Source organism: Rhizobium mayense (assembly GCF_030272705.1).
GTDB classification, from domain to species: Bacteria; Pseudomonadota; Alphaproteobacteria; order Rhizobiales; family Rhizobiaceae; genus Rhizobium; species Rhizobium mayense.
Window position 1 is genome coordinate 1 of the sequence record NZ_JARFYM010000010.1, and the last position, 53776, is coordinate 53776.

The 53776-nt window shown below is 60.5% G+C and carries 61 protein-coding genes (1 of these 61 cut by a window edge); 34 read left to right on the forward strand and 27 right to left on the reverse strand.

All coding sequences use genetic code 11. The features are described from left to right. Window positions 1–144: 144 nt before the first annotated feature. The 6 genes from PY649_RS13975 to PY649_RS14000 all read left to right on the forward strand — a co-directional run bounded on the left by PY649_RS13975 (window position 145) and on the right by PY649_RS14000 (window position 7382). On the forward strand, window positions 145–513 hold the full coding sequence (locus tag PY649_RS13975) for a septal ring lytic transglycosylase RlpA family protein (RefSeq protein ID WP_285869071.1): 369 nt from the start codon (window positions 145–147) through the stop codon (window positions 511–513). 215 nt (window positions 514–728) lie between these two features. Continuing rightward, window positions 729–2018: an RsmB/NOP family class I SAM-dependent RNA methyltransferase gene (locus PY649_RS13980; RefSeq protein ID WP_285869073.1), complete on the forward strand. Its 1290-nt coding sequence runs from the start codon at window positions 729–731 to the stop codon at window positions 2016–2018. A 272-nt stretch (window positions 2019–2290) separates the two neighbouring features. Beyond that, the gene (locus PY649_RS13985; RefSeq protein WP_285869074.1) at window positions 2291–3577 is read left to right on the forward strand and encodes an imelysin family protein; all 1287 of its coding nucleotides are present in this window, start codon (window positions 2291–2293) and stop codon (window positions 3575–3577) included. Window positions 3578–3622: 45 nt separating this feature from the next. Further along, complete coding sequence (locus tag PY649_RS13990; protein WP_285869075.1) at window positions 3623–5182, forward strand: di-heme oxidoreductase family protein; 1560 nt, start codon at window positions 3623–3625, stop codon at window positions 5180–5182. After that, window positions 5182–6291, forward strand: a complete 1110-nt coding sequence (locus tag PY649_RS13995) for an imelysin family protein (RefSeq protein WP_285869076.1) — start codon at window positions 5182–5184, stop codon at window positions 6289–6291. The genes PY649_RS13990 and PY649_RS13995 overlap by 1 nt, the downstream gene beginning before the upstream one ends. A 5-nt stretch (window positions 6292–6296) precedes the next feature. Then, on the forward strand, window positions 6297–7382 hold the full coding sequence (locus tag PY649_RS14000) for a DUF1513 domain-containing protein (RefSeq protein ID WP_285869413.1): 1086 nt from the start codon (window positions 6297–6299) through the stop codon (window positions 7380–7382). 74 nt (window positions 7383–7456) lie between these two features. Here PY649_RS14000 and PY649_RS14005 read toward each other — a convergent pair whose 3' ends face one another. Then, entirely contained in the window at window positions 7457–8137 is a 681-nt protein-coding gene (locus tag PY649_RS14005) for a GntR family transcriptional regulator (RefSeq protein ID WP_285869077.1), read from the reverse strand. Between the two features lie 323 nt (window positions 8138–8460). Here PY649_RS14005 and PY649_RS14010 point away from each other — a divergent pair, with 323 nt between their 5' ends. Further along, window positions 8461–9258 carry an alpha/beta fold hydrolase gene (locus tag PY649_RS14010; RefSeq protein WP_285869078.1) on the forward strand — a complete coding sequence of 266 codons (798 nt, stop codon included), beginning with the start codon at window positions 8461–8463 and terminating at the stop codon, window positions 9256–9258. Window positions 9259–9273: 15 nt separating this feature from the next. Here the strand turns inward: PY649_RS14010 and PY649_RS14015 are convergent, their stop codons facing one another. Further along, complete coding sequence (locus PY649_RS14015; RefSeq protein WP_285869079.1) at window positions 9274–10350, reverse strand: DUF2252 family protein; 1077 nt, start codon at window positions 10348–10350, stop codon at window positions 9274–9276. 159 nt (window positions 10351–10509) lie between these two features. On the opposite strand from PY649_RS14015, the gene PY649_RS14020 reads away from it, so the two are divergent. The 3 genes from PY649_RS14020 to guaA all read left to right on the forward strand — a co-directional run bounded on the left by PY649_RS14020 (window position 10510) and on the right by guaA (window position 13255). Beyond that, window positions 10510–10959, forward strand: a complete 450-nt coding sequence (locus PY649_RS14020; RefSeq protein ID WP_285869080.1) for a PaaI family thioesterase — start codon at window positions 10510–10512, stop codon at window positions 10957–10959. Further along, window positions 10956–11597, forward strand: coding sequence for a 5'-methylthioadenosine/S-adenosylhomocysteine nucleosidase (locus PY649_RS14025; protein ID WP_285869081.1), 642 nt, complete (start codon window positions 10956–10958; stop codon window positions 11595–11597). Before PY649_RS14020 ends, PY649_RS14025 begins: the two co-directional genes overlap by 4 nt. A gap of 95 nt (window positions 11598–11692) precedes the next feature. Next, window positions 11693–13255 carry a glutamine-hydrolyzing GMP synthase gene (gene guaA, locus PY649_RS14030; protein WP_285869083.1) on the forward strand — a complete coding sequence of 521 codons (1563 nt, stop codon included), beginning with the start codon at window positions 11693–11695 and terminating at the stop codon, window positions 13253–13255. A 101-nt stretch (window positions 13256–13356) separates the two neighbouring features. Here guaA and PY649_RS14035 read toward each other — a convergent pair whose 3' ends face one another. The 3 genes from PY649_RS14035 to PY649_RS14045 form a co-directional block, all read right to left on the reverse strand. After that, window positions 13357–13956 (reverse strand): NADPH-dependent F420 reductase, encoded by a 600-nt coding sequence (locus PY649_RS14035; RefSeq protein WP_285869084.1) that lies wholly within the window; start codon window positions 13954–13956, stop codon window positions 13357–13359. 26 nt (window positions 13957–13982) lie between these two features. Next, window positions 13983–14750, reverse strand: a complete 768-nt coding sequence (locus tag PY649_RS14040) for an SDR family NAD(P)-dependent oxidoreductase (RefSeq protein ID WP_285869085.1) — start codon at window positions 14748–14750, stop codon at window positions 13983–13985. A 63-nt stretch (window positions 14751–14813) separates the two neighbouring features. Beyond that, the gene (locus tag PY649_RS14045) at window positions 14814–15548 is read right to left on the reverse strand and encodes an SDR family NAD(P)-dependent oxidoreductase (RefSeq protein ID WP_285869086.1); all 735 of its coding nucleotides are present in this window, start codon (window positions 15546–15548) and stop codon (window positions 14814–14816) included. A 140-nt stretch (window positions 15549–15688) separates the two neighbouring features. Between PY649_RS14045 and PY649_RS14050 the strand changes: the two genes are divergently transcribed. After that, on the forward strand, window positions 15689–16252 hold the full coding sequence (locus tag PY649_RS14050) for a TetR/AcrR family transcriptional regulator (protein ID WP_285869087.1): 564 nt from the start codon (window positions 15689–15691) through the stop codon (window positions 16250–16252). A 381-nt stretch (window positions 16253–16633) separates the two neighbouring features. Here PY649_RS14050 and PY649_RS14055 read toward each other — a convergent pair whose 3' ends face one another. Beyond that, entirely contained in the window at window positions 16634–17074 is a 441-nt protein-coding gene (locus PY649_RS14055; protein ID WP_285869088.1) for a lipid-binding SYLF domain-containing protein, read from the reverse strand. 275 nt (window positions 17075–17349) lie between these two features. Further along, window positions 17350–17841 carry a GFA family protein gene (locus PY649_RS14060; RefSeq protein WP_285869089.1) on the reverse strand — a complete coding sequence of 164 codons (492 nt, stop codon included), beginning with the start codon at window positions 17839–17841 and terminating at the stop codon, window positions 17350–17352. 103 nt (window positions 17842–17944) lie between these two features. Between PY649_RS14060 and PY649_RS14065 the strand changes: the two genes are divergently transcribed. Continuing rightward, a complete protein-coding gene (locus PY649_RS14065; protein WP_285869091.1) occupies window positions 17945–18598 on the forward strand; it encodes a TetR/AcrR family transcriptional regulator in 654 nt (217 codons plus the stop codon). Between the two features lie 262 nt (window positions 18599–18860). Here PY649_RS14065 and PY649_RS14070 read toward each other — a convergent pair whose 3' ends face one another. The 3 genes from PY649_RS14070 to PY649_RS14080 all read right to left on the reverse strand — a co-directional run bounded on the left by PY649_RS14070 (window position 18861) and on the right by PY649_RS14080 (window position 20824). Continuing rightward, window positions 18861–19535 (reverse strand): methyltransferase family protein, encoded by a 675-nt coding sequence (locus tag PY649_RS14070; RefSeq protein ID WP_285869093.1) that lies wholly within the window; start codon window positions 19533–19535, stop codon window positions 18861–18863. Between the two features lie 67 nt (window positions 19536–19602). Beyond that, window positions 19603–20286 (reverse strand): methyltransferase family protein, encoded by a 684-nt coding sequence (locus tag PY649_RS14075; protein ID WP_285869094.1) that lies wholly within the window; start codon window positions 20284–20286, stop codon window positions 19603–19605. A gap of 67 nt (window positions 20287–20353) precedes the next feature. Continuing rightward, window positions 20354–20824 carry a GbsR/MarR family transcriptional regulator gene (locus PY649_RS14080; RefSeq protein WP_285869095.1) on the reverse strand — a complete coding sequence of 157 codons (471 nt, stop codon included), beginning with the start codon at window positions 20822–20824 and terminating at the stop codon, window positions 20354–20356. 209 nt (window positions 20825–21033) lie between these two features. Between PY649_RS14080 and PY649_RS14085 the strand changes: the two genes are divergently transcribed. Continuing rightward, window positions 21034–21402 (forward strand): YciI family protein, encoded by a 369-nt coding sequence (locus PY649_RS14085; RefSeq protein ID WP_285869096.1) that lies wholly within the window; start codon window positions 21034–21036, stop codon window positions 21400–21402. 189 nt (window positions 21403–21591) lie between these two features. Next, a complete protein-coding gene (mug, locus tag PY649_RS14090) occupies window positions 21592–22158 on the forward strand; it encodes a G/U mismatch-specific DNA glycosylase (RefSeq protein ID WP_285869097.1) in 567 nt (188 codons plus the stop codon). A gap of 33 nt (window positions 22159–22191) precedes the next feature. Here mug and PY649_RS14095 read toward each other — a convergent pair whose 3' ends face one another. Beyond that, on the reverse strand, window positions 22192–23193 hold the full coding sequence (locus tag PY649_RS14095; RefSeq protein WP_285869416.1) for an NADP-dependent oxidoreductase: 1002 nt from the start codon (window positions 23191–23193) through the stop codon (window positions 22192–22194). Between the two features lie 41 nt (window positions 23194–23234). Further along, window positions 23235–24050 (reverse strand): oxidoreductase, encoded by an 816-nt coding sequence (locus PY649_RS14100; protein ID WP_285869098.1) that lies wholly within the window; start codon window positions 24048–24050, stop codon window positions 23235–23237. Between the two features lie 89 nt (window positions 24051–24139). Here PY649_RS14100 and PY649_RS14105 point away from each other — a divergent pair, with 89 nt between their 5' ends. Next, on the forward strand, window positions 24140–24571 hold the full coding sequence (locus PY649_RS14105) for a winged helix-turn-helix transcriptional regulator (protein ID WP_285869099.1): 432 nt from the start codon (window positions 24140–24142) through the stop codon (window positions 24569–24571). A 192-nt stretch (window positions 24572–24763) separates the two neighbouring features. Here PY649_RS14105 and PY649_RS14110 read toward each other — a convergent pair whose 3' ends face one another. Continuing rightward, complete coding sequence (locus tag PY649_RS14110) at window positions 24764–25711, reverse strand: LysR family transcriptional regulator (RefSeq protein ID WP_285869100.1); 948 nt, start codon at window positions 25709–25711, stop codon at window positions 24764–24766. Window positions 25712–25829: 118 nt separating this feature from the next. Here PY649_RS14110 and PY649_RS14115 point away from each other — a divergent pair, with 118 nt between their 5' ends. Together PY649_RS14115 and PY649_RS14120 are read left to right on the forward strand one after the other, a co-directional pair. Next, window positions 25830–26648, forward strand: a complete 819-nt coding sequence (locus PY649_RS14115; protein ID WP_285869101.1) for a class I SAM-dependent methyltransferase — start codon at window positions 25830–25832, stop codon at window positions 26646–26648. Window positions 26649–26672: 24 nt separating this feature from the next. Then, a complete protein-coding gene (locus tag PY649_RS14120; protein ID WP_285869102.1) occupies window positions 26673–27197 on the forward strand; it encodes a DUF8737 domain-containing protein in 525 nt (174 codons plus the stop codon). 164 nt (window positions 27198–27361) lie between these two features. Here PY649_RS14120 and PY649_RS14125 read toward each other — a convergent pair whose 3' ends face one another. Next, window positions 27362–27592 (reverse strand): hypothetical protein, encoded by a 231-nt coding sequence (locus PY649_RS14125; protein WP_285869103.1) that lies wholly within the window; start codon window positions 27590–27592, stop codon window positions 27362–27364. Further along, window positions 27571–27999, reverse strand: coding sequence for a VOC family protein (locus PY649_RS14130; protein WP_285869104.1), 429 nt, complete (start codon window positions 27997–27999; stop codon window positions 27571–27573). The genes PY649_RS14125 and PY649_RS14130 overlap by 22 nt, the downstream gene beginning before the upstream one ends. A gap of 212 nt (window positions 28000–28211) precedes the next feature. Between PY649_RS14130 and PY649_RS14135 the strand changes: the two genes are divergently transcribed. Further along, window positions 28212–28817: an MFS transporter gene (locus PY649_RS14135; RefSeq protein ID WP_349644424.1), complete on the forward strand. Its 606-nt coding sequence runs from the start codon at window positions 28212–28214 to the stop codon at window positions 28815–28817. Between the two features lie 52 nt (window positions 28818–28869). On the opposite strand, the gene PY649_RS14140 is transcribed toward PY649_RS14135, so the two are convergent. Both PY649_RS14140 and PY649_RS14145 read right to left on the reverse strand, forming a co-directional pair. Beyond that, on the reverse strand, window positions 28870–29433 hold the full coding sequence (locus PY649_RS14140; protein ID WP_285869105.1) for a methylated-DNA--[protein]-cysteine S-methyltransferase: 564 nt from the start codon (window positions 29431–29433) through the stop codon (window positions 28870–28872). A 171-nt stretch (window positions 29434–29604) separates the two neighbouring features. Next, window positions 29605–29778, reverse strand: a complete 174-nt coding sequence (locus PY649_RS14145; protein ID WP_285869106.1) for a hypothetical protein — start codon at window positions 29776–29778, stop codon at window positions 29605–29607. A gap of 248 nt (window positions 29779–30026) precedes the next feature. Here PY649_RS14145 and PY649_RS14150 point away from each other — a divergent pair, with 248 nt between their 5' ends. Further along, window positions 30027–30641, forward strand: coding sequence for a 2'-5' RNA ligase family protein (locus PY649_RS14150; RefSeq protein ID WP_285869107.1), 615 nt, complete (start codon window positions 30027–30029; stop codon window positions 30639–30641). On the opposite strand, the gene PY649_RS14155 is transcribed toward PY649_RS14150, so the two are convergent. Beyond that, window positions 30633–32279: a SulP family inorganic anion transporter gene (locus PY649_RS14155; protein ID WP_285869108.1), complete on the reverse strand. Its 1647-nt coding sequence runs from the start codon at window positions 32277–32279 to the stop codon at window positions 30633–30635. The genes PY649_RS14150 and PY649_RS14155 overlap by 9 nt on opposite strands. 91 nt (window positions 32280–32370) lie before the next feature. Continuing rightward, entirely contained in the window at window positions 32371–33282 is a 912-nt protein-coding gene (locus tag PY649_RS14160) for a LysR family transcriptional regulator (protein WP_285869109.1), read from the reverse strand. Window positions 33283–33341: 59 nt separating this feature from the next. Between PY649_RS14160 and PY649_RS14165 the strand changes: the two genes are divergently transcribed. The 8 genes from PY649_RS14165 (at window position 33342) to PY649_RS14200 (ending at window position 40025) form a co-directional block, all read left to right on the forward strand. Continuing rightward, window positions 33342–34316, forward strand: a complete 975-nt coding sequence (locus tag PY649_RS14165) for a quinone oxidoreductase family protein (RefSeq protein WP_285869110.1) — start codon at window positions 33342–33344, stop codon at window positions 34314–34316. A gap of 305 nt (window positions 34317–34621) precedes the next feature. Further along, window positions 34622–35803 carry an MFS transporter gene (locus PY649_RS14170; protein ID WP_285869111.1) on the forward strand — a complete coding sequence of 394 codons (1182 nt, stop codon included), beginning with the start codon at window positions 34622–34624 and terminating at the stop codon, window positions 35801–35803. Window positions 35804–35967: 164 nt separating this feature from the next. Beyond that, the gene (locus tag PY649_RS14175) at window positions 35968–37029 is read left to right on the forward strand and encodes a M14 family zinc carboxypeptidase (RefSeq protein ID WP_285869112.1); all 1062 of its coding nucleotides are present in this window, start codon (window positions 35968–35970) and stop codon (window positions 37027–37029) included. A 98-nt stretch (window positions 37030–37127) separates the two neighbouring features. Next, entirely contained in the window at window positions 37128–37478 is a 351-nt protein-coding gene (locus PY649_RS14180) for an ArsC family reductase (protein WP_285869113.1), read from the forward strand. Window positions 37479–37519: 41 nt separating this feature from the next. Beyond that, the gene (locus PY649_RS14185) at window positions 37520–37945 is read left to right on the forward strand and encodes a putative toxin-antitoxin system toxin component, PIN family (protein WP_285869114.1); all 426 of its coding nucleotides are present in this window, start codon (window positions 37520–37522) and stop codon (window positions 37943–37945) included. A gap of 1 nt (window position 37946) precedes the next feature. Beyond that, window positions 37947–38174, forward strand: a complete 228-nt coding sequence (locus tag PY649_RS14190) for a toxin-antitoxin system HicB family antitoxin (protein ID WP_285869115.1) — start codon at window positions 37947–37949, stop codon at window positions 38172–38174. A gap of 30 nt (window positions 38175–38204) precedes the next feature. Beyond that, window positions 38205–38678: a Cys-tRNA(Pro) deacylase gene (gene ybaK, locus PY649_RS14195; RefSeq protein ID WP_285869116.1), complete on the forward strand. Its 474-nt coding sequence runs from the start codon at window positions 38205–38207 to the stop codon at window positions 38676–38678. A 93-nt stretch (window positions 38679–38771) separates the two neighbouring features. Then, window positions 38772–40025, forward strand: a complete 1254-nt coding sequence (locus PY649_RS14200; RefSeq protein WP_285869117.1) for an aminopeptidase — start codon at window positions 38772–38774, stop codon at window positions 40023–40025. A gap of 3 nt (window positions 40026–40028) precedes the next feature. Here the strand turns inward: PY649_RS14200 and PY649_RS14205 are convergent, their stop codons facing one another. The 3 genes from PY649_RS14205 to xseA form a co-directional block, all read right to left on the reverse strand. Continuing rightward, window positions 40029–41138, reverse strand: coding sequence for an endonuclease/exonuclease/phosphatase family protein (locus tag PY649_RS14205; RefSeq protein WP_285869118.1), 1110 nt, complete (start codon window positions 41136–41138; stop codon window positions 40029–40031). 105 nt (window positions 41139–41243) lie between these two features. Further along, window positions 41244–41840: an NAD(P)H-dependent oxidoreductase gene (locus tag PY649_RS14210; RefSeq protein WP_285869119.1), complete on the reverse strand. Its 597-nt coding sequence runs from the start codon at window positions 41838–41840 to the stop codon at window positions 41244–41246. Continuing rightward, on the reverse strand, window positions 41840–43459 hold the full coding sequence (gene xseA / locus PY649_RS14215) for an exodeoxyribonuclease VII large subunit (protein ID WP_285869120.1): 1620 nt from the start codon (window positions 43457–43459) through the stop codon (window positions 41840–41842). Before xseA ends, PY649_RS14210 begins: the two co-directional genes overlap by 1 nt. Before the next feature lie 137 nt (window positions 43460–43596). Here xseA and PY649_RS14220 point away from each other — a divergent pair, with 137 nt between their 5' ends. Further along, a complete protein-coding gene (locus PY649_RS14220) occupies window positions 43597–43824 on the forward strand; it encodes a homogentisate export protein (protein WP_285869121.1) in 228 nt (75 codons plus the stop codon). A gap of 14 nt (window positions 43825–43838) precedes the next feature. Here the strand turns inward: PY649_RS14220 and PY649_RS14225 are convergent, their stop codons facing one another. Further along, a complete protein-coding gene (locus PY649_RS14225; protein WP_432761358.1) occupies window positions 43839–45659 on the reverse strand; it encodes a hypothetical protein in 1821 nt (606 codons plus the stop codon). A gap of 258 nt (window positions 45660–45917) precedes the next feature. Here PY649_RS14225 and PY649_RS14230 point away from each other — a divergent pair, with 258 nt between their 5' ends. Both PY649_RS14230 and PY649_RS14235 read left to right on the forward strand, forming a co-directional pair. Continuing rightward, window positions 45918–46931, forward strand: a complete 1014-nt coding sequence (locus PY649_RS14230; RefSeq protein ID WP_285869123.1) for a glycosyltransferase — start codon at window positions 45918–45920, stop codon at window positions 46929–46931. Continuing rightward, complete coding sequence (locus tag PY649_RS14235) at window positions 46928–47314, forward strand: GtrA family protein (RefSeq protein WP_285869124.1); 387 nt, start codon at window positions 46928–46930, stop codon at window positions 47312–47314. Before PY649_RS14230 ends, PY649_RS14235 begins: the two co-directional genes overlap by 4 nt. A gap of 9 nt (window positions 47315–47323) precedes the next feature. Here PY649_RS14235 and PY649_RS14240 read toward each other — a convergent pair whose 3' ends face one another. Together PY649_RS14240 and PY649_RS14245 are read right to left on the reverse strand one after the other, a co-directional pair. Further along, window positions 47324–48310 carry a Gfo/Idh/MocA family protein gene (locus tag PY649_RS14240; protein WP_285869125.1) on the reverse strand — a complete coding sequence of 329 codons (987 nt, stop codon included), beginning with the start codon at window positions 48308–48310 and terminating at the stop codon, window positions 47324–47326. A 215-nt stretch (window positions 48311–48525) separates the two neighbouring features. Next, window positions 48526–48765, reverse strand: coding sequence for a hypothetical protein (locus PY649_RS14245; protein WP_285869126.1), 240 nt, complete (start codon window positions 48763–48765; stop codon window positions 48526–48528). Between the two features lie 386 nt (window positions 48766–49151). Between PY649_RS14245 and PY649_RS14250 the strand changes: the two genes are divergently transcribed. Then, window positions 49152–50102 (forward strand): aldo/keto reductase, encoded by a 951-nt coding sequence (locus PY649_RS14250; RefSeq protein ID WP_285869127.1) that lies wholly within the window; start codon window positions 49152–49154, stop codon window positions 50100–50102. A 19-nt stretch (window positions 50103–50121) separates the two neighbouring features. After that, entirely contained in the window at window positions 50122–50565 is a 444-nt protein-coding gene (locus tag PY649_RS14255; protein ID WP_285869128.1) for a GNAT family N-acetyltransferase, read from the forward strand. Window positions 50566–50616: 51 nt separating this feature from the next. Here PY649_RS14255 and PY649_RS14260 read toward each other — a convergent pair whose 3' ends face one another. Then, window positions 50617–51234 (reverse strand): hypothetical protein, encoded by a 618-nt coding sequence (locus PY649_RS14260; protein ID WP_285869129.1) that lies wholly within the window; start codon window positions 51232–51234, stop codon window positions 50617–50619. Between the two features lie 181 nt (window positions 51235–51415). Between PY649_RS14260 and PY649_RS14265 the strand changes: the two genes are divergently transcribed. Then, the gene (locus tag PY649_RS14265) at window positions 51416–51907 is read left to right on the forward strand and encodes a YciE/YciF ferroxidase family protein (RefSeq protein WP_285869130.1); all 492 of its coding nucleotides are present in this window, start codon (window positions 51416–51418) and stop codon (window positions 51905–51907) included. Between the two features lie 40 nt (window positions 51908–51947). Here PY649_RS14265 and PY649_RS14270 read toward each other — a convergent pair whose 3' ends face one another. Then, complete coding sequence (locus tag PY649_RS14270) at window positions 51948–52841, reverse strand: LysR family transcriptional regulator (RefSeq protein ID WP_285869131.1); 894 nt, start codon at window positions 52839–52841, stop codon at window positions 51948–51950. Between the two features lie 136 nt (window positions 52842–52977). Here PY649_RS14270 and PY649_RS14275 point away from each other — a divergent pair, with 136 nt between their 5' ends. Continuing rightward, window positions 52978–53776: the 5' portion of an aldo/keto reductase gene (locus tag PY649_RS14275; protein ID WP_285869132.1), read on the forward strand. Its footprint extends 197 nt past the window's final position; 799 of the gene's 996 nt are visible here — the first part of the coding sequence; its start codon is at window positions 52978–52980; its stop codon lies beyond the right edge, outside the window.

The following is a 53776-nucleotide window of genomic DNA, read 5'->3' on the forward strand; positions in this document are numbered from 1 at the left end:
TTATAATATAATATGCGGTAAATCACGAATGTTACAGGTTGTAACACTCCGTGATAAGCCCAGGCGCTTTTTCGCCATTTTTCGCCCGATTTAAGCCCCCGCCGCTCACAAGGCGCAAGTTCAATTGTTTGAGGGAAAATCGGTTTGAAGAAAATCAATCGTTCTATTGCTGTCATCGCAACTATATCCGCTGCATTTGCTATCCTCTCCACGGACGCGTTTGCAGCAACGGGATGCGGGGGTGCATCATGGTACGGGGGACATTCCAAGACTGCTTCCGGGGAACGTATGAGCTCGGGTACTTTTACTGCCGCCCACCGCTCACTTGCCTTCGGCACGCGTCTGAGGGTGACCAACAAACATAACGGCCGGAGCGTCGTCGTTCGCGTCAACGATCGCGGTCCCTTTATTCGAGGGCGCGTCCTGGATCTATCCCGTGCTGCAGCACAGGATATCGGCATGGTCGCCTCCGGCACGGCGAACGTCTGTTACGAGGTCGTCGCCTCGAAGTGACCGATGGAATCGCTGGGATGAATCCCGGCGTTTTGGTGTGACGCTTGCTCTCTCCGTCAATCGCGGCTACCACGCGGTTGGGACGTCTCAATAATCTGCCGCAACGTGCTTAATTCGTGCGGATTGATGAGGTGTCAGTGACACTTTGGTGGGCGCATGGGCCTTTCCGGCAATCCGCGTGATTTCGGGGCCGTGCGCAAGCAGGAGAATAGTGAATGCGTCTGGGCGGCCGGCTGCAGGGTGCCATCGAAGTTCTTGCCGATATCGAAGCGCGCAAGCGACCGGTGGCCGACGCCCTGAAGGATTGGGGACTGGCCCACCGCTTTGCCGGCTCGGGTGACCGAGCCGCAATCGGCAACATCGTCTACGACGCTCTACGCATGCGGCTGTCGCATGCCTGGCTGATGGGCGACGACAGCCCCTCCGCGCTTGCCCATGCCGTGCTTTTTCGGCAATGGGGCCTGAGCCCGGAGGCGCTGGCTGCCGAACTCGAAGGCGACAAATTCGCGCCCGAACCGCCAAGCGCCGAGGCGCTGGCAGACTATGCCGCCCGCAAGATCGAGGGTGCGCCTAGCCACATTCAGGGCGACATTCCGGAATGGGTCGAGCATTCCTTCCAGCAGGCATTCGGCGACGGCTGGCTTGCCGAGGCGCGGGCATTGGCAGAACGGCCGACGCTGGATCTGCGCGCCAATGTACTGAAGGCCAGCCGCGACAAGGCAGTGAAGGCGCTGGAACGCGCTGGTGCCCATGCCTCGAAAATCGCCCGCTACGGCATCCGCATCCCCGCCGGCGAAGGCGCATCGCGCCTGCCGAATGTCACCGCCGAGCTTTCCTTCCAGAAGGGCTGGTTCGAGGTGCAGGACGAGGGGTCGCAGATCGTTGCCGATCTCGTTCTTCCCGAAGAGGGCGACCAGGTGCTCGACTATTGCGCCGGCGGCGGCGGCAAGACGCTCGCCATGTCGGCGGCGATGCACAATAAGGGCCAGGTCCATGCCTATGATTCCGATCGCCGGCGATTGGCTCCGATCATCGAGCGTTTGAAGCGCGCCGGCACGCGCAATGTTCAGGTTCATGACGAAAAAAGTGGCCTGCTCCCGCTGCGCGGCAAATTCGACAAGGTGCTGGTGGACGCCCCCTGCACCGGCACAGGCACCTGGCGCCGCCGCCCCGATACAAAATGGCGGCTGACGCAGAAGAACCTCGACGAGCGAACCAGCCAGCAGCAGGAGGCACTCGCCCAGGCCGGCGAATTCGTCCGCCCTGGCGGTATGCTGCTCTATGTCACCTGCTCGGTCCTGCCGGAAGAGAATGAAATGCAGGTCAACCGCTTCGCGGCCAACAATCCGGACTTCGAGGTGGTTGAGGCGCTGAGTTCCTGGGAGAATTTATTCGGCAGCGACACGCCCAAGCCGCATTCTTCGGACGGCAAGACCATCACGCTGACGCCGGCTTCGACCGATACCGACGGCTTCTTCTTCTGTCGCTTGCGGCGGAAGGGGTAGGAAGGCTCACTCCGCCACCCGCAAATGGTGTCAAAGCCCGACTGACGCGAGCCGAGGGCCATCAACTGGACGATGTCCGTCGGCAGATGAGCCCGTTTCCGACCAGCATCTGCCGCCCTTTCTGGCAAATCGACTCCGTTGCCGACGCCGAGCCGAACAATCTCCTGCCTTAAAATCATTCCAAACTAGAGTGTTTGACACCAGTTTGTTTTTAATACATGACACAAATTGCCAAGTTTCGGACGGCGCGCTCGCTGTCACAGGAGAGGATTATGAAACTGAAAGCCAATTTAGGCGCCACCCTGGCGCTGGCGGTCGCGTCGACTGCCATGTCCACCCTTCCGGCGCTCGCAGCCGCCCCCGAGCCGGCCGCCATCATCAAGCATTATGTCGACGTGGGGCATGCCAAATATCAGGACGCGCTGATTACGGCGCAGGCATTGGACAAGGCGATCGATGCATTGCTTGCCAATCCCAGCGACAAGACATTGAAGGCTGCCCAGGCCGCCTGGATCAAGGCCCGCGTTCCCTACGAGCAGACGGAAGTCTACCGCTTCGGCAACCCGATCGTCGACGATTGGGAAGGCGCGGTGAATTCCTGGCCGCTCGACGAAGGCCTCATCGATTATGTCGACGCCTCCTACGGCACCGAGAGCGATGAAAATTCGCTTTATGTCGCCAACGTCATCGCCAACAAGACAATCAAGATCAACGGCAAGGATGTCGACGCTTCGCATCTGACGCCGGAATTCCTCTCCGGGACGCTGCAGCAGGCCGGCGGCGTCGAAGCCAACGTCGCGACCGGCTACCACGCCATCGAATTCCTGCTCTGGGGCCAGGACCTGCATGGCACCGGCCCGGGCGCCGGCGAGCGCCCCGTCACCGATTACGATCTGAAGAATTGCACACACGGCAATTGCGACCGCCGCGGCGAATATCTGAAATCGGCCTCGACCCTGCTCGTCTCCGCCATGCAGGAGATGACGAATGACTGGGCGCCGGATGGCGAAGCCACCAAGCATATCGAAGCCGATCCGAAGGCTGGCCTTGCCGCCATCCTGACCGGCATGGGCTCGCTCTCCTATGGCGAACTCGCCGGCGAGCGCATGAAGCTCGGTCTGCTGCTGCACGATCCGGAGCAGGAGCACGATTGCTTCTCCGACAACACCTACAACTCCCACAACAATGCCGCTATCGGGATCGCTGCCGCCTATAACGGCAACTACACGCGCGTCGACGGCACCAAGATGAGGGGTCCGTCGCTGCACGATCTCGTTGCCGCCAAGGATAAGGCGTTGGACAAGGAGATGGAAGGCAAGCTGAACGCGACGCTCGATGCCATGAAGGCCATGGTTCATCGCGGCGAGACCGTCGAGAAGTACGACCAGATGATCGCCGAGGGCAATACGGAAGGCAACGCCACCGTTCAGAAGGCGATCGACGGCCTGCTCGACCAGACGAAGACCATCCAGCGCGTTGTCGCCGACCTCGATCTCGGCACGATCAAGCTTGAAGGCTCGGACAGTCTCGATAATCCTAACGCCGTCTTCAAGAAGTAACAAAGGAGGGCGGCGGCATCCGACGGTGCTGCAGCCCTGAACCAGATGATCCGCATTCCGGTCAGCCGCGCATTCTTGCCCGCCATTGCAGCGGGCTTTGTGGTTTTTGCCGTAACGCTGGCGACAGCCGAGGTGCTGAATCTCCCAACCGTCCGCACTGATCTGTCGGTCGACACCCTGAAGCGAGTTCAGGACGTTACCCGCCCGACTGCGGATTTTTCCAAGGCTGAGCCCTATGAGGCGATGGAGAGTGGCGCGACCACGTCGATCGCCCCTGTCAGCCGCAATATCTTTTCGCAACCATCCGCCAATCTGGGTCTGGAACGCGAAGAGAATTTCCATCTCGGCAATGCGCTGTTTCGCCAGCTCTGGGTCTCCTCGCCCTCCTCCACGCAGGCAACCGATGGGCTGGGGCCGCTGTTCAACGCGCGCTCCTGCCAGAGCTGTCATATCAGGGATGGCCGGGGCCATCCGCTGGAGACGGCGGGAGCTCCCGCCACGTCGATGGTGCTGCGGCTGGCCCGAACGGCAATCACGCCGGAAGAGGAACAGGCCGTCGAGGATTTCAAGGCGCTCAATTTTCCGGACCCGACCTATGGCGTCCAGTTGCAGGATCTCGCAGTGCCAGGCCTCGCCGCAGAGGGCAAGGTGGCCGTCACCTATACCGAGGAAACGGTGACGCTAGCAGGGGGCGAAACCGTTTCTCTGAGCAAACCGCATTATTCGGCGACCGACCTGGCCTACGGTCCGCTCGGCGAAACGACGACGGTCTCGCCGCGTGTCGCACCCCCGATGATCGGCCTCGGCCTGATCGAAGCCATTGCCGATGCCGATATTCTCGCCCATGCCGATCCCGACGACAAGGACGGCGACGGCATTCGCGGCCGCGCAGCCATCGTCCGCGATCATCGCACCGGCCAGCTCGCGCTCGGCCGTTTCGGCTGGAAGGCGCAGAACGCCACCGTGCGCGATCAGGTCGCGGACGCTTTCGTCAACGATATCGGCATTTCCACCCCCGACCGGCCGAATGCCCATGGCGACTGCACCGCCAAGGAAGCCCATTGCCTCGCCATGCCAACCGGCGTGCAGAAACGTCTCGGCGATACGGAAGCACCGGGGCCGATCCTCGATCTCGTCACCTTCTATTCCGAAAATCTCGCAGTGCCTGCCCGCCGCAAGGCGAGCTTTCCCGACGTGCTGAATGGCAAGGACATCTTCTATCAATCCGGCTGCGCCGCCTGTCACACGCCGAAATTCGTTACCCGCGACGATCTCAAGGGTAGTGACGGCAAGGCGACGGCGCAGGCCTTCCAGCTCATCTGGCCCTATTCCGATTTCCTGCTGCACGACATGGGCGACGGACTTTCGGACGGACAGCAGGTCGGTGTGGCATCCGGACGCGATTGGCGCACGCCGCCGCTCTGGGGTATAGGGCTGACGCAAACGGTGAGCGGCCAGCAGGCCTACCTGCATGACGGCCGCGCTCGCACACTCACCGAAGCCATCCTCTGGCACGGAGGAGAGGCCGAAAAGGCCCGCAATACATTCGCAAACCTGTCGAAGGACGACAGGCAAGCGCTCATCAATTTTCTGGAGTCCCTCTGATGCGCCACTGGAAACCCATCGCGGCAAGCCTTCTCCTTAGCCTCGCGGCGCTGCCCGCCAGCGCCCAGCAAGCGACAGTCAATGGCGCCGGGCTGAACGAAGCAGCAGTGCCGGCGGTGTTGCAGAAGGCGGTCGATGACGTCATCCGCCCCGGATATCGGGCCATGCATGACAGCGCCTCGAAGCTGACCACGGCGATGAAGGCGCTCTGCGCCGATCCTTCCGCTGCAAGTCTTGCCAACGCGCAGTCCGCCTTCGGCGAAACGGTCAAAAGCTGGTCGCGCATCGAGATCGTGCGGACCGGGCCGATCATCGAAAAGAACCGCTTCGAACACATCCTCTTCTATCCCGACCGCAAGGGTGTCGGCCTTCGACAGGTACAGGCGCTGATCGCCAAGGCCGACGAGCACGACACCACGGTCGAGGCGGTCGCCGGCAAGAGCGTGGCGCTGATGAGCCTGACGGCGCTGGAATATGTGCTTTACGGCAACGGCTCCACCGTGCTCAGCACCGAAAAGCAAGGATTCCGCTGCCGCTATGGTGCGGCTGTCGCCGGCAATATCGAAAACACGGCCAAGGACATCGCCGACGAATGGGACGATCCGAACGGCGTGCAGAAGTCCTGGAAAAACCCCGGCAAGACCAGCGATGACTTCATGGACAACAAGGAAGCCGTGACGGCGCTCCTTGGTATCCTCGTGCATGGCGCGGAGAATGTCAGGGATCAGCGGCTCGAGACGTTCTACAAGGGCGATCCCGCGACGGCACGGCCGAAGATGGCGATCTACTGGCGCTCCGGCGACACCTGGACCTCGTTGTCAGGCAATCTCGAAGGCCTGAAAACGCTGTGGGAAAAGGCCGGCATGGCCGACCTCCTGCCCGCCGACAAGCGCAATATTGCCGACAAGATCGACACGCTGCTGAAGGAACTGACCGTCACCGCGCCGGCGGTCAATCCCGATGTCGAAGCGGCGATCGGCAATGATGCCGAGCGTGCCAAGATCGATAAACTGCTGAATGTCAGCCGCGACCTCACCAGTGCTTTCAGCGACGATTACGGCGGCGCAATCGGCCTTTCCGCCGGTTTCTCCTTCGCCGACGGAGATTGATGGCGATGCAAAGTGCGTTGATCGATCGCAGGGCCTTCGTCAGGGCGGCGGGGCTGACTTTCCTGGCGGCCTTGAAGCCGGGTGCACTGATGGCGCTGGAGCGGGCCGATGCGGTCTACGCCTCCGGCATCCGCGCATCGGACGGCACCTTCTCGGTGGCGACGGTCGCCGAGCGCGGCCAAATCCTTGATCAGGTGGCGCTGCCCGCCCGCGCCCATGGCATGGCCTTTTCCAAGGTCACCGGCAAGACCGTCGCCTTCGCCCGCCGCCCCGGCACCTATGCGATGATCTTCGATCCCTGGAACAAGGGCGAGCCGATCGTCATCACCTCGCGGGAAGGCCGACATTTCTACGGCCACGGCACGTTTTCGCCCGATGGAAAGCTGCTTTATGCCAGCGAGAACGACTTCGACAACAATAGGGGCATGATTGGCATCTACGACGCCCGCAACCGCTTCGCCCGCATCGGCGAATACGAAACCTATGGCACAGGCCCGCATGACATGACCGTTTCCGACGACGGGAAACTGTTGATCGTCGCCAATGGCGGCATCGAAACCCATCCGGATTTCGGCCGCACCAAGCTCAATCTCGACCACATGGAGCCATCGCTGACGCTGATCGACGCGGCAACCGGCCGGCTGATCGAGAAACACGCCTTGCCGCCACAATATGCCCAGGTCTCCACCCGGCATGTCGACATCGATGCGCAAGGCCGCATCTGGTTCGCCTGCCAATATGAAGGCCACCGCAACGACCTGCCGCCGCTCATCGGCCACTTTGCCAAGGGCGAGGACTTGACCTTCGTCCCCCTGCCCGATGACACCACGCGCGCCCTTGGCAATTACGTCGGCGCCATCGCCGTCAACCGCGCCGAAAACCTCGTCGGCGTGACATCACCCGTCGAAGGCACATCTGTAACACTCGATGCGAAGACCGGGGCGGTGTTGAAGGTCGAGAGCGTGCCGGATGCGGCGGGTATAGCGCCGGCCGAGCATGGGTTTGCGGTATCGTCCTATCGCGGCGATTTCCTGAGCGAGCACAGCGATGTCGCCTGGGACCAACATATCGTGCGCATCGCCCGCGGCTGATCCGGACGCTCTATCTCCTTGTTCTTTGGCAATTCCGGACGGAAAAACCGCCGCACACTTTTCCTGGAATTGCTTTAACCGAACTTGTTGGCTTCAATGAAGCGCCGCAACGCCGTCGCCGCGTTCAGCATATGCGCTCGCATGCGCCGCGACGCCATTTCCCCATCACCCTCTGCGATTGCCTGCATGATGGCTTCATGCTCCGCCCGGGATCGATCGAGACGCTCCTCCTGCCGCAACTGAGCGCGTCGGAAGGCCATCAGACGATTGCGTATCGCGATCGCCTGTTCTGCGAGGAAGCCGTTGTGGGTCGCGTGATAGATCGCTTCGTGGAACGCGCGATTGAATGTATCGTAACTATCGAAATCGCCCTTTTTCACGATAGCTTCTGATGCATCGTGCAGTTCGATCAGGTGACTACGCTCCAGGGGCGTCATGCGATAGGTGGCGAGCCTTACGCACATAGCCTCGATTTCGGCTGCCGTCTCGAACATGTCCATGATGCGTTCGGGCGTCATGCGGGCAACGACGACCCCGCGCCGCGCGCGCACTTCGACCAGACCGTTCGCCGCCAGCTGCCTCAATGCCTCGCGAACCGGGGTGCGCGAGGCACCGAAGCGATCGGCAAGCTGCTGCTCGTCCAGTGCGGCGCCCGCCTCCAGCTTACCGGTCGCGATCTCGTCGGCGAGCGCATTGCGGATACGATCGAACAACAATTCGCGATCTTCAGCCGGGCCATCCAATCCATCTGTCATTCCCAGGTCTCCGATATCCATTGTGGCTTGTATGCAAAAATATCCTCTCGCATCACCTTCGCATACAGACACCGCATCACGCAACCGTTACGCATCCAGTTATTGACCAATAATGCGATTAAGAATACATAAATAGCCATCGAATACGTTTTTGCATACACGAAGCAGCCTCAGTACTCAATCGGAATGCAGGACGAGCAAATTTGATCCGTATGTTCGGACAGATGCCGCCCCGGAAATGCGAAACCTTCAAGAAGCTCACCGCTCCGACATCCGGCGCGGACGGCTCTCTGTTTTATCCTCACGCCATAAGGATCACGATCATGATGATGACCAGACGGAATTTCGCAACCGCACTCGTTGCCGGCGCCGCCGCCTCCCTGATTTCCACACGCGGCATGGCCGCCGGCGAGCCGGCCTCGGGCTCAGCAATCCCGGCGCCATTGAAGGCTCGCAACGTCGTCCTTGCCCATGGGCTCTTCGCAGACGGCTCCTGCTGGACGGAAGTCATCGCGCGGCTGCAGGCCAAGGGGCTGAAGTGCACGGCGGTGCAGAATCCATTGACGACGCTTCCCGAAGCGGTCGCGGCCGCTCAACGGGTTCTCGATCGCCAGGACGGCCCGACGGTCCTCGTCGGCCATTCCTTCTCCGGCATGATCGTGACCGAAGCCGGCGTGCATCCGAAGGTCTCTTCGCTGGTCTATGTCGCGGCCCGCGCACCGGATGCAGGCGAAGACTATACGGCGCTCGCCAAGACCTATCCGACACCCCCTGCTTCGGCAGGCATCGTCTTCGACGGCGATGAAGGACGGCTGACGGAGGAAGCTTTCCTGCGTGACTTCGCCGGCGACCTGCCCAAGGCCAAGGCAGAGGTGCTTTACGCCGTGCAGGAGCCCTTCCAAAAGGCTTTGCTGACCGGGAAGACGACCCAAGCCGCCTGGCGCAGCAAGCCGAGCTGGTATGCAGTCTCCACTGAGGACAGAACGATCAATCCGGATCTGGAACGCTTCATGGCCAGGCGTATGGGCGCCAAGACTATTGAAGTGAAGGCCAGCCATCTCTCGCTGATCTCGCATCCCGATACGATCGCCCGTCTGATCCTGGAAGCCGCTGGGCATTGACCGGGTTTTGCCGGTCTAGCCCTTCCTCGCAAATTCGGCCTGTTCCATGCCGATCACAGCCGCAGCCGCTTTGGCGGAATTCCTCAGCCAGTCGGCCTCCCGCTTGTCGAGGTCAGCCAGGATCCCTGGAATGCGGGAGGCGTCATCGGCGTGGCAATTGGCGATCTCGAAGCCCATCAGGTCGAGCATGGCCGGCGACAGCAGGATTTGCGCATCGCCCTCAACTTCGATCTTGCGGCTGTTCGGCGACAGGCGCCGGACCAACAGATTATCGGTTAGCTGGTAATGCGGATCGGGAGAGCGGGCGCGGCCCGAGGCGATGACGGCCGTGTGGATCGTCGTATCGGATGGATTGTGCTCGAGTGACCATACGGACTGGGCGAGCGCCTTGACCTCGCGGATGACCGGCCCGCCGCGCCACTCGACGTCGATGACGAAGCGCGGCCGACCGAGACTGCCGGTACCGGCCGCGCGGGGCTTGGCGACGAAGGAGAGCCCCTCATCCGGCAGCGACCGTCGCAGCGCCTCAAGATAGCGCGTGGGCACAGGTTTGGCGGAGAGCGGTAGGTCGCGATATTTGTCCCAGAACGCCTCGCGCTCGCCATTCGAGAGAAGCACGTCGTTGCGCAGCCACTTGTAATCACGCTCGAGAATGACGGGCGCAGGCGCTTTCAAACCGCGACGATAGCCGCCCAGGATCGCCTCGGCGATCGCGCGCGGTGGCAAGGCGGTGTCGCTTCGCGCCAGGATCGCGCTCGTCGCCAGGCGCACGAGGTCGAGCGCATAGGGCATGACGGCGGCATCGTCGAAATCATTGGCACCCCAGACCAACCGCCCCTCCTCGTCGCGCCAGGTGCCGAAATTCTCCAGATGCGTATCGCCGATCGCCAGCACCTGCGGAGCGCTCGCAAGATCGGGGCAGATGTCGAAGATCGTCTCGGCCCAGCGCCAATAGGTGGCGCGCAGGAAGGCGAAGCCGCCGCTCTTCATCTTCTTGTACTTCTTTTGGAGATCGGTCTCCACAAGGTCGGCGCCGAGTTGCGCCCGCATCCAGGTTTCAAAGGCCTTGGTCGACTGCAGGATCGTCGTCATCTCGGTTCTCCTCGAATCTCTTGATGCGCATTATGGAAAACTGACGGCCACAGGAAAACAAGCCGATCATACATCATTCCTCGAAGATCGAATTCGATCGCATCGCCCTTGTCCAAACCGCCTCTCCATGTCAATTTCGCACCCGCGAAAGGGAACGGGATGACAGAGGAAAACAGCGGCGACTTTCGGGCGCGAATTCGAACGAGTTTCGGGCGGCAGGCGGCGATGGCGACGATCGGCGCGGAGCTGACGCGCGTCGAGCATGGCATGGTCGAGATCGAGATGCCATTCGACGTGAAGCTGACGCAGCAGCATGGTATCTTGCATGCCGGCATCATCGCGGCGGCGCTGGATTCGGCCTGCGGTTTTGCCGCCTATAGCGTCATCGATCCTTCGGCTTCGATCCTCACCATCGAATTCAAGGTCAATCTGATGTCGCCAGGACGGGGGGAGCGCTTTCTCTTTCGCGGTGAAATCACCAAACCCGGCACCACCATCATCGTCGCAGATGGAAGGGCCTATGCCATCAGCGACGGACCTGCCAAGCTGATTGCCTCTATGACCGGGACGATGATGGTCATCCGAGGCCGAGAGGGAATTACCGGATGAAATTCGAACTGAAACGCGTGTCGGGAAAATCGATTCTGTTCGTCATGGCGGCGGAGGCGGAATACGGGCCCTTCCTGCGCTCCCGCATCGATCCGCTGATGACCGGCGTCGGCCCTGTCGAAGCGGCCATCGCCATGACGCGGGCGCTCGGTCAGCTGGAAGCGCAGGACGATTTGCCAGACATGGTGGTTTCGCTCGGGTCAGCCGGTTCCTCGAAGCTGGAACAGACGGAGGTCTATCAGGTGACCTCGGTTTCGTATCGCGACATGGACGCTTCGCCGCTGGGCTTTGAGAAAGGGCGCACGCCTTTCCTCGACCTGCCCGCGACCGTCGAGCTGCCGTTGCGCATTCCCGCTGTCCCGGAAGCGAGTCTCTCGACCGGCGGCAATGTCATCTCCGGCGCCGATGCTTATGGGCGGATCGCCGCTGACATGGTGGATATGGAAACCTTCTCCGTGCTGCGCGTCTGCCAGATCTATGATCGGCCGCTGATCGGCCTGCGCGGCATTTCGGACGGCGCGATCGAGCTGCAGCATATTTCCGGCTGGACGGAGTACCTGCACGTCATCGACCGCAAGCTCTCTTATGCGGTCGACGGGCTGTTTACCGCGCTGGAGGACGGCGTATTCTGGTTCTGAGACGGCGTGCCGGCTAATACAATCGGGACAATAAAATCGGCCGTCGCGTGATTTGCCCGATTGCCAGGGAAAGCGCTTTTCATTAAAGGCTCGCCATGACCCAGACAGCACATCCAGATACCGTTCTCATCGTCGATTTTGGCAGCCAGGTGACGCAGCTTATCGCACGGCGCGTGCGTGAAGCGGGCGTCTATTGCGAGATCGTGCCCTTCCAATCCGCCGAAGCCGCTTTCAAGCGGCTGCAGCCGAAGGCCGTAATCCTGTCCGGCAGCCCGGCCTCGACCGTGGACGAAGGCTCGCCGCGAGCGCCGCAGATCATCTTCGACAGCGGCCTGCCGGTCTTCGGCATCTGCTACGGCCAGCAGACCATGTGCATGCAGCTCGGCGGCAAAGTGGAGAGCGGCCATCACCGTGAATTCGGCCGCGCCTTCCTCGATGTCAACATCGATTGCGCCTTGTTCGAAGGCCTCTGGTCTTCCGGCTCCCGCCATCAGGTCTGGATGAGCCACGGCGATCGGGTCACCGCGCTGCCGGAAGGCTTCGAAGTCGTCGCCACCTCTTCGAATGCGCCGTTTGCCTTCATTGCCGACGAGAAACGCAAATATTACGGCGTGCAGTTCCATCCGGAAGTGGTGCATACGCCCGACGGCGCCAAGCTGATCAGCAACTTCATCCACAATATCGCGGGCATCAAGGGCGACTGGTCGATGTCGGCCTATCGTGCCAAGGCGGTGCAGGCGATCCGCGATCAGGTCGGCGACAAGCGTGTCATCTGCGCGCTGTCCGGCGGCGTCGATTCCTCCGTTGCCGCGCTGCTGATCCACGAGGCGGTGGGCGACCAGCTCACCTGCATCCTCGTCGACCACGGCCTGATGCGCAAGGACGAAGCGGCAAGCGTCGTCGCGATGTTCCGCGAGCATTACAATCTGCATTTGCTGCACGTCGATGCCTCCGACCGCTTCATCGGCGAGCTGGAGGGCGTCAGCGACCCCGAGACCAAGCGCAAGATCATCGGCCGGCTCTTCATCGAGACCTTCGAGGAGGAAGCCAAGAAGCTCGGCGGCGCCGATTTCCTCGGTCAGGGCACGCTTTATCCAGATGTCATCGAGAGCGTTTCCTTCACGGGAGGCCCCTCAGTCACGATCAAATCGCACCACAATGTCGGCGGCCTGCCGGAGCGCATGAAGATGCAGCTTGTCGAGCCGCTGCGCGAACTTTTCAAGGACGAAGTGCGCGTGCTCGGCAAGGAACTCGGCCTGCCCGACAGCTTCATCGGGCGCCACCCCTTCCCCGGCCCCGGTCTTGCCATCCGCTGCCCGGGCGGCATCACGCGCGAGAAGCTGGAAATCCTGCGCGAGGCCGACGCCATCTATCTCGACGAAATCCGCAAGGCCGGCCTCTACGACGCCATTTGGCAGGCCTTCGCCGTGCTGCTGCCGGTCCAGACCGTCGGCGTCATGGGTGACGGCCGCACCTACGAATTCGTCTGCGCGCTCCGCGCCGTAACCTCCGTCGACGGCATGACGGCCGATTTCTACCACTACGACATGGAATTCCTCGGCCGCGCGGCGACCCGCATCATCAACGAAGTGCGCGGTATCAACCGCGTGGTTTACGACGTCACGTCGAAGCCGCCGGGCACAATCGAGTGGGAGTGACGGGGGGAGTTGCATCGGATAGCAGAGGACACTCGGGCGCATCCTAGGCCGTCGACAGCAGTCGATAGACTCTCAGGCCAAATCACCCGGTCCTAGAGCGATTACTGCTCCTTTTTGAACAAATCCTGGAAGATGAGCTGGCCCCAAGTGCGACCGCGTGCATGCACCAGCGCGCCACCCTCGGTGAGCTTTCCCAGCTCGACGGGTGCGAACCCGAGTTGTTTGGCCAAGGCCGCCACTGGGGCGGTCGCGTCCCCGTCGTCGCTCGACAGAAAGACGACCCGGTGGCCGCCCTCGACGATCGGATCGGTAGCCAGGGTGGCCGCAATCAGGTGATTGAAGCCTTTCACCAGCTTGGCGCCGGTGAACGCCTTCGCGACGACGGCAGAAGACGGGAGACCGTCCAGTTCCTCAAGCGGGGCTAACGTGTTCATCGCATCGATGATGGTCTTTCCCTTCCAGTTGGGCAGCGCCTTCGCGACCTCCGGGTGCGACTCGAATCGGACAGCCAAAAAGATGATGTCCGCCTTGACGGCTTCCGCCAGGGTTTTGGGAATGATCCCGGGTCCGATTGCGGCTGCATCGGATGCAAAGCTTGCCGGGTCACGCGTGGCTGCAACGGACACTTCGATGCCGTTGCGGGCAAACGCCTTGGCAAGAGCGTGGCCGATCTTGCCAAAGCCGATAATTGCGTAGCTCATATATTCTCCTTGGATTTTTGGGGTGGTCAGAGCTTGTAGCCGCCGCTCGCTTCAATCGTCTGGCCGGTCACCCAGTGGCCTTCATCGGAGGCCAAGAACACCACGACGGCGGCGATTTCCGAAGGTTCGCCAAAGCGGCCCAGCGCGATTTCGGCCTCGACTGCCTTTACGAGTTCGGGATTCTCTCGGATGGCGGCGTTGACGTCCGTTCGCGTGTAGCCCGGCGCTACGGCGTTCGCGGTAATTCCGCGCGGCCCCAGCTCGGACGCGAGCGCATGGGTCAGGTTGTTGATGGCTGCTTTGGCCATCGAGTAGACGGGCGCGGCTGTCACGGGCTTCGTGGCGGCAGCGGAAGAGATGTTGATGATACGTCCACCATCGGCGAGACGATCCAGAGCGGCCTGAACGATGAAGAAGGGCGCGCGGGCGTAGACCGCGATCAGGGTGTCCCAACTGTCCGGCGTCGCGTCTTTGAAGCCAACCCAGCCGGAATTGCCAGCATTGTTGACCAGAATGTCGAGGGCTTTGCTTCCGTTCCGCTTGGTGAACTCGTCGTCGAGTCTCTCGAACAAGGTCGGGACGGTCGCTGGGTCAACGAGGTCCGCGTGGATCGCGAACGCAGTGCCTCCAGCTTTCTCGATGGCCGCGACCGCCTCGTCTGCGCCAGATTTGCTGGCGTTGTAGGTCAGCGCGACCGTCGCACCATCCTTTGCTAGACGTTCGGCGATGGCGCGGCCAATGCCCCGCGATGCCCCGGTAACGAGAGCAGTTTTTCCTTTAAGAGATTGTTCCATTTGATTTTCCTCAGTGGGATGTCGGCATGACCGGATCAGTGGAGTGACCTGCCGCATGGCGCTTCAGATTTGCGCTAGCCCGCCGTCGACAGCGACCTCGCTGGCGGTCATGAAGCTGCTATCCTTCGACGCGAGAAAGGCGGCCACCGCCCCGATCTCCGCCGGATCGGCCATGCGCTGGAGCGGATTCATCGAGGCGAAGACCTTCATGCCCTCCTCGCCCAGCGCTTCCTTCGCGAGTTCGGTCGCCGTCGGCCCGGGCGACAGCACGTTTACCCGGATGCCGGTGCCCTTCAGGTCCTCCGCCCAGGTCCGCGCGAGGTTGCGCACTGCCGCCTTGCTCGCGCTGTAGGCGCTGAATCCCGGGGCGCCCGTCGTGCCGGCACTCGATCCGGTCAAGATGATAGAACCGCCCTGGCCCATCAGCGGCAGCGCCTTCTGGACCGTGAAGATCGTACCCTTCACATTGGTGTCGAAGGTTTCGTCAATGTGCTCGGCGGTGATCTTGCCGAGCGGAAGCGGGCTTCCCGCCCCGGCATTGGCGAAGACGATGTCGAGGGTTCCGCGCTCGACCTTCACCGCCGCGTAGAGTCGGTCGAGGTCGGCCAGATCGGAGACCGAGCCCTTTACCGCGCGGGCATTGGGCCCGAGGTCGGCGACAGCGGCGTCGAGCGCTTCCTGCCGGCGGCCGAAGATGAAGACGAAGGCGCCCTCCTCGATGAAGCGCTTTGCCGCGCCGAGGCCGATGCCGGTAGCCCCACCGGTGATGACTGCAACCTTACCCTCAAGCTTTCCCATGACTTCTCCTTTCGGCGTGCAGGGCGACCTCTGTTGCCTTTTGCGCACACGCACTGTATCAAGTGGATCATTGATCCGCTTTAATAAACGGATCGCCGCTCCACATATACGGATCACTGATCCATTTAGCAAGGCAGTTCATGCGAGCCGACGCAGAAAAAAATCGCAGCCAAATTCTTAACGTCGCGCGTGATGTCGTCACGGAGCATGGGGCCGACGCGTCGATGCGCGATATCGCCCGCCGGGCCGGCGTCGGGTTGGCCACGCTGCTTCGTCATTTCCCAACGCGAGAAGCCCTGTTCGAAGCGTTGCTGTGTACCAATTTGGACGCACTGACACGGAGGGCAGACGAACTCGAGACGTCGACTTCGGCTGACGAGGCACTTCTCACCTGGTTTCGAGAATTGGTGGCATTCACCCAAAGCTATAAGGGCGTTGTCGCCATGATGGCAGCCGCCCACACGAACCCGGACTCCGCTCTCTATGCTTCATGCGCAGCGGTGCACTCGGCAGGCACGCGACTACTGCTCCGTGCTCAGAACGAGGGAACGGCGCGGGCCGATATGAATGGGGACGACCTGTTCGCCATGATAACGGCTCTCGGCTGGGCGGTCGACCAACCCTCATTCGCGCCACGGGCGGATCATCTCGTTCACCTCATTACGAGCGCCATCCTGACAAATCGGTCTAGCAGAGGACGTTAAAGCGTCGCGGCCCACGCCCGCAGCGGCCCCCAGACACCCACTTTTGTGGTCATCGGAGGGGCTCATGAGCGACAGATTCGTCCGCGAATTCTTGAAATTCGAAGTAAAGGAAACCTCGGAGGGCATTGGCCATTGGCTCAATCAGCCCTGGGTTGATTAGGCCCAGCGCCCGGGCCTAATCAAAGCGTCTATTCTCGCGAATTTGACCATATATTCGACGATAGCTGTGTGAATGAATTGCCTTTTAAAATCAGTCCGGAGTGAAACAATCGAGTGAGAGTGAGAATAAGCCGCACTCCCCGTTCGTCATTTCCTGGGCATGTCCGATCGCTAATTCAGCAAATCGGACCTATCCAGAGAATAATGGGCGGAGTCGCGCCCTTACTTCACCGTGATGCTCATGCCGCTGATATCGGCATTGACCTGCAGACCCACCTGCCTGCCTGTGAGTTCGAGTTGGGCGCCCTTGTCATTGGTCATGACGATCATCTGCGCCCCTTTGCCGACCGCGCCGCCACCGCCGGCTGCACCGTAGACGCCCGTCACATCTTGGGCGTGGCGTATGTGGCGCACGGTACCACTGAAATAGGTCTTGGAGGCACCGAAGGCGAGGCCGCCCGAGATGCCGCCGATCGAAACGGGATAGCGGTGACCATGGAAGGTAAGTGTGCCCTCACCGCCGGAACCACCGACGAAAAAGGCCGCCTTGTAGACGGCGAAGTTGATCCTACCGCTATCGGCATAGGCGGCGCTGGCAAAGCTAACGCCTGCCACCGCGACGGCGGCGACCGCGACTGACCGAAATCTGGATGAAATCTTCATGAAGAGATACTCCTCAAAGGCGCCGCTTACCCAGTCGGCCGGGCACGACGTCAGCGTCGTATCAAACTTATAACTCAACAGTTTCGCGCGTCATTAGTTCCAAGGCACGATAATAAATCGAGTGGGAATGAAAGGGAATAATAGGCCCCCTAGGGATGTTGCGGTGCATGAACGGAGGACGTTCGTGATCGAACGTCTTCGATAGGACGGAAGTCCTCGGTCAGTTGCCAGAATCGGAATGTGGCGACCCGAAATTTCGATCAGACGAGCCCGGTTTATCGACCTAGCAACATCGCGACGCGCGACGCGAGCAGCCTGACGATGAGGCCAGGAGCATAGCTGCGGTAGCTCGGCACGTCGTCGGGAAGTATTGTGTTATCTGGCTTGAACTTCGTGCAAATCCGAAACTGCAGTGGCGGGAGTTCTCCGCGAAATCGCGCTCTGTATGCCGAAACCCAGTGTGGGCCTCTATCGAAGTTCATGAACACCGCCGAGTTGCAGCACGTCGCGACAACCCTGTTTGTGGCGGAGGTTTCCTTGAGCTTGTAGCCCTTCAGCAATTCGGCGCCTTTGGAACAGTCGAAGCGGTCTTTTCGATAGAGGATGTATCCTGTGCCGCCATCGGAGTCGCGTATGGCGCCAGCATTCGGTAAAGATTCGATCTGCTCAGCGCCCTTCTGGCAGTCGTCGCAATAGCAGACGCTGCTTACGATCGGCTTGCCGAACGCTTTGAGTTCGACGCTGCCGCAGGAGCACGTCGCGGTCATCTCGGGTACACTTATCATTTGACGGTAATCACCATATGATTGCCCATTGCATCGAAATGCAAAATCAAACTAGACCGTCCAGTACCGGGAGTCAATCGGGGGAATGACCACCACACCATCGGCAAGTGTTTCAGAAGAGCTCGCTCAGCAGGGCCGGTCAGCGCAAAAGCGGCGGGCCATCCTCGATGCGGCTACAGAGGTGTTTCTGCAAAAGGGCTATCTAGCCACCAATATGGATGAGATCGCAGCACTTGCAGCGGTGTCGAAACAGACCGTCTACAAGAATTTTCCAGGCAAGGAGACGCTGTTCGTCGAAATCGTCAGCATAACCAGCCGTGCCGGCGACAGGGTTCACAATGAGATGCCGGACTTGGCCGATGGCGAAGATGTTGCCGAATATCTCCAGCGTTATGCGTACCGGCAGCTTACCATTGTGCTCACACCGCGCGTCATGCAGTTGCGCCGACTGGTGATCGGCGAGGTCGGTCGTTTCCCCGAATTGGCGAAAGCGCTCTTTGATGGTGGACCCAAGCGCGCAATGGCGGCGATGGCCGCGCTGTTCGTACGCTTGGCCGATCGCGGTCTCCTTGCGATCGATGATCCAGCCGTCGCCGCTTCCCAGTTCAATTGGTTGATCATGGGTGAGCCGTTGAACAGGGCCATGCTGCTGGGTGACGATGCTATTCCGAAACCGGCGGAGCTTCGGCGACACGCAGCAGCCGGCGTGCGCGTGTTCCTTGCGTCATACGGCAAGTGAGGGAGTGCAGGGACGCTGCGCCAGCGGACCGCAATATCGAAGCACTAAGTCATTCGATGTTAGTCGAAACTTTCCGCCCGCCGCATTAGCCATTTCCCCAATTCTCGCATGAAGTTCGGCGCGCCCGCCCGATAAGGTTGATATTCGACGAGCCGGCTGCCGGGGCCGGGCCGGCGTCGGCGTCATAGGCGACGGCCGCACATAGCGCGACTTTTGAGACGTAATCGTTTGCGAGCGATAGCAGTTGATGGACGCGGTGCGACTAGAAGACGCCAGGTATGAGATGCCAGCGGACTTTCGCGCAATATTCGCTATAGCCGGACAGATTCTCGGCAAGGAATTTTTCTTCGTCGAACAGTCGCCAGACGAGACCAAGAATTGTGAAAATAGCGGGGATGAGCGCCCAATAAGAGCCGAGGGCCAAAGACATGCCGATGAAATATGCCGCAGCGCTCGAATACATCGGGTTGCGTACTATAGCATAGGGGCCAGTGGAGATTACCTTTTGGTCCTTGCCGATTTCGACTGTGGCAGAGCCGAAAGAGTTTTCTTTGAAGACACGATATACCATCCACATGCTCAGCAGTATCAAAAGATTGCCTGCTATAGAGAGCCAAGGCGGCACGCTCGACCAGCCGAAACGATGGTCAAGCCCCGGCACGACGAATGTTGCAATACCCGGGATAGCGGCGACAAATACAATGATCTTCTGTGTCAGCCGCTGTTCTGCGCCCGGTCCTGCCTTGGTTCTGTTCTCGAGGAGTATCGGATCGCTCACGATGTACAGCGTAAGAGGGATACTCGATACAACGCCGACTCCGAGATAAACCCATGCCTGCCAGTAAAGAACTGTTCCCGCCGAGAGCAAGAGCGCTAGCGTTATGAGGGCAAAGCTTATGACAAGCGAGAGCCAGGCCTTTACCTTGGGATCCTTCATTTGATTTGAACTCCGATTTTCTCCTCTGACTTATGGGTTGCCGCCTTTCCCGTGCGCGTGGGCCGTTTCACCAGATGAACGGAATTAGGCGCTGGCGCACCCGGCGCGCATAAGCGTCATACCCCTCAAGACCTGTACGCAGCGTTTTTTCTTCGATGCCGATCCGGATGCCGAATAGCACGGCGATGATAGGGATCGCCGCAAGTCCCCACCATGATCCGAGCACGAGCGATGTCCCCGCGATATAGAAGAGCGTGCCGAAATACATCGGATGGCGGACGATGGCATAAGGGCCCGTTGTGATGACCGCCTGCCCGCGATCCTTTTGTATTTTCACGACCGGCGCTGCGAAGCTGTTCGTACGCATGATCCAGTAGATGAACAAAAGCGACGCCAAGAGGAGACCGCATCCTGCCCACTGCACGGAAGATGGCATCGCTGACCAGCGCCAGCGCGCCGCATCTGCCGCCATGAAGGCCATTCCTCCAAATATGAGGAGCAGGATCGGGATGAGAATCAGCTTGTCCGCGAGCGGCTGGTCTTTTTGTACAGGCGGCTTCAATCGCTCCTTAAGCAGGCCGGGATCGACTCGCATCATCTGCAACCCAAAAACGACTGAGAGCACGACCATCACACCGAGATAGAGCCACCCGCCGGTATAGTCCGTCGTGCCTGCGGCAACAAAGATGATCACGCCCATGAAGCCGAACCAGACAATTGTCTGGACGAAGAGGTTTAGAACGAGACCCATTTTCTTGCCTTTCCTGTCGAAGCTTAAAGTCTTCCACGTGGCGAGCACCGCAGCTGGAATTCTCTCGTCATCGCGGTTGCCGACCACTCTTCCAGCGGCGCATGGCGGTCTCCATGGCACCACGCATCACCCGATAGAAATCCGCCATCTCCTCGAGGCGGACGCTTGCCGTCTCTGACGCGGCGATCCTGGCACCGGCGTTTAACTGCCCTGCCAACGCATCGAGCAGACGGTTCTGCTGCTGGATCATGGCTTCGTAGTCGTCGGCTACGGCATATAGCGCACGCTTCGTTCCAGCCTCGCTATGGCGATGCGCGAGCGTATAGCTTTCCAACAGCCGGGCAGCCACGCTTGCGCTGCTCTTGCTGATCTCAAGGTCCTCGGTGATTTGGTCGAGCGTGACGGGGCGAGGACAGAGAAGCAGATACCCGTAGAGCCGGGCGGCGACGGGCGGCACACCCCAAGGCGTGAGCAGCCGAGCCACATCCTCAATGAACCGCCGCTCACCTTCGTTCGATTTATTGTGTATATTCGGCATATTCCGAATATAGAGAAAAATGTAGCTGATAGCAAGAACCGCGACGGGAGAAGGCTCATCGCGCCATCGCGACCTCTCATCTGGAAGCAGCCATTCGTGCTTTGAAGCTCAATCGCCGAAAAAATCACAGGACGATGTCGGATATCAAGAAACTCATCCGTCGTTCCAATGCCAGGCCAATGAGGTCGGTTCAAACGAGGAGATAGACAATGCGTGTGATGGTGCTCGTGAAGGCTACGCAAGACAGTGAGAAGGGGTTTCTCCGCACGGCCTGGGAGGCGGAGATGATGGAGGCGATGGGCAGATTCAATGACGAACTGCAGGATGCCCGCATCTTCGTCACGGCCGCCGGGCTCAAGCCCACCTCGCAGGGCAAGCGTGTTGCGTTCGATGGCCCCGGCCGCACGGTCATCAACGGGCCTTTCGCGGGCGGCAGCGAGATGGTCGCCGGCTTCTGGCTCTGGGACGTCAAGGATATGGATGAGGCGGTCGCCTGGGTGAAACGCTGCCCCAATCCCATGCCGGGACCGAGCGAGATCGAAATCCGGCCGTTTTACGAGATGGCCGATTTGCAATGATAAGCTGCCGCCGGCGGTCAAGGAAAGCCGTGGCGCGGCGCGAGAAGCGGACCGACTACCGAGGCGCCGGAATCGGCCGACCGAGAGCGATGGATGGCGAGACTGCGAATTTTTTCGCATCGGTTTCTGCTATGAAAGCAAACGATAGCTTTAAGTGCCCTCGCCTCCGCTCCCGTAAGGAAGTTTGATATGCAAGATAGTGCCACAGCCAAGGGCACGGATAACCCTACAACGACAAGCGCGCTGTCGGAAATTCTTGCGCCTCATCTTTCCGTGGTCTTCTGCGGATTGAATCCCGCCCTTTCCGCTCATCGCGACGGCCACAACTTCTCGAACCGAAGCAGCCGCTTTTGGCGGGTACTGCATCTCGCCGGATTTACTCCCCGCGTGCTGCGGGCGGACGAAGAGCGCGAGATACTGAAATATGGCTTGGGCCTGACATCGGCAGTCTCCCGTCCCACGAAAAGCGCCAGCGAGCTCAAGAAGCGCGATTACATCACCGCGGTTCCTGCGCTCGAAGACAAGATAAGAAAGCTCGCACCGAGGAATTTGGCGTTTCTAGGTAAGGCGGCATACGCGGCCATCAGTTTTCGAGCGCATGTCGAATGGGGTAGACAGCCGGACGAATTTGCGGGGGCATCGATCTGGGTGCTCCCAAATCCAAGCGGACTCAATAGGGCCTTTGACCTGGCAAGATTGACGGAACATTATCGCGACATAAAATTGGCAATTGACCGCGGCGGAGGCCCCTTTTGAATAGCTGGGAATGAACAGATTAAGCCCCGCGCTTCACTTCACAGCGATGACGACCTTGCCTTTGGCGCGACCGGTCTCGACGTAAGCCAGTGCCTCATTGGTCTTTTCGAACGGGAAGACGCGATCCACGACGGGTCGTATGGCCCCCGCCTCGATCAGCGAGGTGATCTGCCCGAGCTGCCCGCCGTTCGCTGTCATGAAAAGGAACGAATAGCTGACTCGATGGCGTTTCGATTTCCTCCGGATGCCGAAGCTCAGCACGCGCATGATTTGCTGAAGCAGCCAGCCGGAACCGTTCTGTCTGGCGAACTCCGGATCTGGCGGACCGGAGATCGAGATGAGCTTCCCGCCGGGCTTCAGAACGCGCAGTGATTTCTCCAGCGTGTCCTTACCAAGACTGTTCAGCACGACATCATATCCCTGCAGGACATTTTCAAAATCATCCTTCTTATAGTCGATGACGACATCCACTCCGAGATTTCTAACGAGATCAACATTGGCTGTGCTCGTCGTCGTCGCCACAGTCGCGCCGATATATTTGGCGAGCTGGATGGCGATCGTCCCCACGCCACCGGAACCGGCATGGATGAGAACCTTCTGTCCCTTCTTCAGGTTCGCCCGCTCGACAAGCACCTGCCAGGCGGTCAAGGCGACGAGCGGTACCGATGCCGCCTCTTCCATCGTCAGGTTCTTCGGTTTCATCGCCACATCGGCCTCGTTCATAGCGATGAACTCCGCGAAAGTGCCGATGCGGCCCTGGGCCGGACGTGCATAGACTTCGTCGCCTGGTTTGAAGCCTCGGACCCTGGGCCCGACCCGGACCACAACGCCAGCTACATCGTTGCCGAGGATCAGCGGAAGACGGTAAGGCAGGATAAGCTTGAATTCGCCGTCCCTGATCTTGGCATCCAGAAGGTTCACGCCGGCAGCGTGGATCTGGACCATAACATCGTTCTCGCGCAGTTCCGGCTCCGGACTATCGCCAAGCCGTAGAGCCCCGCCTTTTGCATAGCGATCGATCAGGAATGTCTTCATGAGCACTAACTTTCTTTTCCTGAGGTTACAGCGATAGAGGCTCAGGCGGGAAGCCTGTTGAATTTCCGCAGATTTTTGTCGACGAATGACTCGGGCAGGAATCGGCGTATGAAGCGAACTTGGCCTGCTGCCTTTCCCGCGGTGTAACGTCTTTTCGGTGATGCCGTATTGGCCGCCTTGACAACGATCTCGGCGACGGCCTCGGGTGCATCCCCTGTCTCGATGATCTCCCGCATCAGCTTCTCCGCATCGGCGCGAACGGCGTCGTACTCTGGAAGCGGCTGGTCTGGTCGCGTGATGTTTTCTTCGAAAGACGTGCGGGTGACGCCAGGCTCCACCAGCACGACGCGAATGCCTTGCGTTCGCACCTCGTGGTCGAGCGATTCCGAATAGCCCTCGATAGCATGCTTGGTCGATGCATAGAGGGCATTGAACGGAGCGGGGATGAGGCCGAGAATGGAGCTCAGGTTGATGATCCTGCCCTTTTTTTGGCGTCTCATGACGGGCAGTATCGCATTCGTCAGACGAATGACGCCGAAGACATTCACGTCGAACAGAGCCTTTGCCTGCGCGGCGGAGGACTCCTCTGCACCTCCGAGCAGTCCAATCCCGGCATTATTGACGAGAAGATCGATCCGTCCCGCACGGATCACGACATCGTCGATCACGTTCTGCACGGACTCACCATCGGTGACGTCACAGACCAGCATTGTCACTCCATCGGAGGTGTCGGCCATCGGCTTCCGACTGGTGCCGAATACCCGGTAACCATCGCGGCGCAGCGCTCTTGCCGTCGCCAACCCAATGCCGGAGGAAGCGCCCGTGACGAGGGCAACGCCGCGTTCTATGTTGCTCATCTATCTCAGCTTTCATTTTGTCATGGAACACCGATGCGGACTCAGTTACTATCATTTCGAAACTTAGTCACTATCAAAAAGATACTAACATGCAGAATCTTTCAGACCAGCCATGCCTGATCGCCCGCAGCCTTGCGTTGGTGGGTGACGCGTGGAGCATGCTGATCCTGCGGGACGCCCATGCTGGCCTCACCCGCTTTGATGAGTTCCGTAAAAGCCTCGGCATCGCTCCGACAATCTTAACCCGTCGGCTTTCCGCGCTTACCGAGGAGGGACTGCTGGAGAAACGGCGCTACTCTGAGCGGCCGCCGCGCGACGAGTACGTGCTGGGCGCGGCGGGGCGGGACTTTCTTCCGGTGTTGTTCGCGATCGGCGCGTGGGGGCGAAAGCATCGTAACGCAGAGGGTGTAACCCGGTTCTTCGACGCCGAGACGGGAACGGAAATCGATCCCGTCATGATTGATCGTGCAACCGGCGCTCCGATCGGAACACGTCCGATTCGCATCGAGATGCCTGCGTGAACGGCATCAGCCCGAGGAAAAGCTACGATCATACCGCATTAGCGGTGTTCTGCGTCGTAGCGTAGGCGTGTTGGATACGACATTGTCTCCGCAATAGCAGTCAACAGGTCCGCATCGTGGTCTGCTTCGCTGAGTGACTTCAATCCATTTCAGTCTGCGCTCCGCACATCAGCGCATTTTCGTGCCGCGTGTTCACTTGTCATCAATGTGAATTCGGGTTTTGTTGGCAGTATATGCGCGGCGCTTCACGTGATCGATGAAAGCCCGCAGCTTCGGCATCACTTGATGGCGGCTGGGATAGTAGAGAAACACGCCCGGCGCCATAGGCGCGAACCGCTCCAGTACGTGTACGAGTTTTCCCGCTTTCAGTGGTCCAGCGGCGATTGGCTCAGGCACTTGTGCAAGCCCCATACCCTCCACGACCGCGCCAAGCATAGTGGGAAAATCGTGGGCGATTAGCGGTCCTGAGACGATGGCCTCGATCGGCTTGTTGCCGTTGACAAACGACCATGGCGCTATTGACCCACTCGAACGGCGGATGCGTATGCAAGCATGTTGACGCAGATCATCGATAGACTCGGGCCGTCCCATCCGGCGTAGATACTCGGGACTGCCAACGACCACGAACGGGAAGGGCGGCGTTAGCCGGACCGCGACCATGTCTGCCGCGACGAACTGGCCGAGCCGGATGCCGGCGTCGAATCCTTCGGCTGCAATATCAACCAATTCCGCGCTCGCCGCGATCTCCACCTCAACCTCGGGAAAGGCCTGGCAGAAGGATGCGATCAGCGGCTCCAGCAGGATCGGCACCACCGCCCGCGGCACCGTGAGGCGCAACAGTCCGGCCGGTCGCTGCCCAAGGTCACGCGCAAGCTCGCTTGCGGCGACGAGCTCTTCGAAAGCGGGTTTTGCGCGCGACAGAAATCGTTCGCCAGCTTCGGTCAGGCCGACGCTGCGCGTGGTGCGCAGGAAGAGCGCTGCGCCGACGCGTGCCTCAAGCGCGCGCACCACCTGGCTGATGGCCGATGGAGTCACCCCCAGTTCCGCGGCCGCTCTGCGAAAACTGCGGTGCTCGGCGACGCTCAGGAACGCCTCCACACCGTCGAGCGCGCCTCGTCTGACTGTGAAATTCTGCTTCATGGTCCGTCAACATTATAGCGAATAGTCGCTCGGCGAAAGCAGTCGTACATCTGACTTGCAAAGCGGCAATCACCCCGATGCCGCTCCCAATAGCCAGAAATCTTAGAGGAACCTTGCCATGACCGATATGATTGAGGACGTGCGCCAACACTATCATGCGACCGGCTTGACCGAGCGGCTGCGGGCGGCGCTTACGGCGCTCGGGCCGGAGGATCAACGGCTCACGCCCCAGCAACTGGGCGCTCTCGACCAGTTCCATACCCGAGGGCACCTTGCGACCGCCGAGATTGGCAAGTTGGCTGAGATTGCCGCCGACATGTCGGTTCTTGACATCGGTTCGGGCGTCGGCGGGCCGGCTCGCTTCCTGGCGGCGGCCTATGGCTGCCGGGTTACGGGCATCGACCTCAGCGAGCCATTCGTCGATGCCGCGCGCTATCTGACCGAGCGCACGCGACAAACCGGGCAGGTGTCATTCCAGATCGCCAGCGCGCTGGAGCTTCCATTTGGCCACGGCGGTTTCGAGGTCGTGTTGCTGCTGCATGTGGCGATGAACATCTCCGACCGGGCACAGCTCTACAGCGAGATCCGGCGTGTGCTGAAGCCCGGCGGCAGATTTGTCACCTATGACGTCGTGTTGAACGGCGGGGAGCCGCACTATCCCGGCCCCTGGGCGCGATCACCGGCAACGAGCTTCCTCTTGACCGCCGATGCGACGCGCGAGGCGATCGAACCGGCCGGTTTCCGCGCGCTTGTATGGCAGGACAGTACCGAGGCCGCCAAGGGCTGGATCGCCGAGCTGCGCGAGTCAGGCCCGCCGCCTTCGCCAAATCTCGGCCTGGTGATGGGACCGGACTTCCCGCAGCTTGCCACCAATTTGGGACGAAGCCTTATGGAGGGCCGGCTCGGCATCCTGACCGCGGTGTTCGAGGCCGTGTGAACCAGCAACCCACAGGAGGGCCCCATGTCGCCCGCAATCATTTTCCAGTTACATCTCGTTCTCGGCTACGTCCCGTGGCTGCTATGCTTCGGGGCGTATATCTGGCCCAGACTCAAATCGATGGATCCGGTCGAAGCGCAGCGCGCCATCGCCACGCTGCACAGCTTCCGCTTCTTCGGGCTCGTCTTCATTGTTCCCGGCGTCGTCGGCCCCAATCTGCCCGCCGGCTTCGCGACACCGGCCGCTTACGGTGATTTCGCCACCGGCTTGCTTGCCATCCTGGCGCTTCTCAGCGTCAGGACGCGCCCGCTATTTTGGCTGCTCACCATCGGCTTCAATGTTGCGGGGGCAGTCGACCTCATCGTCGACTACTATCACGGCGTTCAGCTCGACCTTCCGGGGTCGGCCGGGCAGTTGGGCGCCACCTATGCGATCCCGATCATCTACGTGCCCATTTTGATGATCACCCACGTCGCTGCGTTCTATTTGCTGCTGCGTCCTCAGCCCGAAGCAACGCGTTCCCTCGCCGGCGATGCGGCCGCCTCATAGATCGGATTGGGCGGACGGTATTCGGGGTCTCCGATGCGCGGCCTCGTCCGCGCCGATTGTAAAGCGCTGTATGCGTTCCGGCGTCCTGATGGCCCACCGGCACGTCGCCGTGAAAGACATGTAGCCAATGATCGAACCAAGGAAATGACGGCAGACCGATGCATTTATCGATCGCTAAATGAGTGTCGCAGCGGTAGATAGCTTGGCGAACGAAAAAGGGAGTGGTCCTGACCGAACAGGGGCAGCAACTCTTCGAGCGAGGCCAGACCGCCTTCATGCTGGCCAAGCGGGCCGTCGCCGAGGTTCAGGATGACCGCGTCGCCGCGCTCGCGATAATTCACTGCGACCGCGGCGCCCGCAATCGAGGCCAGCCCTATTTTTCCTCTCGCATCCATGGGGTGAAAGTAATCCCAACCAATAATCCTTCTGGCCCAATGAAGCGGCTTACAGTCTGGCCCCACGGTTCTCTCTTGTTCTTGACCAACATTCGATAGCCTCGCGATTCAAGTTCCGCTGTGGCCTTTTCGACATTGTCGACGTCAAACTCAATCCAGGCTTGCGGGATAGGAACATCGCTGGGCCACGAATCCTTCCCGTAACAGGACTGAGCGGCCTGAGAGAGCGGCCAGAGGGCGAAACTCGTTGCTCCCTTCAACGCCTCCGTATGGAGATAACCACCCTTCTCCTCCTTAAAGGGAATGCCGAAGGTATGATCGTATAGCTGGCGGCTTGCTGCCGCCTCGCGGACGATCGGGCCAAAGCCCGCGATGAACAAAACTCTGGTATTTTTGATTTCTTCCATGGCGTCTCCTCCTTTACTCAGCATGAACGCATGTAATCGGGAGTTCGTTTCATAAATCGAGGCGATGATCGCAGAGACGCTGGCCGGCCTATGAAGCGGTGACCGCCCGCGCCGACAAGGAACGGTAAACGCGCTCCCGCATTGACTCTCGGTGTGCGCTCGCCAGGCGTGGCGAGACATCGATTGTTTTGCGCTTGGCAGGAGGACGATTCATGCCAAAGATTGCGGCTGACAAGGACGACCGTTCAAGACTAGCAAAATCGCTGACGCTCGCCGGGATGAGCCTCGGCTATGCTGTCGTGCAGCTCGACGTGACCATCGTCAACACCGCCTTGAGCACCATTGGCAAAACTTTTGAGACGGGCCTGGCTTTTCTTCCGATGATGGGGGCGGTCTTTCCGGCCATTCTATTGGCGGCACGGGCAGCCCAGCGATTTGGAGCTCTGCCGGTCATCGCCGCCGGAGCGCTGATCGCAGCGGCTGGCTGCATCGGCCTCCTCGGCATCGGACGTGGTACCAGTTATTGGGCAATGCTCGTTCAGTTCCTTGCAATGGGAGGCGGGTTGGGGTTGCTGGTCCCGCCGCCGACTTCGACGCTTCTGGGTAGTGTCGAGAAAGCGCGTTCGGGCGTGGCGGCCGGCGTTCTGAATTCCGCGCGACAGACCGGCAGCGTCCTCGGAGTCGCTTTGTTTGGATCGTTCGTGGGCCAGATGAACGCGTTCGTCACCGGTGCGCGAGAAGCACTGGTTGTTTCCACAACGCTACTGGTTGGCGCGGCGATAACGACGACGATCCGGGGCTGGAGCACGCCGGAATAAGCCACGGTGACAAATCCACGTCTGGCTGTTGCGGCTTATCCTCGGCTCCGGCCTAGAACCCCAGCGATTGTTGCACCGGCTTCGGCGGCGCGAGCTGGACGCCTTCCAGTTCCAGCATGCGAGCCTTCGCGGTCGATCCGCCGGGCGCTGAGAAGCCGCCTATCTTGCCGCCGGCGGCCAAGACGCGGTGGCAGGGGATGATCAGCGCTACGGGGTTCTTGGCCATGGCCTGGCCGACGTCGCGCGCTGCTTCCGGCCCGGCGCCGAGCTGTTTAGCGATGGTGCCATAGGTGGTGGTGTGCCCCCATGCGACCTGCCGCGCGGCGGCATAAATCTGTTTGAAGAAATCGTCCTGCTCGCTGAGATCCAGTTTGACGCTCGAGAAGTCGATCTCTTCGCCTCCGAAATAGCGCTTCACGGCGGCGACCGCCTCTGATATGTCGGGCGTCGGTGCGCCGGGCATGGCACGCGGCAGACGGCGAAGCAAAAGGCGCTCGGTCGCTTCAGCACTTTTCGTCGGCAGCTGGAAGCGCGTTATGCCGATATCGTTCCACGCAATCCCGCAGAAACCGCCGGTGGTTTCGAAGATCAGATAATGTTGCGTCGTCTCGCTCATGGCAAAGCCTCCGTGTTTCCACTTGCCATGAAAATCGTGCGCCCGGCGCTCGAATTCAACCCGATTCTTGCGCGGGACGATTCTTGCCGACATTTGCCGGTTGAAGGAAGCGATGCCGATGCTGCTATGGCAATATCAGCCGCATCGCTTCCCGCGCAGCTTGGGAGGTTATCAATATCCGCCGCCCATACCGCCTCCGCCCATGCCGCCGCCGCCCGACGTACCGCCACCGGCCGGAGAAGAATGCGCCGTACCGCTGCTATTGCCCCCGGTGGTGGAGCAAGCGGAAACACTGAGGCCGATGAGGGCAAAAAACACCGCGGAGAAGATAGCTTTTATCAACATCTGAGGTCATTCCCTTGTTGAGAGCGGGCGCGAAATGCCCTGACATCAGGTGAACAGTCGGGAGGGCGGCTTTATTCGGTGCAGATCGCCTCTCCGCGCATAAACGTGGCGACGAGATGCGTCGGATAAATCAACTCGGGCGAGTCCCCGCGGCTTGTTCTTCTTTTGTTCTTGATTTGCGGCGCAATTTGAGATTATTTTGGCTCGGCAGAAACAATTGAGGGGCGGCTCTGGCCGCCAAACATTCAATGTTCGACGTCAAACAAGCTCAGCTACCACTTGACCTAATGGAACCGGGCACTCCAGAGCTGGTGCCAGACGCAAGACCGGGATCAGAGAAGCTTTATTTCGCCCTTTTTCCTGACCGCTCCGTCAGGATCGAAATCGATAAGCTTATGGGCACGCTGGGCAACTATCGCCTTTCGGGCCGGCGTCGGCCTCAAGGACTTTTACACGCGAGCGTCCACGGCATCGGTAAATATCCGAAGCGACGGAATGATATTATCGCGCGGGCCGTACAAGCGGCCGAAGCCATTAAATACGCGGAGTTCAGTTTGGTCTTGGACCATGTCTTCAGTTTTCGGCAATCATCTCACCCGCTGGTTCTTTGTCCGACTACTGGCGCCAGGGAATTTAGAAGGCTTCAGCTTGAACTCGGGTTAGCCATGTACGAAGCCGGCCTCACAGTTAGTCTGAATCCCAACTACCAGCCCCACATAACGCTTCAATACGGCTACAAATCCATACGGAGGATCAATTTGGAAAAACCAATCACGTGGGCAGTGCGGGAATTCGTGTTAGTCCGCAGCTTACAAGGTCAGGGTAAGCACGAATACGTCGATCACTGGCCCCTGCTAAATTGATCCACCAGAATGCGTCACCGCCGCCTCCACCGCCGCAGCCGCGTCGTCGACGCTGAAGCTGCAGCGCCTGTCAAGATTGGTCATTCCGGCCGCGGCCATCAGGTCGCGGGCTCGATCATGGGCACGAGCGAATTGCACGCGGATGCCGGCGGTGCGCATGGCAGCGTCGAATTCCATCAAAGCGTCGAGTGCCGAGCTGTCGAGATCGAAGCTTTCCTCCAGACTTAGCACCACGGCCTTCAGTCCTGTTTCTGCCCGGCTGCGCCTTAGAATCTCGCCAAGAATCGTGTCGGCATTGCCGAAAAATAGCGGCTCGCCGGGGCGCCAGATGGCAATGCCGGGCGTTTCCGTCGCATCCGGATGGCGGCTGACGTCAACGAAATTATGGCTGCCCCCCAGCCGTCCGAGACGAGCCACATAGGGAGACGCTAATCGATGCATCATCGCAATGAGCGAGAGCGCGATCGCCAACAGCATGCCGTTGAGGACGCCGAAGATCAGCACGCCCGCCGCGGCACCGAGCGCGACATAGAAATCGCGATGGAGTCGCCGCAGGCGAAGGATGGGACCGGGGTCGAGTGCATGCGTGAGGGCCGCGATCACCACGGCGGCTAGCACCGGCTCCGGCAGCCGCGCGACCAGCGGCTCCGCGCAAGCGATGAGGATGGCAAGGCCGATTGCGGCAAACACACCGGTTGCGCGCGTCTTCGCCCCCGCCGCTTCACTAGCAAAACCCGCCGAAAAGCCGGCGCCGACCGGCATGCCCTGAACGATGGAACTGGCGATATTGGCAAAGCCCAGCGCTCCGAGTTCGCGATTGACCTCGAGAGGATCGCCATAACGCAGCGCCAAGGCGCGCATCGTCCCCCAGGATTCGGCAAAGAGAATGAGGACTAGGGGCACGGTGAACTGCACTAGCCGCGAATAAGCGGGCCAGCCGGCATCGGGAAGCGAAGGCCATTGCGGCAGGACCTCGATCGTCCCGACCAGCTTGACAGCATGGCTGCCGAGATCAAAGGCAGAAGACGCAAGAATGCCGGCGGCAAGCACCAGGAAAGCGCCGGGGACGCCCGGCAGCCGCTTGAGCAGCAGCAGTGCGGCGAGCGCCGCGATGCCGACGGCGACGCTTGCAAGGTTCCATCGCGGGATCGCCGCCAACAGCGCGCCGGCATAGCTCAAGATGTTCGAGCCTTGCACGGAGACGCCGACGAGAATCGGCAATTGATGCAGGATGATGGTAATCGCCAGTCCCAGTGCGAAGCCGCGCAGTACCGGGCGTGAGATGAAGCCGGTAATGCCGCCGAGGCGCAGGGCGGCGGCGACAATGAAAAGAATGCCGGCAAGTGCGACGGCGATCGTCGCGAGGCCAGCCTTGACGGTGACATCTCCCGGAACAACCGCCAGCGTCGCGGCAAGAATGGCGGCGGATGAAGAGGTCGGCGAAACGATGGCGAAGCGGCTGCGTCCGAAAATCGCGTAGACGAGGCAGCCGGCGATACCGGCGAGAATGGCTCGATGCGGCGGCAGACCGGCGATACCGGCATAGGCGACCGCTTCCGGCAGCATCAGGCCGGCAATCGATATGCCCGCGATCACATCGGCTTTGTTTACGACAGGCCAGTCGCTCAACTTCGTCATCGATCACCGACCGTGGAAATAGTCAATCTGTATAGGTCTAGACCTTCGCCAATACGCTGCAACAGAAAAGTAAGCGGGGGCGAACTGCCGCCTACACAACCCCATCCACCTCCCGCAGCGGGCAACTTCTGCCGATCGTCTCACTGACAAAGTCCATCACCGCCCGGATTGCCGGAGAGCGGCGAAGATCGGGATAGGTAACGAGCCAGAGGTCGCGCGTCGGTGACGGGATCTCCGTCTGCAAACGGGTCAGGCCGGCTTCGCCGTCGCCGAGGAAGGCGGGTAGTGCAACCACACCCAAACCGGCGCGCGCAGCTTGCAGTTGACCGAAAACGTCGCCGGCCCGAAACACGATGGGGCGGCCGGCAAGCAGGCTGCGCAGCCAGGTCTGCTGCGTGAGATGATCGAGCGCCGCATCATAGCCGATGAAGACCCAACTCTCCTCGGGCGTTTTTGCAATCTCAGGGACGGCATAAAGCCCAAAACGCATGACGCCGACGCGCCGCACGAGGAGATCGCTCTCCTCCGGGCGCGACATGCGTACGGCGATATCGGCTTCGCCATGGTCGAGGGCAGCGCGGCGGGTGACTCCGGCGATCGTCAGCGTGATATCGGGATGCTCGGCGCGGAAGCCGAGCGCCTTCGGGGCGATGAGGTGGGCGGCGATGGAAGGCGGCGCGCTGATCTTGACGGCGGCAGAAAGCCCCGCAACGGCGCTTTTTGAATAGCGTCTGATCGCCTCGACATTATCCTCCATGCCGGCCACCAACTCGGCAATTGCCCGGCCGTCAGCCGTCAACGGCGAGGTGCGCGGCCTGCGGTCGATCAGGCGCAGATCAAGCGCGCGTTCCAGCGCGGCGATCCGCCGGCCGACGGTAGCGTGATCGACGCCAAGCTCGCGCGCAGCCGCGGAGAGCGAACCGGTGCGCGCCAGAGACGCGAAGTGAAGAAGGTCCTGCCAATCGATCATCTGTGCATTATTGCACAGACGCGGTGAGTTCATACCGAATTTATTCAGACGCACCTTTGTGATCAAAGGTGCGTTCGAAAGGAGACTACTCAATGCCAGTAGCCATCGCGATAACCGGTCCCGGCACTCCAGAGTCGATGAAGCTCGTCGAGCTTCCCATCACCGAGCCGGGCCCCGGCCAGGCCCGCATCCGCCAAAGCATTTCCGGCGTCAATTTCGTCGATATCTATGTTCGCACCGGGCTCTATCCCCTGCCGCCCGGTCAGACTGTTCTCGGCTTCGAGGGTGCAGGCGTCGTGGAGGCGATCGGTTCCGGCGTCGAGAATCTCAAGGTCGGCGATCGCGTCGCCTATGTCGGACATCCGCTCGGAAGCTATGCCGAAATGCGTACCCTGCCCGCTTCTCGGCTGGTGCGGCTGCCCGACGATGTCAGCGAGCGGCTTGCCGGCAGCACCATGTTGCGCGGACTCACCGCCCATATGCTGCTCCACGAGGTCCATCCGTTGCGATCGGGCGAATGGGTTCTGGTGCACGCAGCGGCCGGCGGGCTCGGGCAGATCGTGACACGCTGGGCCAAGCGACTCGGCGCCAACGTCATTGGTACTGTCGGCTCGGGAGCCAAGGCGGAATTTGCCTATGAGGCTGGCGCCGACGCCGTTCTCCTGCATAATTCCGAGGATTGGGTGGACGAGACGCGCCGCATCGCTGACGGCCGCGGTGTACATCTTGCCATCGACGGCATCGGCGGTGCGATGCTATCGCAGACGCTCGCCACAGTCCGTCCTTTCGGCATGGTCGCCAGCATCGGCCAGGCCGCCGGCCCCATTCCCCCTATCCAGATCGAGGAATTGACCGCGCCCCGCGCCATCGGTCTCGCTCGCCCGAGCGTGCTCACCTACGCCAACGATCCCGATCTTTATAGGCGGGGCACCAATGCCCTGATGGCGGAATTGCAGGCCGGACTGATCAATCCGATCGGCGCGGAATATGCGCTGAAAGACGCGGCCAGGGCGCATGCCGACCTGGAGGCAGGACGAACGACCGCGAGCGTGGTGTTGACGATGTGAACCAGGGGCAAGGTGGCGTAATCGTCACCTTGCCCCTCGCCCCGGCCAAGACGTTTAACACCGGGCTGGCAGGGCATCGTCCAGTCCGCGTCCGCCAGGGCGCTAAACACAATCGCTTGAATACGTCATGAATTTTTGCTGCAGAGCAGCAATCTCATTGACCCGCCCGCTTGTCGCCTGATACGAAACTGACCCGTGACGTCGCACGGTCGATGGACCGTTGTCGCCACTCCTGTCCGGTACAAACCCCGATCCGCATGGCAAACAGCAAGGACACCGCGCGCGGTGCCCGCAGGCGATATCTCGTGAACACTGCCTCCCAGACAATCCAGTCCAATTCGGCCCTATCCCTTCTTTCCATCGTTACGCTGACCTTCTTCGGCTATGTCGCCATCGGGCTGCCGCTTGCCGTGCTGCCGACCTATGTCGATAGCGGTCTCGGCTTCGGCGTCGTCTGGGCCGGCATCACCATCAGCGCGCAATATGTGGCGACCGTCATCAGCCGCGCGCAAGTCGGCCGGCTATGCGACCGGTACGGGCCGCGCCGCTCCGTGTTCCTTGGCTTCTTTGCCTACGGGCTTTGCGGGGCCTTGACGCTGGCGTCAGCCCTGGTGAGCGGTGTTCCGGCATTGAGCCTGGCGCTGCTGCTTGCCGGCCGGTTGGCGCTCGGCGTCGGTGAAAGCTTGGTGAGTACGGCGGCGATCACCTGGGCAATCGGGCTGATGGGAGCGCGCGAAACTGTACGCATCATCTCGTGGAACGGCATCGCCACCTATGGCGGCATCGCGCTCGCCGCGCCCTTCGGCGCCTGGCTGGAGGGGCAATATGGTTTCTTCGCCATGGGCGCGGTGACGATTGGTCTGGCAATTGCAGGCTTGATGCTGGCGCAGACGCGTCCGCCTGTGCCCGGCGTCAAGGAGAAGGGCATCGGCACCGGCCAGGTCCTCAGCCGCATCGCGCCTTTCGGCGTGGCGCTGGCGCTTGCCTCCAGCGGTTTCGGCGTCGTCATGGCCTTCGTCGCCTTGTTTTTCCATAACCGCGGTTGGGACGGAGCTTCTCTGGCGCTGAGCGCTTTTGGGCTGGCCTTCATGGGCGTTCGCCTCGGATTGGCGCAAGCCGTTGCCCGCTTCGGCGGCCTGCCGCTGGCACGCGTCTCGCTGGTCCTGGAGATCATCGGTCTGCTGGCGCTGGCCCTTGCTCCTTCACCCACCGTTGCGATCATCGGCGCGGCCCTCGCAGGAGCCGGCTTTGCGCCGATCTTTCCGGCGCTCGGAAACGAGGCGATGGCGCGCATTCCATCGCAGAACCGTGGCGTGGCTCTTGGTCTCTACTCGGTTTTCCTGGATGTGGCGCTCGGAAGCACCGGCCCGATCGCCGGTCTGCTCGCCGATCGCTTCGGCTACACGGCACCCTTCCTCCTCGGTGTCGGCGCCGTTCTGCTCAGCCTCGGCCTGATCATGAGCCTGCGCAAGAGCAGCAGTCTGTAGAACGAATGCAGGGACAAAGGCTCCTGAGCCCGGAGCCTTTGCTTTGATCTTGCTACGAAAGTAATCTCAGACCTTGTGGCCGGGGACCGGCCACGCCGCTCAATAATCATTGCGCAAGGCGACCACCGCTTGTTATCTGACCATTACAAGCAGGAGGCAGGCGCATGGACATCACAGAAATCACTATCGACGGCGACACACCGGGGATCGCATGGCGGCTACCGGTGCTGCATTTTGCCGGCAGCAAGCCGGATGCCCCGAAGATCTATATCCAGGCGGCGCTGCATGCCGGCGAGCTGCCGGGCACGGCGCTTGCTCATTTCCTCTGCGAGCGGCTGCGGCAGGCGGAGACCGAAGGTGCGGTTCTGAGCGATATCGTCGTCGTGCCGCATGCCAATCCGATCGGCGCGGCGCAATCGCATTTCGGCGAGCTGCAGGGCCGTTTCGACCTGGGCACGCGCACCAATTTCAACCGCGACTTTCCGCTGATCTCGGCACGCGACCGCCATCTGCTGATCGAAAACCGGGAGCGGTACTCTGCCGCCGACCGGTTGAAACGGCAGCTCATTCACATGGCGCTTGGCGCCGATCTGGTCATCGACCTGCATTGCGATGACGAATCCCTGCAATATGCCTATATCGACGATGCCTTCTGGCCCGAGGCAGCCGATCTAGCGGCAGCGCTGAACATGGACGCCGTGCTGCTGTCGGACGGCGAAAGCTCAGCCTTCGAGGAAGCCGTCAGCTTTGCCTGGAAATACGAGGTACCCGGCGAGAAGAAGGCAAGTCTGCCGGGAAAACTGTCTGTTACCGTCGAACTGCGCGGCACGCGTGACGTCTATCCGGAGATGGCGAAGAAGGATGCCGAAGGGCTCTGGCGTTTCCTCGCGGCTCGCGGTGCCGTGCGCGACGGCAGCATGACACTGCCCGCCTTCACGGGGCCAGCGGTGCCGCTCGACAATGTCGAGATGATCCGCGCCCCTCAGGCCGGCACCGTACTCTTCCACCGCAACATCGGCGAACGTGTCAATGACGGTGACCTGTTGGCGACGATCATTACGGCGCCCGGCTTGCCGGATGGAACGATCAACGTCCACGCCCCGCAAGCCGGCCTTATCGTCACCCGCGTTTCCGACCGTCTCGTCCGCCGCCGTGGCGACTTGATGAAAATCGGCAGCGACAAACCGAGTGCGGCTGCCCGCAAGCCGGGAACGCTGGAAGACTGAAGCATTTAGCGGAGATCCAGGATCACCAAGCGGCCCCCATACTTTCGCTCATCTTCGCTTGCGTGTATGCGGTGGCGCATAGAAGAGACGGTTTCGGCATGACAATCACCATTTACGGCATCAAGAATTGCGACACGATGAAGAAGGCGCGGACCTGGCTGGAAGGCCACGGCATCGCCTATGATTTCCACGACTACAAGGCCGTCGGCATCGACCGGGACCATCTGGAGCGTTGGACGGCGCAGGCCGGCTGGGAAACCGTCCTCAACCGCGCCGGCACCACCTTCAAGGCACTCCCGGAAGAAGACCGGGCAGACCTCACCAAGCACAAGGCCATTGCTCTGATGCTGGCCCAACCGTCGATGATCAAGCGTCCGGTGCTGGAAGCTGACGGCAAATTGCTGATCGGTTTCAAACCGGAGATCTATGCGGGCATTTTTGGAAGCTAATTGGCTTTCCAAAATGATAGCGTATATGCTATCAACTTTCGATGAAGGTGGTCATCGACACAAATATTTTGGTCTCAGCCGTCATGAATGCCGATGGAGCCTCGCGGCATGTCATTCGTCTTTGCCTTGAAGGGCATCTGGTTCCACTGATTGGTAACGCCCTCTTTGCTGAATATGAAGATGTATGCGGAAGAGATACCCTCTTTGATGATCGGCTGATATCGAAAGAAGATCGGATAGCGTTGTTGGATGCTTTTCTTTCAAGCTGTCTGTGGACCCCCATATACTATTTGTGGCGCCCGAATTTGCGTGATGAAGCAGACAATCATCTGATCGAACTAGCAGTCGGCGGTGGTGCTTCGGCTGTGATAACGGCAAATAAGAAAGACTTCGCACGAGCTGAATTACTGTTTCCACAGTTGGAGATTCGCACAGCAGGTGAATTCCTCACCCAAAGGAGGCTTTGACATGAGCACATTGACAATCCGCCTTCCAAACGATCAGCATGAGCGACTGAAAGCTCTCGCGGCCGCCCGCGGCACGAGCCTCAACAAGCTTTTCGAAGAACTTTCAACGAAAGCGCTGACTGAGTTCGACGCCGAAACGCGTTTCCGCCTGAGAGCGGCAAACGGTGATAGAGCACGAGGATTGGAGATCCTTGAAAAGCTTGACAGCATTCATTCTAAGCGCGGATGAGATCGCATCGCTAAACACACCGGTATCTGCATGTCCAAAACTACCCGCGCCACGCAAGTACTGACCCAGGCCAAGGTTGCCTTCACCGTCCATAGCTATGACTACGATCCGAACGCCGAGCGCGTTGGCATGCAGGCGGCGGAGGCGTTGGGCGAGGAGCCGCATCGGGTGTTGAAGACGTTGATGGCGGAGGTGGACGGCAAGCCGGTCTGCGTGGTCGTGCCTTCCGATCATGAGGTCAGCATGAAGAAACTTGCCGGCGCTTTCGGCGGCAAGTCGGCGAATATGATGAAGCCCACCGATGCCGAGCGGCTGACCGGCTATCATGTCGGCGGTATCAGCCCTTTCGGCCAGAAGAAGGTGGTGCCGACGGCGATCGAGGCGCAGGCGATGACGGAGACTCATGTCTACATCAACGGCGGCCAGCGCGGCCTTCAGGTGCGCCTTACCCCCCAGGATGCGCTGGCGGTTTTGAAAGCCAAAGCCGCCCCGCTGATTGCCTGATCGCGCCTGAAAAACAAAACTGCCTTCATTTTCGCCGCAAACCGGTCTAAGTCTGTGGACCGTTCTTCCGATCCTCAGCATGCAGGTCTTGCCATGACGTTCGCCTCCCCCAACCACCATCCCGTCGATCCCACCAAGCTGGAAAAGCTCGCCGAAGTGGCCGTGAAGGTCGGGCTGCAACTGCAGAAGGGCCAGGATCTGGTCATCACCGCGCCGGTCGTGGCCATGCCGCTGGTGAGGCTGATCACCCGCGAGGCCTATAAATCCGGCGCGGGTCTGGTCACTGCCTTCTATTCCGACGAAGAAACCACGCTTGCCCGCTATGAATACGGCCATGACGAAAGCTTCGATCGCGCTTCGAGCTGGCTCTACGAAGGCATGGCCAAGGCCTATGCCAACAATGCCGCGCGGCTCGCCATCTCCGGCGACAATCCGATGCTGCTCTCCGGCCAGGACCCGGCCAAGGTGGCGCGCGCCAACCGCGCCAACTCGGCCGCTTACAAGCCGGCGCTGGAAAAGATCTCCAATTTCGATATCAACTGGAACATCGTCTCCTATCCGAACCCTTCCTGGGCGAAGCTGGTTTTCCCGGACGATCCGGAAGCGATCGCCGTCGCCAAGCTCGCCAAGGCGATCTTCGCCGCCTCGCGCGTCGACGTGCCGGACCCGATCAGCGCCTGGGCCGAGCACAATGCCAACCTGCGCAAGCGGTCTGCCTGGATGAACGGCCAGCGCTTTGCCACTCTGCATTTCCGGGGTCCGGGCACCGATGTGAAGATCGGTCTTGCCGATGGCCACGAATGGCATGGCGGCGCCTCGGTCGCCAAGAATGGCATTACCTGCAACCCGAACATCCCGACCGAAGAGGTGTTCACCACGCCGCATGCGCTGCGCGTCGAAGGTTATGTCTCCTCGACCAAGCCGCTGTCGCATCAGGGCACGTTGATCGACAATATCCAGGTTCGCTTCGAAGGCGGCCGCATCGTCGAGGCCAAGGCGTCGCGCGGCGAGGAAGTGCTGAACAAGGTGCTGGATACCGATGAGGGCACCCGCCGGCTCGGTGAGGTGGCACTGGTGCCGCATTCCTCTCCGATCTCTGCCAGCGGCATCCTGTTCTACAACACGCTGTTCGACGAAAATGCCTCCTGCCACATCGCGCTCGGCCAGTGCTATTCCAAATGCTTCATTGATGGCGCGACATTGAGCCAGGAACAGATCAAGGCCCAGGGCGGCAATTCCAGCTTGATTCACATCGACTGGATGATCGGCTCCGACAAGGTGGACATCGACGGCATCACGCCGGATGGCGCGCGGGTTCCGGTGATGCGCAAGGGCGAGTGGGCGTAACGGTCAGATATCCAAATCCACCCATATGGCTGCATGGTCCGATGCGCCCTGCCGCTCCGTCGTGAGGTTGGGGTAGACGTCCCAGCGTTTGGGGCGCGATCCCGGCCATAGGCCCTTGCGGAAAACACCGCCACGCTGAACCTTGTCGAAGAGGGTCGGTGACAGGAAGAGATAGTCGATCTTGCTGGTGGTGTTGCAGACACCATAGGTGCCGGGATAGCCGCCATCGTCGAAGTCGGGATGGGTGAAAGCATCCCTTAGACTGCTGGTGGTTAGCGGCTTCAGCGGGTGGCTGTCGGGAAAGTCGTTGAGGTCACCGATCAAGGCAATGTAATCGAGACCTTCCGTCAGCAGGGCCTCGTAGATTTCCCGTGCCCGCTTCGCCTGAACCTTGCGGCGGGCATCGGAGGCTTGCACGCCGCCATAGCCCTTGCTCTTGAAATGATTGACCAAGACGACGAGCGTCGCGCCGGCGGGCGTGGTAACGCGATATTCGGCGCAATCGCGTGAGAAGATCAGCGAACCATCGGGCGTGCGGTCATCGACATGGCTGCGCATGAAGCCGATCGGGAAAATCTTGCGCGTCATAAGGCCAACATCGATGCCGCGCTCGTCATTGCCGTCGATCACCATGACATGTGCGAAGGGATCGCCGCCGACCACAGGCACGATCAACGAGTTGAAAGCAGACAGTGCCGGTCGACTTTCGACTTCGACAATACCCAACACATCGGCTTTGATATCGTTCATGACGCGGGCCGTGTTGCGCATCGCCTCTTCATCCACCGGCTCTTCACGCAACTCCAGCGAGCCGACCCAATCGGCCCGGCCGTTGGCGACAATGACGACGCCGCCGGTCTTCGGCCGCGTCAACAGCGCGCCGCGATTGCGCCGGAGAAGAACGAAGGGACCGGTATCGCTCCTCTCCAAACCAAGCGCGATGATCAATTCCATCATCTTCCGCTTGTCGGCGTCACTGTAGCTCACCTGGCCAAGCAGACCTTCAAGCGCCGCGAATTTCTCCAGGATCGGGCGCCCTTCCTCCCAGCTATCGAGATTCATCGCCTTGGCACGATCGAACAGGTTTTCAACATTATAAGAGGCCAATCTCATCGTATGGTCCTCCTAAAAAAACATGGCCTTAGAATAACATAGTGTCGCGAAAACCGCATATCAGCCGAATTGATTGCGGATCGGCTACCGTGGGGATTAGTTAGATCAGAGCGAAAGGGCGGCCAGAGCGTTCCTGACGCGAGCGAGATGGGCGAGACGCCGGGCTTGGCTGATCCGATCCATGTCATGCAGGGTCAACATACGGAAATCGAGCCGCTTGGAGCAGAAGGCGGCAATGCCGCGTTTCAAAAGGCGGCGCACTGGATTGCCCATATAGAGATGCACCACCCACCAGGGTGAACCGGTCGTCGTCAGCGCCCAGAACAGGCGGATATTGCTCAACTGGGGCACGATACGACCGCCGGCGGAATCGTGGCGGAAAGCGATGCCGGGAGCAAAGGCGCGATCGAAAAAGCCCTTGAGAATGGCCGGAAAATTGAACCACCATTGCGGAAAGACCAGGATCAGGCCGTCAGCCACCCGAAGCCGGGCGACAATATCCTCGACAGCGGAGGTATCATAGGGCTCGTCGAAATAACCGCGCCGCTCCGCTTCGGACAGGCGGGGGTCGAAATTCTCACGATAAAGATCGAGCAGATCCACCTGATGTCCGCCGATGACAAGCGTCTCCTCAGCCGTTTTCGCCACCGCTGCGGCAAAGCTATCCTCTAGCGGATGGGCGAGTACGAGCAGGATGCGCATCAGAACAGGCTGCCCTGCTTCGGCGGATCGGCGGCGGCAGCAGCCGCCCTCGCAGTCCGCTTCTTCTGCGACGGAGTGCCTTCCGGAGGCGCTCCGGGCGATGGAGTGGCGGGGCTGTCGCCGGTGATCGCGCCGATGCGGCCATCGGCGAATTCAATCGAGATCGCCGCACCTGTGGCAAGGGCTGCGGCCAGCGAAACCGGCCGGTCGGCGTCGTCACGCACGACGGCATAGCCGCGCTTCAGCACATTCTTGTAGGACAGGGACTGCAGAACCCGCTCCTGGGCCACCAACTCACCCCGCACCCGCACGAGCTGATGGCGGATCGCCGTATCGGCATGGCGGGAAAGATTGCCTAGTAGATCGCGGGCGCGGCCGGTTTGCGCCGCCAGCCGCGACGGCAGCGTGGCGAAAACGGCGTCCGCCCGACCGATACGCGCACGGGCACGATCGATCATTCGCTCGATGGTGCGTTCGGCGCGGCTCATCCGCTCGCTCAGCATCTGCCGCCGCTCGACAATACGGCTCGAGAGCACGTCGGGCCGCAGATGCGAGGCGGTGCGCTCGAAGATGCGACGCTTATTGAGCGTGTTCAGCTCCAGCCCGCGGCCCAAACCGGCGGCAGCCTCGTCGAAGCGCCGGCGCGGCAGGGCCAGAAGCTGGTCGAGCGATGGCAACGCCCGAAGCAGCGCACGCACGGCCTGCCGGCGTTGATCCATTTGCCTGCCGACACCGCCTTGCAGACGGGCGGCAAGGCTTGCGAGCTGCGCCTCCAGTTCAGCCTTGACCGGTACGGCCATTTCCGCGGCCCCGGTCGGCGTCGGCGCCCGAACGTCGGCGGCATAGTCGATCAGCGTCCAGTCGGTTTCATGGCCGACGGCGGAGATCAACGGGATCTCGCTTGCCGCGGCGGCGCGGGTGACCGCCTCGTCATTGAAGCTCCAGAGATCCTCCAGGCTGCCGCCGCCGCGGGCGACGATCAGCACGTCGGGACGGGGAACGGGACCTCCGGGCGCAAATTCGTTGAAGCCCCGGATGGCGTTCGCAACCTCATCGCCCGAACCCTCCCCTTGCACTTTTACCGGCCAAACAAGGACATGCACGGGGAAACGATCAGAGATGCGGTGCAGGATGTCGCGGATGACAGCACCCGTCGGCGAGGTGACGACGCCGATCACCTTCGGCATGAAGGGAAGCCGTCGCTTGCGGTCGGCATCGAACAGGCCTTCGGCGCCGAGCTGGCGCTTACGTTCCTCCAGGAGAGCCATCAGCGCACCGGCGCCCGCCGGCTCCAGCGTTTCGATGACGATCTGGTATTTCGAGGAGCCAGGGAACGTCGTCACCTTGCCGGTTGCGATCACCTCCATCCCCTCTTCGGGGCGAAACTTCAGTCTGGAAAATGTGCCTTTCCAGATCACCGCGTCGATGCGGGCTCGGTCGTCCTTCAGCGAAAAATAGGCGTGGCCGGAAGAATGCGGCCCGCGATAGCCGGAAATTTCGCCGCGCACACGCACTTGGTCGAAGGCGCTCTCGACGGTACGCTTGATCGATCCGGACAATTCCGAGACAGAATATTCCGCGAGATTCGTCGGCGAATCATTCTCAAAGAAGCTGCTCATACGGTCCTTTTATCCGAAGTCGCCGCAAATGCGGAGCCTATTGCTTCATCAAGCGTTAACCCTATGCACAAAGCCTTTCTTAGCCATCCCCATGCAATTCTGTGCAAAGTTGTTTTTGGTAAAGAGGAGGTGGAGCGATGATATTCGTAACCGCCATAGTCACCGGCATTGCGGCCGGTCTGCAGCGTTCGACCATCGGCTCGATCCTGGGCGCAGCCCTTGTCAGCATCACCTTCATGGCAGCCGTTGCCGCCTCAGCGGTTCCCCCGCCTTTGACGACATTGTTCATCGCTCTCGGTGGCTACAATCTGGGCTTCATCAGTTATCTCGTCACGCTCGACGCGCTGGAGCAGCGCCAGGCTTGATCCGGCGCCCTAACTCAATCCAGCGGTTTGAACCGGAAGAACTGCACATCCGACTTCGCCGCCGCCGGGATCGGCTCGAGATAGCTGGGCACATGACCCCGGCCGAGTTGAGCATAGAGCCCCTCGGGCTTCAGCTTTGAAACTTCCTTCACCTGCGGATCACCCGAGCAAAAGGCAACCAGCGTCACATGAGCGCCGCGCAGGAAGGCTTCCGCCTCCTTTGGCTCCGCAAGGCCGATATGCAGTTCGGTCAGCATGCCGCCCTGGTCGCGATGATAGGGACCGGACAGCACGCGGTGCGGCGTGAAGCGCAGGATAGGCGAACCCATGTTGGAGGCCGCCGAAACGACGCCGGGATCGAGGCCTGCGATCGGTGCCAGCGCTTCTTTCGAGGCACAGTTCCCCGCCCCGTCCGCATCCGTGAGCGGGTCGGCGAAGAAGCCGTTTTCGATCCCGTTATAGGCGAGTGTGCCGCCGACGGCCCATACGGCGGGCACCGAGAGTAGCGTGGCGGCGACATAGAAGAAGGCCGCGCCCATATCTTCCGTGTCGGCGGCGGAGATGCGGCGAAGTTCGGCAAGCAGAAGCGCGAGCGGCGGAATGGCGAGCAGATTGGAAAACTCGGCCCCGCGCACCTGGACCAGCGCAATAATCCAGTTGATCGCCACCAGGGCCAGAAGAACGGCATGCAACCGGGCGCGCTCGCGGCGCAACATGCGGAAGATGCAAACGAGGATCGCCAGGAAGCCGGTGGCATAGAAAGCGCCCAGCGTTTCCGGCTGATGGCGGGACAAGGTGAAAATCGACTGCGCCTCGGAGACGCTGTTCAGCCACAGTTGCACCAGCATCGGATCGAGGTCGGCAAGCGGATCGCGCAGGCATTGGGGCGCGATCGCCAGCATCGTCGCAAAGACGGCCACGCCATTGGCGGCCAGCACCAGCAGACGCCACGGGCGCGATAGACGGCTGGCAAACAAGGCGGATAGCAACAGGCCGGCGGCGCCGACACTGGTCATGCTGTAAAAGCCCAGCGAGAGATTGTCGCAAGTGACGGCGGAATAAAGATGCGGCGGCACCAGCGCAAGGAACGCGGCGCTGACGGCGATCGTCAACGTCAGGGCGAAGGCGCGGGCGGCGGGCGCGAAAACCTCGCCGTCCCAGGCCCAGAGACCGGCAACCACCATGCAGGCGACGGCAACGAACGGCGTCGTCTCTGCACCAATGCCGAGGGCGATCGCAAGGGCAATGGCGGCGATGGCGAAATTACGCGGCCTGTAGGTCTCATCGGCCAGCATCGCGACGGTAAGCGCAACAAGACAGAGCTGCGCATTATCATGATCGATCGAGCCGGGTGCGAAGCGGCGCGATGTCAGCACGAAGAGCGCCGTCAGACCAAGCGAGAAATGCATGCCTTCGACGCCGGCGATCCGGCGGCCGGCAAGCCCCATGAAGGTCATGAACGGCAGCACGAGCAGCAGTGGCCAGACTGTGAGCGCTGCCGCTTCCGCGTTTTCCGGCGCAAGAAACAGCCGGAAGAAGACAATGAGCCCGGCGATCGGCAAGTCGATGAAGCGCGACCAATGCATCAACGTACCGCCTCCGAGGCCGAGGCGGTACTGCATCATGTCAAACCAGCCCTGGCCGCCGAGGAAATCACGCACCTCGACCAGACGCATGACGTCGTCATTGTCGGGACCGACATAATCCGTGGCGTGGCGATTGAAGATCAGTAGAACAACGATGACAGCGACGCTGTAAATCAGCGAGACGAGCCCCAGCCGCGACCAGCGCGAAGGCGCTTTTTCCGCCACCGTCAACGTCGATCCGCGCGACATTTCCACCGCCTGCGCCATCTCGATGAAACCCCGTGTTTGAAGGACATGCGAGGCGACACGCTAACGGCTGCCGATCAAGAAAGGGTAAAGCGAAACTATGTCGCAGCCGATATCACGAGAATGTTCCGGCGGAGGTCACAACCCGCCATTTTTCGCCCGCAGCCATAGCGTCTTATTAACGGGCAGCAGGATAAGTTCTCCTTCGGATTGTCAGTTCGGCCCCAAGTGGAAGTCATGCGTAGGAATTGGTCAGAGACCATGTGGAGTGAGAGCCTGAATATCGCCGTTCTCCTGCCCTGCTACAACGAGGCCGCGACGATCGGCGACGTCGTCCGCGGTTTCCGCCAGGCGTTGCCGCAGGCGGATATCTACGTCTACGACAATAATTCCACCGACGGCACTGCGCTGCACGCCGTGCTCGCGGGTGCGACCGTTGTGCGCGAGCGCCGGCAGGGCAAGGGGCATGTGGTACGCCGCATGTTCGCCGATATCGACGCGGACATCTATGTCATGGCCGACGGTGACGGCACCTACGCGCCGGAGGATGCGGAGGAATTGATCCGTACGCTTTTGACCGAAGGCTCCGACATGGTGGTGGGCACGCGCCGCGGCGTGCACGACGATGCCGGCCGACAGGGACACGCCTTCGGCAACCGGATCTTCAACTGGCTTTACCGAACGATCTTCGGCACTGACTTCACCGACATCTTCTCCGGTTATCGCGCCTTCTCCCGTCGCTTCGTCAAAAGCTTCCCGGCCGTTTCGGGAGGTTTCGAGATCGAGACGGAAATGTCGGTGCATGCCTCGCGGTTGAAACTGCCGGTCAGCGAGCTGGAGCTCGATTACGGCCGCCGGCCGGAGGGTTCGCATTCCAAGCTTTCGACCTTCCGCGACGGCTGGAAGATCCTCTGGATGTTCGCGATGCTGATGAAGGAAACCCGCCCCTTCGCCTTCTTCGGCATCTTGGGCGCCATCTCCATGGAAGCGAGTATCGGCTTCTCGATCCCGGTCCTTGTCGAATTTTTCGAAACCGGCTACGTCGCCCGCATGCCTACCTGGGTGCTGTCCATGGCGCTGATGATGATTTCCTTCATGTTGTTCACGGCCGGCCTGATCCTAGATTCCGTTGCCCGAGCCCGTGCAGAACAGCTTCGCATTCACTATATGAGCTTGGCAAAGCCGATTTCCCACCGGAAACGGGCCAACCAGACGGTATCCATGGAACAGCTAGAACAGCCGACGGGCCGGAAGAAGAAAGCCAAAATGGCATGAAAAAGCTCTTCCGTTTCCTGATTGCCGGCGGCATCGGTTTCGTCGTCGATGCAGGCGTGCTGCATTTGCTGCTCTGGTTCACGCCCTTCGGCCCCTTCGTCGGCCGTGCGATTTCGATACCGAGCGCGCTGCTCGCCACCTGGTTCCTCAACCGCAATTTCACCTTCGGCCGCTCCGACCGCTCGCTGGCGGCCGAAGGCTTCCGTTATGGTTCGGTGGGCCTGACCTCGGCATTGCTGAACTATGCCTTGTTCAGCTCGCTGCTCGTATCCGAACCTACCCTTAAGCCGATCATTGCGCTGACCCTTACATCGGCGGCGGCGACAGCGTTCAGCTTCTTCGGCTATTCACGCTTCGTCTTCCGCCACCGGCAAAATCCCTGAAATACCGGCTCAGACCGGTTCCCAGCCATCCTTTTCGCTGGCGCGGTAGATGGCGTCGATGACCTTCTGATTGAGCTTCGAGCTTTCGAGCGTCACGACTTCCGCGCCCTTGCCCAAGGCCGCCGAGGCAAAGGCTTCCGCCTCGCGCCTGTACTGACGGCTGTCGGGGAAACGGAAGATCTGAGATTCCGAATGGTTGCGATTGGTCAGCTCCAGCTCTTCGGCGCCATAGCGGTCGGCATTGAAGGGAGACTTCACCTCGATGAAACCGTCGGTGCCGTGGAAGACCATGACCTGGCGGGCAGCCATCTGCGTCGAGATATAGAAGCTCAGTTCGAAATCGCCGAAGTCGGCCTTGACGCTGGAATAGATGTCCGTGCCGAATTCTGGATCGCGCTCGGTAACGGCCTGGATGCGCAGGGGCTCGCGCCCGGTGACGAAGCGGGTGCTGATTGTCGGATAGACGCCGATGTCGGGAAGGCCGCCGCCACCGAGTTCCGGGATATTGCGCATATTGCCGGCATCGCGGTTGAAATAGGTGAAGGCGCCCTGGACATGGCGCAGACGGCCGATGGCGCCGGCTGCCAGCAGCGAGCGGACTTTCTGCCAGACGGGCGTATAGGTAACCATATAGGCTTCCGTCACCAGCACCTTGTTGCGGTCGCGGGCTGCAATCAGGCTGTCGATCTCGTCGGCCTTCAGCGCGATCGGCTTTTCGCAGAGCACATGCTTGCCCGCATCGGCCGCCTTGATCGTCCATTCGACATGCTGCGAGGTCGGCAGGGGAATATAGACGGCATCGATCGTATCCGAAGCCAGCATTTCCTCGTAGGAGCCGAAAGCGTGCGGCACGGAAAAGCGATCGGCCATTTCGCGAGCTCGCGCCAGATCACGGCTGGCGACCGCCGTCACCAAACAATTTTCCGCATCCTGAATAGCCGGCACGACCAGTTCCCGGCCGATCTTCGCCGTCGACAAAATTCCGAAACGCAACATGACTTTTCCTCCTGTAGCAGGACCCGATACAGACGACCGCAGGGCGGCAAGCGCGAAGCGGTTTTCGGAGGGGATCCTTGTGAAATGATAGGCAGAGCAAGATGATAGTTCATCTCGGCCGCGATGAAACCGGATAGAACTTTATTCGGCCCTTACCCAAGGCGCAATGGCGTGATGCGGCGCCAGGCCAAAATCCGTTGGGATGCTGGAGATCGTCAAATTAGGTTCGTTAGCAATTCGCCCAAAATTTGAAAGAACAATTCAAAGAACAATTGAAAAAACGCTGCCGGTGAATATGCGAAGGGCCAGCTGACCGCAAGACCAACAAAGCCAAGTGCGATGGCCGCAACCAGACCATGCTTTTCCCAACCATATGCCGCACCGATGCCGATGGCGGTCGCCGTTATGGCGAAAGCCCAGATGCACCGAAAGACGTTTGTCAAAACTCTTGGCATTTCTGGTCCCTCAGCGTCTGCAGCTCGTCAAGATCATTGAGAGTAAGAGCGGCTGCGCCGAAAAATGTGGTTATGCTGAAGACAAACGTCAACATCCAGGCGTCGCCACCCGAGGTTGCATATACCAGCAATAGATTAACTTAGATCTTCTACCATTAGTAAGACTACAAAGATGAAGACAAACAAGCCGGAGCCCATGCGGCATATGCGGCGCGTCTAGTCGAAATATAACGAGTTGCCGCCCAGTCACTACCGGCGATCGGCGGCCGAATAAAATAATAGTTAGTGGCATTTCCTGTGACCGGACGATAACTTGCACCGACGTCCCCTCCCCTTCCGGCCCTTTCCGCGCCGGCCTTTTTGCTCAAGTGATTTGGAGAGTTATTATGGAAATGCGTAAGCTTGGACGAACTGACATTTTCACCGCTCCGATCGTCTTCGGCGGCAATGTCTTCGGCTGGACGGCTGACGAGAAGACCTCCTACACCCTGCTCGATGCCTTCTTCGACGCCGGCTTCAACACGATCGACACCGCCGACGTCTATTCGCGCTGGGTTCCCGGCAACAAGGGCGGCGATTCCGAGGAAATCATCGGCAAGTGGCTGAAGCAAGGACGCGTTGCCCGCGACAAGGCAATCATCATCACCAAGGTCGGCTCGGAAATGGGCCCCGACAAGAAGGGGCTGAAGGCGGACTACATCCTGCAAGCGGTCGAGGATTCTCTGAAGCGGCTGCAGACCGATTATATCGACCTTTATCTATCGCACTGGCCGGACCCGGAAACGCCGCATGAGGAGTCGCTCAGCGCCTATGCGAAGCTGAAGGAACAGGGCAAGATCCGCCATGCCGGCTGCTCCAACCTCAATGCAGAGCAGTTGCAAGCATCCTTCGATGCCGCCAGCAAGGCCGGCCTGCCGCGCTACGATGTGCTGCAGCCCGAATATAACCTCTATGCCCGCGACAGCTTCGAAGGCCCGCTCGCGGACCTCTGCGTCAAGGAAGAAATCGGCGTCATCACTTATTTCAGCCTTGCGGCCGGCTTCCTCACCGGCAAATACCGCAGTAAGGCTGACACCGAAGGTCGGGCGCGCGAAAATCGCGTCTCGGCTTACCTCAACGACAAGGGTTTCCGCATTCTCGCCGCGCTCGACACCGTCGCAGCGGAGACCAAGTCGACGCAGGCCGATGTCGCACTCGCCTGGCTGCTGCGCAAAAGGGGCGTCACCGCACCGATCGCCAGCGCCACCAGCCTCAGCCAGCTCAACGCGCTAATCAATTCGACGAAGCTTTCGCTTTCCGACGAAGCCATGAGCCTGCTCGACAGGGCCGGCAAATAAAGTAAGCAGGAACGAACTTATGACCGTGGTGATCCGTGATGCCAGACACGAAGACGAAGCCCGCTGGCGCGAGCTCTGGGCTGACTATCTCGCCTTCTACGGCGTCGGCATCGCACCCGATATCACCGACAAGACATGGCGCCGGGCCTTCGATCCGGCGTCCGCCATCTTCATGCGCGTCGCCGAAGTCGATGGGGAAGTGAAGGGTTTCACGCTCTGCCTGACGCATGAGGGCACCTGGGTCCGAGCGCCGGATTGTTATCTGGAAGACCTGTTCGTCGCCGAAAGCGCGCGTGGCCTGGGTGTCGGCAGGGCGCTGATGGACGATCTCGTCGCGCTTTGCAAAAAGAACGGCTGGGCGCGGCTCTATTGGCATACGGAAGAGAGCAACGCCACGGCCCGCAAGCTCTACGACAGCTATGTCGAGAGCGATGGACACATCCGTTACCGCATCAATTTTTAAGGCATGATCCCAAAAAGTGCGACGCGGTTTTTTGGATAAGATCATGCCCAATCAAATGACCAGTTTTGGAAATCCTTCGTAGAGGGCCGAATGATCGCCCTGCCAATTTGCCATGCCGCGCTTGGTCAGCATGCCGCGCGGCTGAGCAAAGCTCTGGATCGTCCGTTGCGACCGCTCATGCCACTGGATGTTGAAGGCCCATAATTTCGGGAAAAAGCAGAGCGATGCGTAAGGCAGGTGATCGTGGATCCACCACGCAAGCTTCTGCCAGTCGCCCGCTTCGTGGCAATTGTCGATCAGCCATGGCACGACGATGCAGACTGCCGCACCCATGCAGCCATCGAGATCGCGCATATCCCAGATATGATGCGCGGCCGTATGGGCATTGGTCGAGCAATTCAGGCCGTTCCTGTTGCCAAAGGCGTTGACTTCAGGCGCACGATAGCCGGAGCGGATATGCAGTCGGCCGAAGGTCGCTTCGAGCGGCTCCAGCAATTCCTCGCAAAGCCGGCTGCCGGACTCGATTGCTAGATCGGGGTCGTCCGGGATGTTCGGAATGCGATAAAAATCCGCGATCTCCGAATGCAGGAAATCGCGGAAGAAGAAATTCTTCGACAGCCTGACGCGGCCGAGCTCCTCCAGACCCTTCATCGATCCCGGCTTCTTCATTGTCTCTAACCCATTCTCCGTTCGTGCGGTTGGTGCGGACACTTTATTTCACACCACCGCACCGAATTCCGTCAGCAGGGGGAACAATTCGGTTTGCGCGGTCTTGTGTAGACGTCGCTACCGGCGGCATCTCAAAAAAATCCGGCCACAAAAATCGGGCTCGAAAATAAGGAGAGAGACAATGGGCAAGAAGACGCTGGAAGATCTTTTCTACGATACGCTGAAGGACATCTACTACGCCGAAAAGCAAATCATTCGGATGCTCCCCAAGATGGCGCGCGAGGCACAATCGCCGGACCTCAAAGCCGGCTTCGAAAAACACCTCCAGGAAACCGAGGGACATGTCGAACGGCTGCAACAGGTCTTCGAACTGATCGGCAAGCGCGCGCATGGCAAGACCTGCGAAGCCATCCAAGGGATGATTGTCGAGGGCCAGGAGATTATCGAGGACTTCAAGGGAACGCCCGTTCTCGATGCCGGGCTGATTTCCGCCGTGCAGGCCGTCGAGCACTATGAGATCGCCCGCTACGGCTCGCTGCGCACCTGGGCGGAGACTCTCGGCCAAAAACAGGTCGTCCAGCTGCTCGACCAGACACTGCAGGAAGCGGGAAAAACCGACAAGACACTCTCGAAGCTGGCGATGACCGCCGCCAACCGGAAGACAGCAGCGTGATTGTCCCACGGAAAGAGCAACGGGGCGTCCCGCTGCTCTCCTATGGCCCGGTATATTTGAAGAAATCGATGAAAGCCCTGAGTGCCGGGCGCATCTGGCGACGACTGGAATAATATATGCAGAAGCCGGGATAGGGTGCACACCAGTCCTCCAGCACGCGGACGAGCTTGCCGTCCGCCAATTCCTGCTGCACGCGTATATCGAACAGATAGGCGAGGCCGGCGCCATTAATCGCCGCCAGAACCGCGAGCCTATCCTCGATCACGATCAAGGGCCCGTCGACGGCGACGATCAGCTCACGGCCATCCTTCTCGAACTCCCAGCGATAGAGAGAGCCATCGGTAAATCGTCGCTTGATGCAGCGGTGGTTGACGAGATCGCGCGGATGCAAAGGCTTCGGATTCTTCTCGAAATAGGCCGGGGAGCCGGCGATGACGGTGCGGATATCCGGCGAGACCTTCACCGCGATCATGTCCCCCTCGATGCTTTCCTCCAGCCGAATGCCGGCATCGAAGCCTTCCTTGACGATATCGCTGAAGCCATCTTCGTTGGCGATCTCCAGCGTGATATCGGGATAGGCATTCAGGAAATCGCCGAGCCGCGGGGCAAGCAGCAGGTCGGTCGCAAAGCGCGGTGCGGTGATGCGAAGGTTGCCGGCCGGACGTCCGCGGGCGGCAAGCGTATCCTCCAATGCAATATCGATCTCCTCCAGCGCCGGCGCTAAGCGCTCCAGCAGCAGCTTGCCCTCCTCCGTCGGCGCCACGCTTCGGGTGGTGCGGGCGAGCAGCCGCACGCCGAGGCTTTCCTCGAGGCTGGAGACGGCATGGCTGACGGCGGAAGGCGCGATCGACAATTCCTTGCCGGCTGCACGGAAGCTGCGATGGGCGGCAACGGCGGCGAAGACCGCCAGTTGGGAGAGCTGAGTTCTGTTCATTGATCTAAATAATAGAACAGCCCATTTGGATTTGCATGCATTTTCATTCGTTATCGGCAGGCATAGTTTCTTGCCTGTCACGCAGCCGGCAAGGATGGCCGCTGCAGGCCAGAATTAAGCTCAAAAGGACACGATTATGAAAACCCGCAAACTCGGCAAGGAACTCAGCGTATCCGCCGTCGGCCTCGGCTGCATGGGCATGAGCTTCGCCTATGGCGCGACCAATGACGACGAGTCTGTCAATACGCTGCATCGCGCCGTCGACCTCGGCGTCACCTTTTTCGATACGGCCGAAACCTACGGCCCCTTTACCAATGAGGTGCTGGTCGGCCGAGCACTGAAGCCCGTCAGGGATCGCGTCGTCATCGCGACCAAGTTCGGCTTCAAGCTCGATCTGGAAAAGTCCGGTCCGGCTGCGATGATCGGCGTCGACAGCCGGCCGGAGCATGTGAGGGAGGTGGCTGAAGCGTCGCTGAAACGCCTCGACACCGATGTCATCGACCTATTCTACCAGCACCGCGTCGATCCCAACGTTCCGATCGAGGATACGGTCGGCGCCATGGCGGAGCTGGTGAAGGAAGGCAAAGTGCGTGCGCTCGGGCTTTCCGAAGCAAGCGCCGCTACCATCCGCCGCGCCCATGCGGTGCATCCGATTGCCGCCGTGCAAAGCGAATATTCGCTATGGAGCCGCGATCCGGAAGAACAAGTGCTCGCAACCTGCCGTGAACTCGGCATCGGCTTCGTGCCCTACAGCCCGCTCGGCCGCGGCTTTCTGACGGGCGCGATCCGCAATACAGACGAACTGGCAGCCGATGACTTCCGCCGCAACCTGCCGCGTTTCCAGGGCGAGAACTTCGACGCCAACGCAGCGCTCGTCGCCAAGCTCGAAGCCTTCGCCAAGGACAAAGGCGTCACGGCGGCGCAGTTGGCGCTCG

Excerpts from the sequence above, each read along its gene's own strand:
- PY649_RS14105 (WP_285869099.1), top strand. The coding sequence starts at position 24,140 with ATGCAGAATCTTTCAGACCAGCCATGCCTGATCGCCCGCAGCCTTGCG.
- PY649_RS14245 (WP_285869126.1), bottom strand. The coding sequence starts at position 48,765 with ATGCCAAGAGTTTTGACAAACGTCTTTCGGTGCATCTGGGCTTTCGCC.
- PY649_RS13990 (WP_285869075.1), top strand. The coding sequence starts at position 3,623 with ATGATCCGCATTCCGGTCAGCCGCGCATTCTTGCCCGCCATTGCAGCG.
- PY649_RS14265 (WP_285869130.1), top strand. The coding sequence starts at position 51,416 with ATGGGCAAGAAGACGCTGGAAGATCTTTTCTACGATACGCTGAAGGAC.
- guaA (WP_285869083.1), top strand. The coding sequence starts at position 11,693 with ATGACCCAGACAGCACATCCAGATACCGTTCTCATCGTCGATTTTGGC.
- PY649_RS14080 (WP_285869095.1), bottom strand. The coding sequence starts at position 20,824 with ATGCCGAATATACACAATAAATCGAACGAAGGTGAGCGGCGGTTCATT.
- PY649_RS14180 (WP_285869113.1), top strand. The coding sequence starts at position 37,128 with ATGACAATCACCATTTACGGCATCAAGAATTGCGACACGATGAAGAAG.
- PY649_RS14115 (WP_285869101.1), top strand. The coding sequence starts at position 25,830 with ATGACCGATATGATTGAGGACGTGCGCCAACACTATCATGCGACCGGC.
- PY649_RS14025 (WP_285869081.1), top strand. The coding sequence starts at position 10,956 with ATGAAATTCGAACTGAAACGCGTGTCGGGAAAATCGATTCTGTTCGTC.
- PY649_RS14230 (WP_285869123.1), top strand. The coding sequence starts at position 45,918 with ATGTGGAGTGAGAGCCTGAATATCGCCGTTCTCCTGCCCTGCTACAAC.
- xseA (WP_285869120.1), bottom strand. The coding sequence starts at position 43,459 with ATGAGCAGCTTCTTTGAGAATGATTCGCCGACGAATCTCGCGGAATAT.
- PY649_RS14185 (WP_285869114.1), top strand. The coding sequence starts at position 37,520 with ATGAAGGTGGTCATCGACACAAATATTTTGGTCTCAGCCGTCATGAAT.
- PY649_RS14065 (WP_285869091.1), top strand. The coding sequence starts at position 17,945 with ATGACCACCACACCATCGGCAAGTGTTTCAGAAGAGCTCGCTCAGCAG.
- PY649_RS14165 (WP_285869110.1), top strand. The coding sequence starts at position 33,342 with ATGCCAGTAGCCATCGCGATAACCGGTCCCGGCACTCCAGAGTCGATG.
- PY649_RS14120 (WP_285869102.1), top strand. The coding sequence starts at position 26,673 with ATGTCGCCCGCAATCATTTTCCAGTTACATCTCGTTCTCGGCTACGTC.
- PY649_RS14190 (WP_285869115.1), top strand. The coding sequence starts at position 37,947 with ATGAGCACATTGACAATCCGCCTTCCAAACGATCAGCATGAGCGACTG.
- PY649_RS14075 (WP_285869094.1), bottom strand. The coding sequence starts at position 20,286 with ATGGGTCTCGTTCTAAACCTCTTCGTCCAGACAATTGTCTGGTTCGGC.
- PY649_RS14070 (WP_285869093.1), bottom strand. The coding sequence starts at position 19,535 with ATGAAGGATCCCAAGGTAAAGGCCTGGCTCTCGCTTGTCATAAGCTTT.
- PY649_RS14235 (WP_285869124.1), top strand. The coding sequence starts at position 46,928 with ATGAAAAAGCTCTTCCGTTTCCTGATTGCCGGCGGCATCGGTTTCGTC.
- PY649_RS14055 (WP_285869088.1), bottom strand. The coding sequence starts at position 17,074 with ATGAAGATTTCATCCAGATTTCGGTCAGTCGCGGTCGCCGCCGTCGCG.
- PY649_RS14205 (WP_285869118.1), bottom strand. The coding sequence starts at position 41,138 with ATGAGATTGGCCTCTTATAATGTTGAAAACCTGTTCGATCGTGCCAAG.
- PY649_RS14135 (WP_349644424.1), top strand. The coding sequence starts at position 28,212 with ATGCCAAAGATTGCGGCTGACAAGGACGACCGTTCAAGACTAGCAAAA.
- PY649_RS14145 (WP_285869106.1), bottom strand. The coding sequence starts at position 29,778 with ATGTTGATAAAAGCTATCTTCTCCGCGGTGTTTTTTGCCCTCATCGGC.
- PY649_RS13995 (WP_285869076.1), top strand. The coding sequence starts at position 5,182 with ATGCGCCACTGGAAACCCATCGCGGCAAGCCTTCTCCTTAGCCTCGCG.
- PY649_RS14020 (WP_285869080.1), top strand. The coding sequence starts at position 10,510 with ATGACAGAGGAAAACAGCGGCGACTTTCGGGCGCGAATTCGAACGAGT.
- PY649_RS14210 (WP_285869119.1), bottom strand. The coding sequence starts at position 41,840 with ATGCGCATCCTGCTCGTACTCGCCCATCCGCTAGAGGATAGCTTTGCC.
- PY649_RS14085 (WP_285869096.1), top strand. The coding sequence starts at position 21,034 with ATGCGTGTGATGGTGCTCGTGAAGGCTACGCAAGACAGTGAGAAGGGG.
- PY649_RS14240 (WP_285869125.1), bottom strand. The coding sequence starts at position 48,310 with ATGTTGCGTTTCGGAATTTTGTCGACGGCGAAGATCGGCCGGGAACTG.
- PY649_RS14000 (WP_285869413.1), top strand. The coding sequence starts at position 6,297 with ATGCAAAGTGCGTTGATCGATCGCAGGGCCTTCGTCAGGGCGGCGGGG.
- PY649_RS14130 (WP_285869104.1), bottom strand. The coding sequence starts at position 27,999 with ATGGAAGAAATCAAAAATACCAGAGTTTTGTTCATCGCGGGCTTTGGC.
- PY649_RS14045 (WP_285869086.1), bottom strand. The coding sequence starts at position 15,548 with ATGGGAAAGCTTGAGGGTAAGGTTGCAGTCATCACCGGTGGGGCTACC.
- PY649_RS14050 (WP_285869087.1), top strand. The coding sequence starts at position 15,689 with ATGCGAGCCGACGCAGAAAAAAATCGCAGCCAAATTCTTAACGTCGCG.
- PY649_RS14035 (WP_285869084.1), bottom strand. The coding sequence starts at position 13,956 with ATGAGCTACGCAATTATCGGCTTTGGCAAGATCGGCCACGCTCTTGCC.
- PY649_RS14175 (WP_285869112.1), top strand. The coding sequence starts at position 35,968 with ATGGACATCACAGAAATCACTATCGACGGCGACACACCGGGGATCGCA.
- PY649_RS14155 (WP_285869108.1), bottom strand. The coding sequence starts at position 32,279 with ATGACGAAGTTGAGCGACTGGCCTGTCGTAAACAAAGCCGATGTGATC.
- PY649_RS14225 (WP_432761358.1), bottom strand. The coding sequence starts at position 45,659 with ATGTCGCGCGGATCGACGTTGACGGTGGCGGAAAAAGCGCCTTCGCGC.
- PY649_RS14110 (WP_285869100.1), bottom strand. The coding sequence starts at position 25,711 with ATGAAGCAGAATTTCACAGTCAGACGAGGCGCGCTCGACGGTGTGGAG.
- PY649_RS14095 (WP_285869416.1), bottom strand. The coding sequence starts at position 23,193 with ATGAAGACATTCCTGATCGATCGCTATGCAAAAGGCGGGGCTCTACGG.
- PY649_RS14260 (WP_285869129.1), bottom strand. The coding sequence starts at position 51,234 with ATGAAGAAGCCGGGATCGATGAAGGGTCTGGAGGAGCTCGGCCGCGTC.
- PY649_RS14125 (WP_285869103.1), bottom strand. The coding sequence starts at position 27,592 with ATGGATGCGAGAGGAAAAATAGGGCTGGCCTCGATTGCGGGCGCCGCG.
- PY649_RS14220 (WP_285869121.1), top strand. The coding sequence starts at position 43,597 with ATGATATTCGTAACCGCCATAGTCACCGGCATTGCGGCCGGTCTGCAG.
- PY649_RS14005 (WP_285869077.1), bottom strand. The coding sequence starts at position 8,137 with ATGACAGATGGATTGGATGGCCCGGCTGAAGATCGCGAATTGTTGTTC.
- PY649_RS14270 (WP_285869131.1), bottom strand. The coding sequence starts at position 52,841 with ATGAACAGAACTCAGCTCTCCCAACTGGCGGTCTTCGCCGCCGTTGCC.
- PY649_RS13980 (WP_285869073.1), top strand. The coding sequence starts at position 729 with ATGCGTCTGGGCGGCCGGCTGCAGGGTGCCATCGAAGTTCTTGCCGAT.
- mug (WP_285869097.1), top strand. The coding sequence starts at position 21,592 with ATGCAAGATAGTGCCACAGCCAAGGGCACGGATAACCCTACAACGACA.
- PY649_RS14160 (WP_285869109.1), bottom strand. The coding sequence starts at position 33,282 with ATGAACTCACCGCGTCTGTGCAATAATGCACAGATGATCGATTGGCAG.
- PY649_RS14140 (WP_285869105.1), bottom strand. The coding sequence starts at position 29,433 with ATGAGCGAGACGACGCAACATTATCTGATCTTCGAAACCACCGGCGGT.
- PY649_RS14250 (WP_285869127.1), top strand. The coding sequence starts at position 49,152 with ATGGAAATGCGTAAGCTTGGACGAACTGACATTTTCACCGCTCCGATC.
- PY649_RS14060 (WP_285869089.1), bottom strand. The coding sequence starts at position 17,841 with ATGACCGCGACGTGCTCCTGCGGCAGCGTCGAACTCAAAGCGTTCGGC.
- PY649_RS14255 (WP_285869128.1), top strand. The coding sequence starts at position 50,122 with ATGACCGTGGTGATCCGTGATGCCAGACACGAAGACGAAGCCCGCTGG.
- PY649_RS14200 (WP_285869117.1), top strand. The coding sequence starts at position 38,772 with ATGACGTTCGCCTCCCCCAACCACCATCCCGTCGATCCCACCAAGCTG.
- PY649_RS14010 (WP_285869078.1), top strand. The coding sequence starts at position 8,461 with ATGATGATGACCAGACGGAATTTCGCAACCGCACTCGTTGCCGGCGCC.
- PY649_RS13985 (WP_285869074.1), top strand. The coding sequence starts at position 2,291 with ATGAAACTGAAAGCCAATTTAGGCGCCACCCTGGCGCTGGCGGTCGCG.
- PY649_RS14100 (WP_285869098.1), bottom strand. The coding sequence starts at position 24,050 with ATGAGCAACATAGAACGCGGCGTTGCCCTCGTCACGGGCGCTTCCTCC.
- ybaK (WP_285869116.1), top strand. The coding sequence starts at position 38,205 with ATGTCCAAAACTACCCGCGCCACGCAAGTACTGACCCAGGCCAAGGTT.
- PY649_RS14015 (WP_285869079.1), bottom strand. The coding sequence starts at position 10,350 with ATGACGACGATCCTGCAGTCGACCAAGGCCTTTGAAACCTGGATGCGG.
- PY649_RS14150 (WP_285869107.1), top strand. The coding sequence starts at position 30,027 with ATGTTCGACGTCAAACAAGCTCAGCTACCACTTGACCTAATGGAACCG.
- PY649_RS14040 (WP_285869085.1), bottom strand. The coding sequence starts at position 14,750 with ATGGAACAATCTCTTAAAGGAAAAACTGCTCTCGTTACCGGGGCATCG.